General features: G+C 70.5%; 55 protein-coding genes and 1 pseudogene. 25 read left to right on the forward strand and 31 right to left on the reverse strand.

Translation table 11 applies throughout. The features are described 5' to 3' along the window. Window positions 1-123 precede the first annotated feature (123 nt). The 3 genes from ABD901_RS47740 to ABD901_RS47750 all read right to left on the reverse strand — a co-directional run bounded on the left by ABD901_RS47740 (window position 124) and on the right by ABD901_RS47750 (window position 2,631). Window positions 124-546 (reverse strand): NAD(P)-binding domain-containing protein, encoded by a 423-nt coding sequence (locus ABD901_RS47740; protein ID WP_345138887.1) that lies wholly within the window; start codon window positions 544-546, stop codon window positions 124-126. A gap of 254 nt (window positions 547-800) precedes the next feature. Continuing rightward, window positions 801-1,448 carry a flavodoxin family protein gene (locus ABD901_RS47745; protein WP_345138890.1) on the reverse strand — a complete coding sequence of 216 codons (648 nt, stop codon included), beginning with the start codon at window positions 1,446-1,448 and terminating at the stop codon, window positions 801-803. 4 nt (window positions 1,449-1,452) lie between these two features. Then, window positions 1,453-2,631, reverse strand: a complete 1,179-nt coding sequence (locus tag ABD901_RS47750) for a cupin domain-containing protein (protein ID WP_345138893.1) — start codon at window positions 2,629-2,631, stop codon at window positions 1,453-1,455. A gap of 227 nt (window positions 2,632-2,858) precedes the next feature. Between ABD901_RS47750 and ABD901_RS47755 the strand changes: the two genes are divergently transcribed. Next, on the forward strand, window positions 2,859-3,311 hold the full coding sequence (locus tag ABD901_RS47755) for a hypothetical protein (RefSeq protein ID WP_345138895.1): 453 nt from the start codon (window positions 2,859-2,861) through the stop codon (window positions 3,309-3,311). 37 nt (window positions 3,312-3,348) lie between these two features. On the opposite strand, the gene ABD901_RS47760 is transcribed toward ABD901_RS47755, so the two are convergent. The 4 genes and pseudogenes from ABD901_RS47760 to ABD901_RS47775 all read right to left on the reverse strand — a co-directional run. Then, entirely contained in the window at window positions 3,349-4,713 is a 1,365-nt protein-coding gene (locus tag ABD901_RS47760; RefSeq protein ID WP_345138898.1) for a hypothetical protein, read from the reverse strand. 594 nt (window positions 4,714-5,307) lie between these two features. Next, on the reverse strand, window positions 5,308-6,543 hold the full coding sequence (locus ABD901_RS47765) for a YVTN family beta-propeller repeat protein (RefSeq protein WP_345138901.1): 1,236 nt from the start codon (window positions 6,541-6,543) through the stop codon (window positions 5,308-5,310). Continuing rightward, the gene (locus ABD901_RS47770) at window positions 6,543-6,683 is read right to left on the reverse strand and encodes a hypothetical protein (protein ID WP_345138912.1); all 141 of its coding nucleotides are present in this window, start codon (window positions 6,681-6,683) and stop codon (window positions 6,543-6,545) included. The genes ABD901_RS47765 and ABD901_RS47770 overlap by 1 nt, the downstream gene beginning before the upstream one ends. A 167-nt stretch (window positions 6,684-6,850) precedes the next feature. Continuing rightward, window positions 6,851-7,004, reverse strand: a pseudogene (locus tag ABD901_RS47775) (site-specific integrase); the annotation flags it as partial. Window positions 7,005-7,030: 26 nt separating this feature from the next. Between ABD901_RS47775 and ABD901_RS47780 the strand changes: the two are divergent. Next, the gene (locus ABD901_RS47780) at window positions 7,031-7,561 is read left to right on the forward strand and encodes a 2'-5' RNA ligase family protein (protein ID WP_345138915.1); all 531 of its coding nucleotides are present in this window, start codon (window positions 7,031-7,033) and stop codon (window positions 7,559-7,561) included. Window positions 7,562-7,969: 408 nt separating this feature from the next. Here the strand turns inward: ABD901_RS47780 and ABD901_RS47785 are convergent, their stop codons facing one another. Then, window positions 7,970-8,416 (reverse strand): hypothetical protein, encoded by a 447-nt coding sequence (locus tag ABD901_RS47785; RefSeq protein WP_345138922.1) that lies wholly within the window; start codon window positions 8,414-8,416, stop codon window positions 7,970-7,972. Between the two features lie 247 nt (window positions 8,417-8,663). Here ABD901_RS47785 and ABD901_RS47790 point away from each other — a divergent pair, with 247 nt between their 5' ends. The 3 genes from ABD901_RS47790 (at window position 8,664) to ABD901_RS47800 (ending at window position 12,336) form a co-directional block, all read left to right on the forward strand. After that, window positions 8,664-9,209, forward strand: a complete 546-nt coding sequence (locus tag ABD901_RS47790) for an SMI1/KNR4 family protein (protein ID WP_345138927.1) — start codon at window positions 8,664-8,666, stop codon at window positions 9,207-9,209. A 572-nt stretch (window positions 9,210-9,781) separates the two neighbouring features. Beyond that, window positions 9,782-10,198, forward strand: a complete 417-nt coding sequence (locus ABD901_RS47795) for a hypothetical protein (RefSeq protein WP_345138932.1) — start codon at window positions 9,782-9,784, stop codon at window positions 10,196-10,198. Between the two features lie 44 nt (window positions 10,199-10,242). Next, window positions 10,243-12,336 carry a tetratricopeptide repeat protein gene (locus ABD901_RS47800; RefSeq protein WP_345138935.1) on the forward strand — a complete coding sequence of 698 codons (2,094 nt, stop codon included), beginning with the start codon at window positions 10,243-10,245 and terminating at the stop codon, window positions 12,334-12,336. 279 nt (window positions 12,337-12,615) lie between these two features. Here the strand turns inward: ABD901_RS47800 and ABD901_RS47805 are convergent, their stop codons facing one another. Beyond that, window positions 12,616-13,350 (reverse strand): adenylate kinase family protein, encoded by a 735-nt coding sequence (locus ABD901_RS47805; RefSeq protein WP_345138938.1) that lies wholly within the window; start codon window positions 13,348-13,350, stop codon window positions 12,616-12,618. A 437-nt stretch (window positions 13,351-13,787) separates the two neighbouring features. On the opposite strand from ABD901_RS47805, the gene ABD901_RS47810 reads away from it, so the two are divergent. Then, window positions 13,788-14,609, forward strand: a complete 822-nt coding sequence (locus ABD901_RS47810; RefSeq protein ID WP_345138953.1) for an adenylate kinase — start codon at window positions 13,788-13,790, stop codon at window positions 14,607-14,609. Window positions 14,610-14,747: 138 nt separating this feature from the next. Further along, window positions 14,748-17,594, forward strand: coding sequence for a LuxR C-terminal-related transcriptional regulator (locus ABD901_RS47815; RefSeq protein ID WP_345138957.1), 2,847 nt, complete (start codon window positions 14,748-14,750; stop codon window positions 17,592-17,594). Window positions 17,595-17,680: 86 nt separating this feature from the next. Here ABD901_RS47815 and ABD901_RS47820 read toward each other — a convergent pair whose 3' ends face one another. From ABD901_RS47820 to ABD901_RS47830, 3 genes are all read right to left on the reverse strand, one after another. After that, the gene (locus ABD901_RS47820) at window positions 17,681-18,592 is read right to left on the reverse strand and encodes a Ppx/GppA phosphatase family protein (RefSeq protein ID WP_345138960.1); all 912 of its coding nucleotides are present in this window, start codon (window positions 18,590-18,592) and stop codon (window positions 17,681-17,683) included. Between the two features lie 120 nt (window positions 18,593-18,712). After that, window positions 18,713-20,653: an elongation factor G gene (locus ABD901_RS47825; RefSeq protein ID WP_345138963.1), complete on the reverse strand. Its 1,941-nt coding sequence runs from the start codon at window positions 20,651-20,653 to the stop codon at window positions 18,713-18,715. A 256-nt stretch (window positions 20,654-20,909) separates the two neighbouring features. Beyond that, window positions 20,910-21,506 carry a GNAT family N-acetyltransferase gene (locus ABD901_RS47830; RefSeq protein WP_345138966.1) on the reverse strand — a complete coding sequence of 199 codons (597 nt, stop codon included), beginning with the start codon at window positions 21,504-21,506 and terminating at the stop codon, window positions 20,910-20,912. A gap of 95 nt (window positions 21,507-21,601) precedes the next feature. On the opposite strand from ABD901_RS47830, the gene ABD901_RS47835 reads away from it, so the two are divergent. Then, window positions 21,602-22,474, forward strand: coding sequence for a DMT family transporter (locus tag ABD901_RS47835; RefSeq protein ID WP_345138968.1), 873 nt, complete (start codon window positions 21,602-21,604; stop codon window positions 22,472-22,474). Here ABD901_RS47835 and ABD901_RS47840 read toward each other — a convergent pair. Continuing rightward, window positions 22,450-23,190 (reverse strand): AraC family transcriptional regulator, encoded by a 741-nt coding sequence (locus ABD901_RS47840; protein WP_345138971.1) that lies wholly within the window; start codon window positions 23,188-23,190, stop codon window positions 22,450-22,452. The two genes, ABD901_RS47835 and ABD901_RS47840, sit on opposite strands and share 25 nt — an antisense overlap. A gap of 55 nt (window positions 23,191-23,245) precedes the next feature. On the opposite strand from ABD901_RS47840, the gene ABD901_RS47845 reads away from it, so the two are divergent. Further along, window positions 23,246-23,806 carry a class I SAM-dependent methyltransferase gene (locus ABD901_RS47845; RefSeq protein WP_345138974.1) on the forward strand — a complete coding sequence of 187 codons (561 nt, stop codon included), beginning with the start codon at window positions 23,246-23,248 and terminating at the stop codon, window positions 23,804-23,806. A 3-nt stretch (window positions 23,807-23,809) separates the two neighbouring features. Here the strand turns inward: ABD901_RS47845 and ABD901_RS47850 are convergent, their stop codons facing one another. After that, window positions 23,810-25,135 carry an NAD(P)/FAD-dependent oxidoreductase gene (locus ABD901_RS47850; RefSeq protein ID WP_345138978.1) on the reverse strand — a complete coding sequence of 442 codons (1,326 nt, stop codon included), beginning with the start codon at window positions 25,133-25,135 and terminating at the stop codon, window positions 23,810-23,812. A 118-nt stretch (window positions 25,136-25,253) separates the two neighbouring features. On the opposite strand from ABD901_RS47850, the gene ABD901_RS47855 reads away from it, so the two are divergent. Continuing rightward, complete coding sequence (locus tag ABD901_RS47855; protein WP_345138981.1) at window positions 25,254-27,131, forward strand: ricin-type beta-trefoil lectin domain protein; 1,878 nt, start codon at window positions 25,254-25,256, stop codon at window positions 27,129-27,131. Between the two features lie 111 nt (window positions 27,132-27,242). On the opposite strand, the gene ABD901_RS47860 is transcribed toward ABD901_RS47855, so the two are convergent. Then, on the reverse strand, window positions 27,243-28,130 hold the full coding sequence (locus tag ABD901_RS47860) for an aldo/keto reductase (protein ID WP_345138984.1): 888 nt from the start codon (window positions 28,128-28,130) through the stop codon (window positions 27,243-27,245). 219 nt (window positions 28,131-28,349) lie between these two features. Here ABD901_RS47860 and ABD901_RS47865 point away from each other — a divergent pair, with 219 nt between their 5' ends. Further along, window positions 28,350-29,234 (forward strand): helix-turn-helix domain-containing protein, encoded by an 885-nt coding sequence (locus tag ABD901_RS47865; protein ID WP_345138987.1) that lies wholly within the window; start codon window positions 28,350-28,352, stop codon window positions 29,232-29,234. A gap of 199 nt (window positions 29,235-29,433) precedes the next feature. On the opposite strand, the gene ABD901_RS47870 is transcribed toward ABD901_RS47865, so the two are convergent. Continuing rightward, entirely contained in the window at window positions 29,434-30,726 is a 1,293-nt protein-coding gene (locus ABD901_RS47870; RefSeq protein ID WP_345138990.1) for an MFS transporter, read from the reverse strand. A gap of 170 nt (window positions 30,727-30,896) precedes the next feature. On the opposite strand from ABD901_RS47870, the gene ABD901_RS47875 reads away from it, so the two are divergent. Beyond that, window positions 30,897-32,204: a pectate lyase family protein gene (locus ABD901_RS47875; RefSeq protein WP_345138993.1), complete on the forward strand. Its 1,308-nt coding sequence runs from the start codon at window positions 30,897-30,899 to the stop codon at window positions 32,202-32,204. Between the two features lie 51 nt (window positions 32,205-32,255). Here ABD901_RS47875 and ABD901_RS47880 read toward each other — a convergent pair whose 3' ends face one another. Both ABD901_RS47880 and ABD901_RS47885 read right to left on the reverse strand, forming a co-directional pair. Beyond that, window positions 32,256-32,813, reverse strand: a complete 558-nt coding sequence (locus tag ABD901_RS47880; RefSeq protein WP_345139165.1) for a TetR/AcrR family transcriptional regulator — start codon at window positions 32,811-32,813, stop codon at window positions 32,256-32,258. 356 nt (window positions 32,814-33,169) lie between these two features. After that, on the reverse strand, window positions 33,170-33,916 hold the full coding sequence (locus tag ABD901_RS47885; protein ID WP_380133668.1) for an SDR family oxidoreductase: 747 nt from the start codon (window positions 33,914-33,916) through the stop codon (window positions 33,170-33,172). Window positions 33,917-33,961: 45 nt separating this feature from the next. Between ABD901_RS47885 and ABD901_RS47890 the strand changes: the two genes are divergently transcribed. Beyond that, window positions 33,962-34,648 (forward strand): TetR/AcrR family transcriptional regulator, encoded by a 687-nt coding sequence (locus tag ABD901_RS47890; protein WP_345139000.1) that lies wholly within the window; start codon window positions 33,962-33,964, stop codon window positions 34,646-34,648. Then, entirely contained in the window at window positions 34,645-35,388 is a 744-nt protein-coding gene (locus ABD901_RS47895) for an aminoglycoside adenylyltransferase domain-containing protein (RefSeq protein ID WP_345139003.1), read from the forward strand. Before ABD901_RS47890 ends, ABD901_RS47895 begins: the two co-directional genes overlap by 4 nt. On the opposite strand, the gene ABD901_RS47900 is transcribed toward ABD901_RS47895, so the two are convergent. Both ABD901_RS47900 and ABD901_RS47905 read right to left on the reverse strand, forming a co-directional pair. Further along, window positions 35,385-35,579, reverse strand: coding sequence for a hypothetical protein (locus ABD901_RS47900; RefSeq protein WP_345139006.1), 195 nt, complete (start codon window positions 35,577-35,579; stop codon window positions 35,385-35,387). The genes ABD901_RS47895 and ABD901_RS47900 overlap by 4 nt on opposite strands. A 134-nt stretch (window positions 35,580-35,713) precedes the next feature. After that, on the reverse strand, window positions 35,714-35,845 hold the full coding sequence (locus tag ABD901_RS47905; protein ID WP_345139009.1) for a hypothetical protein: 132 nt from the start codon (window positions 35,843-35,845) through the stop codon (window positions 35,714-35,716). Between the two features lie 417 nt (window positions 35,846-36,262). Between ABD901_RS47905 and ABD901_RS47910 the strand changes: the two genes are divergently transcribed. The 3 genes from ABD901_RS47910 to ABD901_RS47920 all read left to right on the forward strand — a co-directional run bounded on the left by ABD901_RS47910 (window position 36,263) and on the right by ABD901_RS47920 (window position 39,992). Further along, complete coding sequence (locus tag ABD901_RS47910; protein WP_345139011.1) at window positions 36,263-37,663, forward strand: glycoside hydrolase family 6 protein; 1,401 nt, start codon at window positions 36,263-36,265, stop codon at window positions 37,661-37,663. Window positions 37,664-38,109: 446 nt separating this feature from the next. Then, window positions 38,110-38,607, forward strand: coding sequence for a hypothetical protein (locus ABD901_RS47915; protein ID WP_345139014.1), 498 nt, complete (start codon window positions 38,110-38,112; stop codon window positions 38,605-38,607). A 122-nt stretch (window positions 38,608-38,729) separates the two neighbouring features. Beyond that, entirely contained in the window at window positions 38,730-39,992 is a 1,263-nt protein-coding gene (locus ABD901_RS47920; protein WP_345139017.1) for an IS701 family transposase, read from the forward strand. A 301-nt stretch (window positions 39,993-40,293) separates the two neighbouring features. Here the strand turns inward: ABD901_RS47920 and ABD901_RS47925 are convergent, their stop codons facing one another. From ABD901_RS47925 to ABD901_RS47940, 4 genes are all read right to left on the reverse strand, one after another. Beyond that, on the reverse strand, window positions 40,294-41,304 hold the full coding sequence (locus tag ABD901_RS47925) for a hypothetical protein (RefSeq protein ID WP_345139020.1): 1,011 nt from the start codon (window positions 41,302-41,304) through the stop codon (window positions 40,294-40,296). Between the two features lie 349 nt (window positions 41,305-41,653). Continuing rightward, the gene (locus ABD901_RS47930) at window positions 41,654-42,403 is read right to left on the reverse strand and encodes a tyrosine-protein phosphatase (protein ID WP_345139023.1); all 750 of its coding nucleotides are present in this window, start codon (window positions 42,401-42,403) and stop codon (window positions 41,654-41,656) included. Between the two features lie 255 nt (window positions 42,404-42,658). Next, window positions 42,659-42,970 carry an EthD family reductase gene (locus tag ABD901_RS47935; protein WP_345139026.1) on the reverse strand — a complete coding sequence of 104 codons (312 nt, stop codon included), beginning with the start codon at window positions 42,968-42,970 and terminating at the stop codon, window positions 42,659-42,661. Window positions 42,971-42,985: 15 nt separating this feature from the next. After that, a complete protein-coding gene (locus ABD901_RS47940; protein WP_345139029.1) occupies window positions 42,986-44,134 on the reverse strand; it encodes an HAD-IA family hydrolase in 1,149 nt (382 codons plus the stop codon). Between the two features lie 145 nt (window positions 44,135-44,279). Here ABD901_RS47940 and ABD901_RS47945 point away from each other — a divergent pair, with 145 nt between their 5' ends. From ABD901_RS47945 to ABD901_RS47960, 4 genes are all read left to right on the forward strand, one after another. After that, window positions 44,280-44,567: a winged helix-turn-helix transcriptional regulator gene (locus ABD901_RS47945; protein WP_345139032.1), complete on the forward strand. Its 288-nt coding sequence runs from the start codon at window positions 44,280-44,282 to the stop codon at window positions 44,565-44,567. 374 nt (window positions 44,568-44,941) lie between these two features. Continuing rightward, window positions 44,942-45,619 (forward strand): hypothetical protein, encoded by a 678-nt coding sequence (locus ABD901_RS47950; protein WP_345139035.1) that lies wholly within the window; start codon window positions 44,942-44,944, stop codon window positions 45,617-45,619. A gap of 312 nt (window positions 45,620-45,931) precedes the next feature. Further along, window positions 45,932-46,780, forward strand: a complete 849-nt coding sequence (locus ABD901_RS47955) for an alpha/beta hydrolase (protein WP_345139037.1) — start codon at window positions 45,932-45,934, stop codon at window positions 46,778-46,780. Further along, window positions 46,780-47,376, forward strand: coding sequence for a hypothetical protein (locus ABD901_RS47960; protein WP_345139040.1), 597 nt, complete (start codon window positions 46,780-46,782; stop codon window positions 47,374-47,376). Before ABD901_RS47955 ends, ABD901_RS47960 begins: the two co-directional genes overlap by 1 nt. Window positions 47,377-47,573: 197 nt before the next feature. On the opposite strand, the gene ABD901_RS47965 is transcribed toward ABD901_RS47960, so the two are convergent. From ABD901_RS47965 to ABD901_RS47975, 3 genes are all read right to left on the reverse strand, one after another. Continuing rightward, window positions 47,574-47,957, reverse strand: a complete 384-nt coding sequence (locus ABD901_RS47965) for a VOC family protein (protein ID WP_345139044.1) — start codon at window positions 47,955-47,957, stop codon at window positions 47,574-47,576. A gap of 18 nt (window positions 47,958-47,975) precedes the next feature. Beyond that, window positions 47,976-48,389: a VOC family protein gene (locus ABD901_RS47970; protein ID WP_345139048.1), complete on the reverse strand. Its 414-nt coding sequence runs from the start codon at window positions 48,387-48,389 to the stop codon at window positions 47,976-47,978. A 381-nt stretch (window positions 48,390-48,770) separates the two neighbouring features. After that, the gene (locus ABD901_RS47975; protein ID WP_345139051.1) at window positions 48,771-49,526 is read right to left on the reverse strand and encodes a DUF899 family protein; all 756 of its coding nucleotides are present in this window, start codon (window positions 49,524-49,526) and stop codon (window positions 48,771-48,773) included. Between the two features lie 76 nt (window positions 49,527-49,602). Between ABD901_RS47975 and ABD901_RS47980 the strand changes: the two genes are divergently transcribed. Then, window positions 49,603-50,319, forward strand: coding sequence for a winged helix-turn-helix transcriptional regulator (locus ABD901_RS47980; protein WP_345139054.1), 717 nt, complete (start codon window positions 49,603-49,605; stop codon window positions 50,317-50,319). 27 nt (window positions 50,320-50,346) lie between these two features. Here the strand turns inward: ABD901_RS47980 and ABD901_RS47985 are convergent, their stop codons facing one another. From ABD901_RS47985 to ABD901_RS48000, 4 genes are all read right to left on the reverse strand, one after another. After that, window positions 50,347-51,414: a DUF4232 domain-containing protein gene (locus ABD901_RS47985; protein WP_345139057.1), complete on the reverse strand. Its 1,068-nt coding sequence runs from the start codon at window positions 51,412-51,414 to the stop codon at window positions 50,347-50,349. Beyond that, a complete protein-coding gene (locus tag ABD901_RS47990; protein WP_345139060.1) occupies window positions 51,411-51,938 on the reverse strand; it encodes a SigE family RNA polymerase sigma factor in 528 nt (175 codons plus the stop codon). Before ABD901_RS47990 ends, ABD901_RS47985 begins: the two co-directional genes overlap by 4 nt. 120 nt (window positions 51,939-52,058) lie before the next feature. Next, window positions 52,059-53,282, reverse strand: a complete 1,224-nt coding sequence (locus ABD901_RS47995) for an MFS transporter (RefSeq protein WP_345139063.1) — start codon at window positions 53,280-53,282, stop codon at window positions 52,059-52,061. 59 nt (window positions 53,283-53,341) lie between these two features. Further along, window positions 53,342-54,196: an SDR family NAD(P)-dependent oxidoreductase gene (locus ABD901_RS48000; protein ID WP_345139066.1), complete on the reverse strand. Its 855-nt coding sequence runs from the start codon at window positions 54,194-54,196 to the stop codon at window positions 53,342-53,344. A 57-nt stretch (window positions 54,197-54,253) separates the two neighbouring features. Between ABD901_RS48000 and ABD901_RS48005 the strand changes: the two genes are divergently transcribed. The 3 genes from ABD901_RS48005 to ABD901_RS48015 are packed head-to-tail and all read left to right on the forward strand — an operon-like array spanning window position 54,254 to window position 55,490. Continuing rightward, the gene (locus ABD901_RS48005) at window positions 54,254-54,646 is read left to right on the forward strand and encodes a MerR family transcriptional regulator (protein ID WP_345139069.1); all 393 of its coding nucleotides are present in this window, start codon (window positions 54,254-54,256) and stop codon (window positions 54,644-54,646) included. Next, complete coding sequence (locus ABD901_RS48010; RefSeq protein WP_345139072.1) at window positions 54,646-55,068, forward strand: helix-turn-helix transcriptional regulator; 423 nt, start codon at window positions 54,646-54,648, stop codon at window positions 55,066-55,068. The genes ABD901_RS48005 and ABD901_RS48010 overlap by 1 nt, the downstream gene beginning before the upstream one ends. Before the next feature lie 11 nt (window positions 55,069-55,079). After that, a complete protein-coding gene (locus ABD901_RS48015) occupies window positions 55,080-55,490 on the forward strand; it encodes a VOC family protein (protein ID WP_345139075.1) in 411 nt (136 codons plus the stop codon). Window positions 55,491-55,504 lie beyond the last annotated feature (14 nt).

Here is a 55,504-nt window from a genome sequence, read left to right on the forward strand (position 1 = left end):
AGACTTCCCTCGACCATCGAGCGCACCGGCAACCCGGCCGGTCACTCCCACACGCCCTGACCCGCGTCCAAGATCATCGGGCTGGACCGGCCGGGCACCGAGACCTCGTCGGTGGATCAGGGCTCAGACGCCATCTCCATGAGAAAGCGACATCTTCATGCGCGCGCTAGCAGCATCAGGTTGGTCGCCAGCTTCGCGGTCAGGGCATGGGACGGGGAGTCGTATCGCCGGATCGAGCCGGACACGGCCGCTGCATTCCGGCGACACGGTCGATGAGTCGACGTAGACGGTGTCACCGCCGATGGCGGACCGCAGCTCCCCGAGCGCCACCGCCCGGACCGCCGCGTCGTCGGCCAGCATCGTGATCGCGACGTCGGCCCCACCGACCGCGTCGCCGATGTCCCGCGCCTCCCGGCCACCGTCGGCCACGACCTCTCCGGCCTTGCCGGGCGAGCGGTTCCATACCGTCACCCGGTGACCTCCGGCGAGCAGCCGACCGGCGATGGCGCGGCCCATCCGCCCCACGCCGAGCACCGTGACATCCATCGTGCCTCCCGTTCCCGCTCGTGGCTGAGTGTTGCCAGTGCCCAGCCAACCGTCCCGGTGCGGGATTGCCCTCACCCGGCGAGGAGCGGCATATGCCTGAAGCCGTTGTCCTGCAACGATCGCAGCAAGGCGATGCCCTCGACCCGGTTGACGGAAGTCTGGAGAGACCCCCGTCCTTCCAGGTCAGGGGGCACATCCCCGATACCCACCTCAACCCGCGATGTCAATGTTCGTCCGCGGGTCGAACCTAAGAGTCAGCTGAAGACCTCGGCGGCGGTCGGTATGCGACGGTTTAATGCGGATTCTCCGCCTACGGCGCTAGCTGCCGACAGCGCCACCATGGCATCGGTGATGGCGGCGAACCGGTGGAGGTGCGCGTCGAGCACTTCCCGGGCGGCATCGGTGTCGGGGATCCGGCCTTGTTCCAGCACGAAGCTCAGCCCGTACGGATTGCCGTTGAGGACGTTGAGCCTCGCACTGGCGACGCTCGGCGGGACGAGGATGCAGCCCCAGGCGGCACCGACGGCATTGAGCTCGTCCACGACACGCTCCTGGCCGGCGTGAGCGAATGCGGAGGTCGCCATCGCAGTGAAGGTCTTGTTCAGGTAGCTGCCGGCGACCGCAGCATCGTGATGCGCGTCAATAAATGCCTTGATCGAGGCCGACAGCAGTCCGGTGTGTGACTGCGAACTGAGGACGAACCCGTCCGCCCAGGCCAGGTCGTCCGCCGAGACGGCCTTCACGCCGTCCGCTGCTGGCTGGACAGCACCAGGAAAGGCGACCTCGGGGACGCGCCGGACCCGGACCTCGGCGCCCGTGGCGCCGAGGGCGGAGGCGGCGAGACCGGCGAGCATGGCGTTCGCACCGGACAGGCTCGAGTAGACGATCAGGATGCGGGCCATGCCGTCACCCCTTGGCCTTGGACCGGTCGTACCAGATCACCGGCGCCGGCCTGTCGTCGAGCGGCAACGACTCGACGAACTGCGTCGTCACGTCGAGGTGGTCGGCGACCACCTTGGCCGGGTTCGAGGCCAGCCACTTGTTGGCGGAGATGTCCGAGTACTCCGGGTACTTGAAGACCTCGATGAAGATCAGCTTTTCGTCGCCGGTGTTCTGCACGTAGTGACCGGCCACGAGCGGCACGATGCCGATGTCGCCGGCCGTGTAGTCGAAGGTGCGGGCGAGTCCGTTCGAGTCGAAGATCGTCATCCGTGCGTTGCCCCGGATGTAGTACTGCCACTCCGCAGCCTTCGGGTGCCAGTGCAACTCGCGCATACCGCCCGGCTCGACCTCGACGATCGCCGCGGAGATGGTCTTGGCGGCCGGGAATACGTTCACGTCGATGATCCGCACGCGTCCCGCCTCGGACTCGATCGGTTCGACGTCTTCCATGTGCAGGGTGAACGGTGAGGGCACTTTGCCCGCCGGCGCTGGCCGGTCGACCTCGGACATGGGGCCTGGCAGGTCGGCTCGGAAGATGTACTTTTCGGCCTTGGGAAGGCTGCTGATCTCGGCGACAGTCTTCTTGAGGTTCGCGGCTACGACATCCTGCGGCGTGTGGGCGAACCAGTCGGACAAGAGGAACGTGAAGTTCTCGGAGAAGTCCGGGTCGCTGAATACCAGCAGGAACTCGACGCCGTCCTCCAGGCCCTGGATCGAGTGAGGAAGCCCAGCTTCGAAGTTCCAGAGGTCGCCCGCCTTGACCTCGTCGATGAACGACCGGCCATGCTCGTCGATCGCCGTCAGGCGGCAACTGCCGACGAGCACGAGACCCCACTCGGCCTCCTTGTGCCAGTGCAGTTCGCGATAGGCCCCCGGCTCGAGGGCCATGTTCACCCCGGCGACGTCGAGCGACGCCGGGATCTCTCGATTGGTGACCTCACGGGCCCAGCCCCCGTCCTGCAGGCGCTGGTGAGCGTCGGAGAACGAGTACTTCATGTTGGCCATCGTGCCGCTGTCGGTAGCCGGCGGCACAAGGATGTCCGGGTTCTGCTTGTCCCGCAAGATGTCCCGCGGGCCGAGATCGAGCCAGCCCTTGCCGTCGGACGCTCTGATTGGGTGAGGAACGCTTTCGATGACGGTCACGTTGTCTCCTCCCGCTCACAGACGATGAATCCTCGTCGAGCGCGATACCCGGGGCCGGTTGCTTCACGCACGAGGACCGCGGCTCTCTGCGGCGAATCGTTGGGCGGTCTCTCGCTGAACCACTCCGGCGCGCCGAGGCGTGGGCGGGGCATGGCGATGCCGGCCCGGTGCCCCCCGGTTGGTGGCAACCCGCGTTCCCACGGATCGGTTCCGGTAGGCTCAGAATCGTGCTCGAGCAAACACCGAGGACCGCTTCTGCCCTCGAGTTCGGGATGACCGCGTGGTCAGCGTTGAACCCGTTCGGCGAGCCGACCGCCTTCGTCCTCGTGCATCCGACTTCGGCGTACGACGACGGAACGTTCTCGGATACGATCGCGGCCCTAGGGCTGAAGCGGCTGGACGCAGGCGCGGAGATGCTGCCGATCGGGACCGACGTGCTCTACGCGTCGTTGCGCGCGTTGCAGGTCGATCTCTGCACATCCGCCGGAGTGTGGCTCAGCCACCACGTCACCGATGACTGGACCGCGAACGCCGTTGGCCGGCGCTACATCGTGCTCGCAATTGGCACGGCGCCGCTTGCTGCCGATGCCGATGCCGACGCGGTTTCTGCCTACCTGGCGGACCGCGCGAGCGTGCACACCGCGCTCGTCAGGATTCGGGTGCGGCTCGACCAGAGCTGAGCGCGTCGCGATCGCCGGGCGGGCCCCCGGCTGCAGCTCACGAGGGGTACTTCGCCAGGATGCCTGCGCCCACGGTCAGCGCGGACTCGAACGCTGCGAACACGTCCTGGGGTGCCGGCACCACTGCGCGCGACGGTGCCGCGTCGAGGTGGAACGTTCTCACCGCCTCTGATCCGAGCAATGCCTTGAGATCGCTGGCCGTGGCCGAGAAATTCAGGCCGTTACCGGGCTCGTAGGCATGCGTGGCGTGCGTTCGGCCGTCGGCGGCGAGCACCGACGCCTCGACCCGCAGGATCCGCCGGTCACCTCCCTCATACACCTCGGCCGACCCGTGGCTCCACGGCCTGAGTACCCGCGTGGGCGGCGCCAGGTCGGCGACGGGGTCGGTCGGTTCCGCGTGCGACGCGCCGGGTTCCAGCCGCGCTTCGAATACTGCGTGCACTCGCCCAGCCTCCGCCGCGGACCCCAGTGCGATCCGAAGCCGGACGCGATGTCGCGTACGGTTCGTCAGCTCGAGTGCGGTGTCAGTGAGCCGGACGTGGATGACATCGGAGGCGCGAATGCCGCCGAGCGGGCCGGTTGAGGTCGGTCGGCCCGTGGCCGGCGCTGGCCGCGCCCGGCTGTTGACCCTCTCCTGGTCCGCGAGGCTCGTCTCCACCCCGAACGCCACCTCGACCATCCTCGCGACCTGCCGCGCGACTGCGGGGGAGTACCGGGCCTGCGCGGCGTCGAAGATCAGCACAATGTCGGCGTCGGGGTGGGCTGGGATGACGTTCGCGGCATCGGCCGAGCCTGGGGGGACGGGGACGACAATGGCGGCCGGGCGGGAGACGAACCCGTGCAGTGAACGCTCAGGACGAGGCTCACCCCGCTCCCGCCACTGCGTGGCCGCGGCCCGGGCCGCCGCGCGCGCGGGCAGGCTCGGCTGGTCGGCGGACCCTTGCGCGCCGCGACCGTTGACGTGCTCGACCCGGCGACCGGATGCGGCCGCGAGCGCTGCACCGACGTACAACTCGTACGAGGAGACCGACTCCGCGGGTGAGAGCACCGCGATCGGCCCGGGCCGCGGAGCCGAGGCAGCCGGAATCACCACGAGCGCCAGCGGTCTCACGGCGGATGCGGTAGCCGAAGCCTCCGTTGCCGCAGCGAGCCACCGGGCGCCCTCCCCGCGCCACGCACGCGGATCCCGCCCTCGGTCGCTGATAACCACGAGCGCGCCGCGTTCCGCGCCCAGGTCGATCGCGGCAGCGAGGTCCGGGAGCGGATGCGAACCTTCGCCGGCCGGCGGTCGATTCGTGGTACCGATAGCATCGCCGTCGACCGATATCCCGAGCGCGCTGAGCCGACTGACGTCGGCGGCGTCGAGGTGAACCGACGGCGCGACGACAGCGGTGGTCCCCATGCGGGCAGCCTAGCGACGGGCGGATCCTGCGTGCCCTCGAACCACGCAATACCACCCCCTGCGGGAACCGCTTCGACGGCGCCACGTCGATCCACGCGCAAGGGCCATCATGCGGTCGCGGGAGGCATGGGGGCGGCCCTGCAGGGTAGGGCGCTGGCCATGGCAGACGACAGCTCCATCGGCCGCTGGAGCGCCGGGCGGCGCGCCGTCCGAGTCGGCTGTGAACCTCGCCGACGGCTGAGCCCGGTAGCTGGAGCGAGACTTCGGCTTGGCGAACCCTCGTGCGTCTCCTTCGGGTCGCGCGACGCCAGCAACGGCGGCTCACCCCGATCCCCGCGATCAGCGACGTCAGCCGCAGCGTGCGCCGCGCCCGCCGCGCAGCCAACTGCGGCACCTGCTCCCTGAACGTCCGCCTTGCGCACGCGGTGTTGCGGCAGGCCAGATCGACGCGCACCGCCGGAACCCTGCCGCACCATGATCAGCGAACTTCGATCACCCCAGTCACCACCGTCTTTGCGCCAGAGCCGTTAACTTGACACGCCCGCCGCTGATCCGACCAACGAAGCCAGAGGTCATGCTCGGTGGCCGCCGTGGTCAGCGCAGGATGCCGGTGTGACCGAGGGAGTACCGGCCGGGCTGCGGCCAGAAGCATAGCCCGTGCGGCTGGGCGCCGACCTTGATCCGGGCGAGCAGGTGCCCGTCGTCCGTGGAGATGGCGTAGACCTCGCCATTGTACCGGCCGGAAAGCCACAGGACCTTGCCGTCCGCCGAGACCCCGCCCATGTCCGGGCTGCCGCCGCCGGGGATCTGCCACTTGGCGATGAGGGTGCCGGTGGCAAAGTCGAGGACCGACACCGAACCCTCGCCCCGGTTGGCGATGTAGAGGCGCTTCGAGTCGCGGCTGACGTACAGACCGTGCGCGCCGGCACCGGTCGGCAGGAACATCCGCACGGTGAACGCGTCCCCGTCGAGGATCCACACGCCGGAGGTGTGCATGTCGGCGACGTACCAGGTGCGCCCGTCCGGGGTGATCTTGACGTCCTGCGGCATCGCCCCGTCGCGTGGCAGGTGCAACTGGCCGACCACCTCCTGACGCTGGACGTCCACCTTGATCAGGTCGCCGGAGAACTCGCAGGTCGCGATGAAGTAGCGGCCGTCGGCCGAGAAGTCGGCGTGGTTCACCCCGGAGCAGTTGACCGGCACCGATCGCACGATCGCCATCGTGTGCGGGTCCCGGAAGTCGATGCGGTGCAGCAGCTCCGCCATGACCATCGCGAACCTGCCGTCGGGGGTGAAGTACAGGTTGTACGGGTTTTCGACCGGGACGGGGGTGCCGAACGCACCGGTCGCCGGGTCGATCGGGGTCAGTGTGTTGCCGTCGTTGTTGTTCACCCACAGCGTGCGCAGGTCCCAGGCCGGCACGACGTGCTGCGGTGCGTTGCCGACCTTGACCGTCTGGATGACCTTGTACGTCGCCGGGTCGATGACGGAGACGGTGTCGCTGCCGAGGTTCGGCACGTACACCCGGACGGGGTCGTTCCTGACCGCGTCGGCGAGCGCGCCGGGCCGGTCGGCGGCGTAGACGTCGTGCGGGTCGAGCAGCGGCGGCATGCCGGGCAGCGCGGCGCCCGGCGCGGTGGTCCCGCCCGCACTCCCGGGCGGCTGGGAGGTGGCCATGCCGGGCATGCTCATTCCGGGCATGGCCTCTAGCGTGTGGTGGTCGCCAGGGCCCGCGCTGTTCGGTGCGGGCTTGGAAGAACACGCACCCAGCAGCAGCGCGGCGGCGGTGAGTGCGGCGAGCGCATCGGAGCGAAGGTACCTGGGCGCCATCAGCCGACCAGCTCGCCCATCATGACGGGACGCGGACCCAGCATGCTGGCGGTGACAGTCCCGAAATGCCAGAAATAGAGACCCACGATTGATCCGTCCTGTATGCCTTGCAGGGTATTGCGTACCACGGCGGCCGCCACCGGATCCGGGTAATCGAGCGAGTTGACGCCGCAAGATGGGCCGTGGCAAGTCAGCGGGTCTACGCGGGGCCGGCGACGGGCACGGTGCCCGTCGCTGCCCCGGGCCCTCCCAACGCCGGATGGGCCGGCAGAGACACCGGAAACGGCCCTCTGACTGGCGCAGGGGGTTACGGCGCTGCGGCGGCCTCCGGGGGCAAGTCGAACATGCGGTCCATCCCGGCGCCGCTCACCAGCACCGGCCGCAGCTGGTGCCGGTAGACCTTCTCTGTCACGATCGTTCTGGCATGTCTGACAAAGATCGGCAATCTGTTGGACGGTCAGCACATTCGATGCCTACGGGGGCGCGCATGGCACACGGCACGGAGCAGACCGCAGTCATCGTTCCCGTCGAGGCGGCCGAGCCGCTCGTTGGCCGGTTCCGGGCCGCCTACGACCCAGCCGCTGGCTGGGGCGTCGGCGCGCACGTGACGGTCCTGTTCCCGTTCGTGCCGCCGGACGCGCTCGACGCCGCCGCGCTGGCGGACCTGGCCGCCGCCGTCGCGTCGGTGCCACGGTTCACCGCCACGCTGACCGCCGCCCGCTGGTTCGACGAGCGCGTGCTGTGGCTGGCCCCGGAGCCGGCCGAAGGGTTCCGGGCGCTTACCGCCGCCGTTTGGGCGCGGTTCCCGGACTACCCGCCGTACGGGGGGCAACATGCCGAGGTGATCCCGCATCTAACGGTCGGCGACAGCGCGCCCGTCGACCGGCTGCGCGCCGCGCAGGCCGCGATCGAGCCGCTGCTGCCGGTCCCGTTCGCGGTGTCATCGGCCCGACTGATCCGGGGCCGCGCCGCGCCGGACTCCTGGACGACGGTCGCTGAGCTGTCACTGGCCGGCTGAGGTCAGTCCTCGAGCCATGCGGTGGGCCGTGATCGCTGGAACGGAGGGGGCGAACAGGGGTCACCGGAGCGAACAGCCGATGACGATGACGACGGGGCGACGGCGTTACCGCGCGTGGGGCGTGCGCATTCCGGTGCCCGGCCTGCCGAGCCCGCAATCCCTAGCGGGGAGAGGAAGCGTCTTGTCTTCGTGGATGTGCGTCTGCGGGAACCCGATCAGGGACAAAGAGGCGCCGAACCCCAACGCGTTCCGGCTGTACTCCGATGCCGAGCTGGACGACGCGCTCGGAGAGGTCGAGGACGTGGTCAGGGGCGAGGCGCCGGCGCCGGCCGACCAGTTCTGGGTGCGCGACCGGTTCTCGCCTCTGGCCGGGGTCGGGCCGCTCCGGCTAAACGATCTTTCTCGGGGTCAAGGTGAGGGTTCGGTTGCCTTGCGCCACAAGCGGAGGGCTCGGTGTCGGACGGGTTGGGGTTGTCGGGGGGAGTCCTTCAGGGCTTGGAGGGCGTCGATCAACTCAGTCGAGGGGTATCCGGCTTCCAGCCATGCGAGTGCGAGCCCGGCCCAGTAGCCGCTCCAGCAGCCCAGCGCGTATCGCAGCACGGCCGGCAGCACGCCGTTATCAGCGTCAGCACCGGCGATTGCCTCGGTCACGACGTCCTGCGGCTTTTGCAGTAGGGGCATAAGCCATAGCAGGTGGTCGTAAGCGAGCCACACAGTGTGCGCTGGCCAGACCGTTTCGTCCTCTGTCCAAATGATCCAGCTGCCGTGGGCGTCCACGCCGAGGATGAGCCCGCGGTCGTTGATGGCGATGACCGGGCGTTCGTCTCGGTTGTCAGGGTTGAGGTCGGACGTCACGTGGTCATCGTGCCGTACTGCGGGTCCCTCGGGCTTGCGGACCTTGTAGCGGGCGATGGGCTTGGTGGTGGTGCGGGGGACTGTCGGGCTCCAGTTGATCCATTACGGATCAGCGTCAGATGATGCGTGACAGCTCCGGCTAGGCGATCTTGGAACGTGTCGACGCCGCCAACTTCGTCGTCGGTCGGTCGTTCTCTATGAGCGTTCCCCGTTGTTGGTGCTATGCCGCGTCGGGCAGATTGTGACTGTGGATGCCCAGCAGGTTCGCCAGGAGGTTGTGCGGCTGCTCCGCGAGGTGCCGCGCGCACCGGAGCAACCGTTTCCTGGCGGTGCTGACGATCTGGAGCTGGCCGACCTCGAACGCCGGCTCGGTGAGCCGATCCCATCTGTCCTCGCCGACTGGCTGCAGGTTTGCAAGGGCGAGGCTATCGGGCCGGGTGGCGTATACGGGGCGCGGTTCGGCCTGGACCCGAACGACGTGGCAGCGCGACGCGCAGCCCATCCGTCCTGGCGGGAGCAGGGCTGGCTGCCAGTCGCCGGTGACGGGTGCGGCAACACGTACGTTCTCAGCACACGAGGTCCGTTGATCGGCAGCGTCGGGTTCGTCGACGGCAGCGAGCCCGATGACATGGCCTATGTCGTGGCAAGTGACCTCTGGCGGTTCCTGTGGTTTCTCTTCAGGGCCGAGACCGGCGACCGGCGTTGGCCCTTCGATCAGCACTCGGTGCTCGCTGCCGACCCGGCGTTGGCGGCACTACCGGGCGAACTGATGCCATGGGCGGGATCAGCGTGAGCTGACCGCCGTGATGGTTCGGGTTTACGGACCTTGAATCGGGCGATCGCCTTCGTGGCGGTCCGGGCGACCTCGGCGACGAGTTGGCCGCCGTCGAAGTGTCACGCATCAACCCACCGCCGCCATGACGAACACCAGGGCTACCAGTACCAGCGCACGCCGCACCTCCGCTGGCGCGATGCCCCGCAGCACAGCCCAGCGCCTGCGGGTCGGCCAGTACAACTCCGGCTCGACGGACTGTAGCCGCGAACCGCAGCTGCGGTTCGGGGCAGCTCAGGGGCAACGCGCCCCGGACGGCCCCCGGACACCACGCCGAACCGACGCCAACCACGGCCGCGAGCAGCGCGTATAGACGAATCAGCAGGCCCGGAGAGCGCTTGGGCATCGCTAGTTCACGTCTGAAGCTTCCGCGTGACCGGCCAGCACCGATCTTGCCGCTCGGAATGATGTGCCGAGACAGCTGCCGGGCCTGCCGGGATGGTCGACGTTGGGCACCCGTCAGCGTGGTGACGGTCAGTGCGCTGGTGTGGTACTCATCGACGTAGATGCTGCGATAATGGGAGTTGGCTGGGATGGATGCGGATCTGGCGTTGGCGGTCGTGCCGTACGTGACGGCCGCGATCGGGGCGTATGGCACCGCGGTGGTGGACCGCGCCCGCGACGCAGCCGCGGACGCCACGGCCGACGCGATGGTCGGTCTAGGCAGGCGCTTGCTTTGCCGGTTCCTGCGCCATGACGGATCGTCGGTCGCGGTGGGTGCTGCGGTGCAGGATGTGGCGGAGGACCTGCAGGACCCGGACCGGGTCGCGGCGCTGCGGTCGCAACTGCGCAAGGCATTGGCGGCCGACCCGCAGTTGGCCGCCGAGGTGGCCGCGTTGCTGCCTGGTACGGCGATGACCGCGGCCGGACCGCGGTCGGTGACGGTGCAGCACAACACCGGCGTCGTGCAGACCGGCGACGGCAGCACCGCGTGGCAGGGACGCGCGTAGACGTGCCCGACCAGGACAGCGCTGCGCCGGCAGCAGGCCCGGCCGTGCCCGGGTTGGTGAACGTGCCGGGGCAACGCGCGGCCAACGTCGAACACAACACCGGGATCGTGCAGACCGGCGACGGTGCGCAGGCCCGGCAGTTCAACGGGCCGGTGACGTTGGGATCGCCAGCGGCGGTGGACGCCCCTGCCGGCGGTTTGGTGGCTCTGCCCAAGCCGGCGGCGCGGACATTCGTCGGCCGTGACGCACAGTTGGACGAGCTGGATCGGCTCGTCCGTGCCGGGGCCGGAGTGGTGGCCCAGGCGGTACACGGCTTGGGCGGAGTCGGTAAAAGCGAGCTGGCGTTGCAGTACGCCACCGCGCACCGGGCCGAGTACCGGCTGGTGTGGTGGGTGCTCGCGGACAGCCCGGAGGCGATCGAGACGGGGTTGGCCGAGTTGGCGTTCAGGCTGCATCCGGACGTGCAGGTGATCGCCAACCAGGCGGAGGCGGCCGGTTGGGCGCTGGTGTGGCTGCAAAGCCACGACGGGTGGCTGCTGGTGCTGGACAACGTCGAGCACCGCCACCACGTCGCACGGTTGCTCGGCCAGTTGAGCCGCGGCCATGTGTTGATCACGACGCGGCGGGATGTGGGCTGGGAAGACATCACCGACGGCTGTCTGCGCCTGGAGGTGCTCAACCCGGCCGACGCGGCGGCGTTGCTCACCCGGCTGTCCGGGCAAACCGATCCGGGCACCGCCGGGGTGCTGGCCGGGGAGTTGGGGTGCCTGCCGCTCGCATTGCAGCAGGCCGGAGCCTATCTGCGGCAGACCCGCACCCCAATGAGCGACTATCTGCGCCAGCTGCGCGGCGACCCGGAGCGGGTCTTGGCCGCGGTAGCCGCTGGCGACGGCAACGGCGCGCAGCGTGCGGTAGCCCGCACCTGGTCGGTCACCATCGACATGATCGCTGAGCAAAGCCCGATGGCGGTACGGCTGCTGCAGGTGTTGGCCTGCTACGCCCCCGACGACCTCCCCCGCGACGTGCTTACCCCCGTCGCCGAACCCGGCGCCGCTGATGGGGCGTTGGGTGTGCTGGCGTCGTACAACATGATCACCCTGACCGGCCAGGCGGTCACCACACACCGGCTGGTCCAGGCGATCACCATGAGCCAGCTGCGGCAACCAGTTCCCGACGCCCCATCCGGCGACAACCACGCCGCCAAGCTTGCCCGCCCACCAAAACAGGACGCTCAGGACCTGCGGACGGACACCCTGCGCATCGCGGTCGAGCTCCTGCGCCAAGCAGTCCCGCCCGGTCATCCGGCCACCGCCTTGGCCGGATGGCCCCGATGGGCGGCGCTGAGCCCGCACGTGGCGGCCCTGGCAGACCAGTGCCCCGACCACATCGGCGGCCTTGACCTGGCCTGGCTGTTCGGGCAGACCGCCCTCTTCGAGCGGGCGCAAGGCCGCCACCGGCAGGCGCTGATACAGCAACAGCGGGCGCTGGCCATAACCGAGAACGCCCTCGGCCCCGACCACCCCGACACGGCCACCAGGCTGGACAAGCTCGCGATGACCCTGTGGGCGCTGGGTCGGGCCGGTGACGCCGAACCACTGGTGCGCCGGGCCTTGGCCATCACCGAGAACGCCCTCGGCCCCGAGCACCCCGACGCGGCCACCAGGCTGAGCAACCTCGCCAGAACCCTGTGGACGCTGGGCCGGGCCGGCGACGCCGAACCGCTGCAGCGCCGGGCCTTGGCCATCACCGAGAACACCCTCGGCCCCGACCACCCCCACATGGCCACCAGGCTGGACAACCTCGGGATCACCCTGTGGACGCTGGGCCGGGCCCGTGACGCCGAACCGCTGCAGCGCCGGGCCTTGGCCATCACCGAGAACGCCCTCGGCCCCGACCATCCCGACACGGCCGACAGGCTGGACAACCTCGGGATCACCCTGTCGGCGCTGGGCCGGGCCGGTGACGCCGAACCGCTGCAGCGCCGGGCCTTGGCCATCACCGAGAACACCTTCGGCCCCGACCACCCCGACATGGCCGACAAGCTGGACACCCTCGCGGACAGTCTGTCGGCGCTGGGCCGGACCGAAGACGCCGAACAGCTGCAACGCCGAGCCGCGGCGATCCGTGAGGTCCAGTAACGATGACGAGCCGTACAGCAGCGAAGTACAGCAGCCAAACCGTCCCACACCGGACAGCCCCAGCCTGACGGAGCCTCCTGACCTAGGACAGAACCCCATCACGCCATCCGGCCGACAGTTCGCATCGAGATGACCCGGGTGATCCCCCGGTGGGAGAAATCTGGGAGGCGATCTTGCGAGAACGCTGCCCGGGCGCCTCACTGACCCGTTGCCGGACAACGGGAATGGGTACTGTGCATCATCTCTCGTGCCGCCCCGACGACGAATGAGCACCGATCCTCACCGCCATTCGTCGGCACCGAGACGGGCCCGCTCGTACAGCGACGACGGCAAAGGGATAACGGGGTTCCCGGGCTGGCTCGCCGAATCTGGCGAAGGGCCGAACTCGGCGCCCACCCCCGTGAGGTCGACGGGCTGGCGCAGCTGTTCGGGGACGTGGCCGACCAGTGGCCGCATCGCCTCGAGGGCGGCAATGATCTCCCTGCCGACCTGGATGGTGGGCCGCATAGCGTCGGCACGGACGAGGATGCCGCGCTGGCTGTACCACGCAACAAGCGGTTTGGTCGCCTGGTGGTACAGCTCCAGCCAATCGCGGATGACGTCCACGGTGTCCTGACAGCGTTCGAGAGCGGCTCGCGAGACTAGGCGCCGAATCAGTTCCTCGTCGTCGACCCCCAGGTGTAGCGCGACGTTCGCGGTCATCCCCAGGTGCAGCGCAATCTTGTAGGCCTCCCGTGCCTGGCGCAGCGTGCGCGGCATACCTTCGAGCAGGTACTCGCCGCCCGCTCTGGCCGCCGTGAGCTCCCGGCGGGCCAGGTCCAGCACAAGCTCGTCGGGTACCACCTCCCCACGGCTCAGGTGAACCTGCGCGGCACGACCAAGATCCGTGCGCCGGGCGACGTGATCGCGCAGCAACTCGCCCATCGCGATGTGCGGGATGTTGAAGTGGGCGGCGATCACCGCGCCCAACATCCTCTTACCAACACCAGATGGCGCGATCATCAGTATCCGCATCTCGTGTCTCCCTCCCGCAGGGGCGACTGCTTCGGCGTCCGTGCCACCGGCGCCAACCCGGCTCATCGGCGACTCGGCCGGTCGAGTGGGCTCTGGCGGTCCTTGCCCGGAGGTCCACGGCGCTATCGGCGACTGCGACGACCCGAGCGTGGCAGTCGGTGGGCAGCGTGCCGCGGACGGGGCACGCAATACTCGAGATCGGACTGTGGCCATACATGCATGGTGTGACGACCACCGGCCCTGGCGCATGTGTCAAGTGACTGCATCGGAGGCGGCGTTGTGAGGCACCTCCGGCTCGTCCGACCATAAGGCCGTCCGTCCCTGATGACGCTATGGATGCAGTCGTGTGACCCATGCCCGGAGCCTCCTGCGGCAAGCAGCATTCGGATCGGCGCACCGAAACGGTCCGCGACGAACGACTGCACAGGAGACACCCCATGCGGCTGCTGCTGATCGCCCCGCCCGGAGCCGGGAAGGGAACCCAGGGTTCCCGAATCGCCGCCCACTTCGGCATTCCACACATCGCCATCGGCGATCTTCTGCGAAGCCACGTCGCACGAGGCACAGACCTCGGTCATGCCGTGCAGCGCCACCTGGACTGCGGGTCGCTGGTGCCGGACGAGATCGTGCTGGAGATGGTCCGGGAGGCGTTCATCGCGGCCAAGACCGCCGGCCTGGGCTACGTCCTTGACGGTTACCCGAGGACCTCGGCACAGGCGGAGACGTTGTCCCGGATGGCGGCCGAGCTCGGGATGGCCCCCGACGTCGCGCTGCACCTGCGGGCCGATGACGATGAAGTGGTACGGCGGCTGCTTGCACGAGCCGCGACCGAGCACCGCCAGGACGACACAGAGCCCGTGATCCGGCGGCGGCTGGCGCTCTACCACCAGGTGACGAGTCCGGTCCTGGACTGGTACGCGCTGGACGGCATTCTGCTCCCCGTCGACGGCATGCGCACCCCCGACGAGGTCACCACGACAATCCTCGATGCACTCGAGGTCGTCGAGGCAATGCCGAGCATCGACCTGGCGGATCCGGTGGCCGCCGCTACCGGCGCGTGCGTGGACTTTGTGCGCTCGACTCCAATCACGGCCATACGCTTCCCCTTTGCGGGACACGGGATTACCAGGCCCAGCGGGGATGCTCTTGCCGAAAAGCCCTTCGCGCACCGGCTCTCACCAATGCGGACCAGGATTCGGCAGGAGCAGCGCCAGCGGCGCGCCGCAGCGTATGGAGATCCTCCCAATGTGGTCATGTGACCCATGCCGGATGCTGTTCGCCGTCGCACGATCGCTATGTGAACACGGGACCGGCGATCCTCGCACGGTGACCGTTGCCGACTCTTCCAACCTATCCATCACAGTCTTTCCAACAGACGTCATCGGACGGGGAAGTCGATGAAATCAGCGTTTGTAGCAGAGCTGGTGGGGCGCACGGCCGCACTGGGACAGATCGACGCACTCTTTGCCGGCCACCGCCCGATCGGGCCCGGCCTGCTGCTGCGCGGCGACCCGGGGGTGGGCAAGACCGCGCTGCTGGACGCCGCGGCGGCCCGCGCCGAGGCGGCCGGGATGCGGGTGCTACGGGCGTCCGGGGCGCAGTTCGAGGCCGAGATCGGCTTCTCGACGCTGCATCAGATGCTCGACCCGCTTCGTGAGTGCGCCGACCGGCTGTCCGACCGTCATCGCGACGCCCTGCACCAGGTCTTCGACCTAGCGCCGGGGTCGTCGCCGGACCCGCTGGTGGTCACGGCGGTGCTGGCCCTGCTTCGCGGGGTTGCGGCCGGCCGTCCGCTGCTGGTGATCGTCGACGACGTGCCAGGCATCGACCGCGCCAGCGCGACCGTGCTGGCGTTCGCCGCTCGCCGCATCGGCGATGACCCGATCGTGTTCCTGGCCGCCGCGCGCACCGGTGCCGGCAGCTGCTTCGACCAGGTCGGGTTCCGCGAACGGCAGATCGGGCCGCTGGCCAGCCAGCCCGCGACCAGCCTGCTGGACGCCCGCTGGCCGGGGCTGGCGCCGACGGTACGGCGGCGGCTGCTCGACGAGGCCGCCGGCAACCCGCTCGTGCTGCGGGAACTCCCCGGCGTGCTGACCGACCGGCAGCGCTGCGGCCAGGATCCGCTGCCCGCCTTCCTGCCTCTGCATGGGCGGCTGGAGGGGATCGTCGCCGCCGGGGTGCGGACCCTGCCCGCACCGGGGCGGCAGGTCCTGCTGCTGGCCGCGCTGGAACCGGATGCGAGCCCGGCCACCATCCGCGCGGCGGCGCAGGGCCGTGCCGACGTCGACGACCTGGCCCCGGCCCAGCAGGCCGGCCTCGTCCGCATGGATGCGGTCACCGGCCCTGTGGTGTTTCGGCACCCGCTCATCCGCTCGGCGATCGTGCAGGCATCCTCGCCCGGTGAGCGCCGCGCAGCGCACCAGGCCCTGGCCGCCGCCCTGGCCGGTGACCCGGAGCGGCGGGCGTGGCACCTGGCCGAGGCCGCGACCGGACCGGACGAGGCGGTGGCCCGGGCGCTGGACGAGGCGGCCCTGGCCGCCTGGCGGCGCGGCGACCCGTCCGCCGCCTCGGCCGGGACGTTGAACCAGACGACCGTCGGCGACCGGCGTGGCGGCGCGGCCGCCGCGGTGACGTTGAAGGTGCGCGCCGGTGAACTCAGCTCGCACCCGGCCGGCCGGTCCCGCCGACTGGTCGAGGCCGCCTACCTCGCGGTCATGACCGGTCAGCTCGACCAGGCGCCACGGTTGTTGGCCGACGCCGGGCAGGCCCCGGACACGCCGACCGGGCTGGTCTTCGCCGCCACGGCCCACCTCCTCACGCACGGTGAGGGCGACGTCGAGGCCGCCCACCAGTTGCTGGCCCGGGCGCTCGACGACGTCGCCGACACCGCCAAGACCACCAACGACTGGGACTCCCGCTGGATCCTGCACGCGTTGCTGGCCGTCAGCATCTACGCCGGCCGACCGGAGCCGTGGGAACTGCTCAACACCGCACTGGCCCGGTTCGCCCCGGAGGCGGCAACCGCGTTTCGGCTGTGCTACGACGCGTACGTCGACCCCGCCCGCACCGCCGACACGGTCCGGGAGGGCCTCGCCCACGCCTTCGCGGCCCTGCCCGCCGACCCGTCACCCTGGCCGGTCGTCCCCCTGACCTGGGCGGCCGTCGGAGTGGAGGCCCTGTCCGACTACCGTTACCTGGTCCGCCGCGTGGTCGAACGAGAACGCGACAGCGGCGCGATCACCATGGTCATGGCCGGGTTGCTGCTGCTGTGCATCGACGCTTACGGCCACGGGCAGTGGGACGAGGCCGAGAACCTGGCCGGGGAGGGGCTGGACCTGGCGGAGGCCTACGGCCACCACCTTGTCCAGGGGCAGCTTCGGTGTCATCTGGCATACATCGAGGCCGCCCGCGGCAACGTGGACCGGGCTCGGGTCCTGGCCGATGAGATCACCACCTGGGCGGCGCCCCGCGGCGTCGGGCTGCCGGAGGCGTACGCCCGGCGGGTTCGCACCCTCGCAGCGCTGGGCCAGAGCGACTACGAGGAAGCCTACGTACAGGCGGCACGAGTCAACCCGCCCGGTGCGCCCAGCGCCGGCGTCCCCGGCCGCCTACTGATCATGGACCTGGTCGAGGCGGCCGTGCGCACCGGGCGGACGGAGGAGGCCCGCGCGCACGTCGCCGCCGCCCAGCAGGCCGGCATCTCCCGCGTCTCCACCCGCTCGGCGCTGATCATCGCCGGGGCCGCGGCCCTGGCCGCGGCCGACGATGCAGCCGGCCGGCTGTTCGAGGCGGCCCTGTCCCTGCCCGAGGCCGACCGGTGGCCGTTCGAACAGGCCCGCATCCAACTCGCCTACGGACAGTGGCTCCGCCGCACCCGCGACACCACCCGAGCCCGCCTGTACCTGCGCGCCGCTCTGGACACCCTCGACCGGATGGGCGCCCGACCCTGGGCGCAGCGGGCCCGCGACGAACTGCGCGCCACCGGAGTCGCCACCGCCAGCACGAGGCCCGACACCCGAACCGTCGCATTGACCGCGCAGGAGCGGCAGATCGCCACGCTGGCGGCCACCGGCCTGACCAACAAACAGATCGCCCAGCAGCTGTTCCTGTCCCACCGCACGGTCGGCGCACACCTGCACCGGATCTTCCCCAAACTCGGCATCACCTCACGCGTCGCCCTCCGCGCCGCCCTGGAGACCATCACACCCGACGAACACGACCACGCCCCACAGCCGGCGTCCTAACCGAACATCAAGACGGCCGGCGAAGCCCATCCATGAGTGGCCCGTCGCCGCGCGGAAGGACGCTCAGGTCGAAGTAGCCGAGGCGGTCAGCCGCGCAGTTCGCGGTACCGGCGCAACAGGAGACCCTCGCGCAGGGCCCAGGGACAGACGTCCAGGGTGCGCAGGTCCAAGGCCTCCATCACGGTCACGGCAGTGACCGCGCCGGCGAGCAGCTGCCGGGCGCGGGCGGCGGCGACGCCGGGCAGGTTGGCGCGCTGCAGCGGGCTCATGTCGGCCAGGCGCGGCACCCAGCGGCGAAGGGCGCGCCGGCTGAGGTGGTCGCCCTCGCCGGTCAGGCCGGCGAGCTGCTTGAAGGTCTTCGACGTGCCGATGACACGGTCGGGGCGAGGGTGGCCGGCGAGCTCGGCGGCGACGGGGCGCACGGCCGCGCGGACGTGGCGGCGGACGCGCTCGACGGCGTTGCGGGCGGCCGGGTGCTCCGGCAGGAAGCGCCGGGTGAGCAGGCCGGCGCCGATCGGCAGCGACACCGCGAGGTCCGGGTGCTCGCCGCCGTCGCCGGATGCGATCTCCATCGACATGCCGCCGATGTCGAGCAGCAGCAGGCCTTCGCCGCCGGCATTGCCGGCGAGCCAGCGGCGCACGGCCAGGAACGTGACCCGGGCCTCGTCCTCGCCGCTGAGGGAGCGCAGCTCGACGCCGGTCGCCTCGCGCACGCGCCGGCGGATCTCGGCGTTGTTGGTGGCGTCGCGGATCGTCGCGGTCGCGAGGGGGATGAGGTCCTTGGCGCTGTGCTGCCGGTACGCCTCGACGGTGCAGGCCACGGCCCGCACCACGCGCTCGACGCCGTCGGGGGTGAGCGCGCCGTCGGGCGTGACGGACTCGGCGAGCAGCGTCGGTGCCTTGAGCCGGAAGACCGGCAGCGGCGGCTTGTGCGAGCGCGCCTCGACGATCTGCAGGTGCGCAGAGTTGGAACCGACGTCGAGCACGGCCAATCGCACGGGCAAAGCCTCCCCCGGAAAACCTCAACGGTAGTTGAGACCGGCGGCCCCGTACCCCGAGTTGTCGTGATGGAAACAGTAACGGCGCGCACCGTCAAGGTGCGCGCCGTTACCTTTCCTTTACGCCAGGATGCCCGAGGGCGCCTGGGCGTAGCCGGCGGGGCGGGTCGTGAACGTGCCCCGGCCCTGCGTGCGGCTGCGCAGCCGCGTCGCGTAGCCGAACAGCTCCGCGAGGGGCACGACGGCGGTGACGACGACCGTGCCGCCGCGCGTGGTCGAGCCGGTGACCCGGCCGCGGCGGGCGGCGAGGTCGCCGAGCACGCCGCCGACCATGTCGTCGGGGACGGTCACGGTGGCCTCCACGACGGGCTCCAGGAGTACCATTTCGGACTCCTGGAACGCCTGCTGGAGCGCCTCCCGCCCGGCGAGGCGGAAGGCCAGGTCCGAGGAGTCCTTCTCGTGCATCCGGCCGTCGGTGAGCGTCACCTTCACGCCGGTCACCGGGTAGCCGCCGACCGGGCCGGACGCGAGGGCGTCGCGGCAGCCGTCCTCGACCGCCCGCACGTACTCCTTGGACACGTGCCCGCCGACCACTGTGGACTCGAACACGAGCTCCTCACCGTCCACAGGGGACACGTCGATCTGGACGTGGGCGAACAGGCCCGCGCCGCCGCGCTGGTGCACCAGGCGGTACAGCAGCCCGCTCACGCCGCGCACGAGGGTCTCGCGATAGGCGACCTGCGGGCGGCCGACGGCGATCTGCAGGCCGTTGCCGCTCTGGCGCATCTTCTCCACCGCCACCTCCAGGTGCAGCTCGCCCATGCCGCTGAGCACGGTCTGGCCGGTCTCGGCGTCGCTGGTGACGACCAGCGACGGGTCCTCCTCGACCAGGCGGGCCAGCGCCACGGCGAGGCGGCCCGCGTCGGCGCGGCTCTTCGCCTCGACCGCCACGGAGACGACGGGCGTCGCCGTGGACGGCGGCTCGAGCACGAGCCGGTGGCCCGGGTCGCACAGCGTCTCGCCGGTGCGAGCGTGCTTGAGCCCGACCACCGCGACGATGTCGCCCGCGACCGCGCGGTCCACGTCCGTGTGCCGGTCGGCCTGGACGTGCAGGATGCGCGAGACGCGCTCGGTCTCGTCGGCGTTCGGCTCGTACACCGCCGTGCCCTTGCGCAGCGTGCCGGAGTACACCCGCAGGTAGGTGAGCCGCCCGGTCGCGGCCGAGTGCACCTTGAACACCAGCGCCGCGAGCGGGGCATCCGGGTCGGCCGGGCGCCCGTCCGCGACCGGGGGCATGTCCAGCGGCGAGGGCAGGTACGCCACCACCGCGTCGAGGAGCTCCTCGATGCCCTTGTCCTTGTACGCCGAGCCGCCCAGCACGACGACCGCGGTGCCGGCGAGGGTCAGCTCGCGCAGCGCCCGTCGCAGCGTCTCGCGGCTCAGCGTGCCGGTCTCGACGTACTCCTCCAATGCCCCGCTGTGCAGCTCGGCGACCTGCTCGACCAGCGCCGCCGACCGGGCCGACACCTCGGTCAGGTCGGTCATGCCGGCGAATGCGGCCTCGGCGCCGATGGGCTCCTGCACCACGAGCGGCGTGACGTGCAGCCGGTCGCGGATGGAGGCCACGGCGGCGTCGAAGTCCGCGCCCGCCCGGTCGAGCTTGTTCACGAACGCGATCCGCGGCACGCCGTACCGGTCCGCCTGCCGCCACACCGACTCGCTCTGCGGCTCGACGCCGGCGACGCCGTCGAACACGGCGACCGCGCCGTCGAGAACGCGCAGCGAGCGCTCGACCTCGTCGGCGAAGTCGACGTGGCCGGGCGTGTCGATCAGGTTGATCCGGTGGCCGGCCCAGTCGACACTGACCGCGGCGGCGAAGATGGTGATGCCGCGGTCGCGTTCCTGGGCGTCGAAGTCGGTGACGGTGGTGCCGTCGTGGACCTCGCCCTGCTTGTAGGTCGCGCCGGTCGCGAACAGGATCCGCTCGGTGGTCGTGGTCTTGCCCGCGTCCACGTGGGCCAGGATGCCGATGTTGCGGACGCGCTCGAGTTCGTTACGCACTGTTGCCCCTTCACGGGCTCGTCACTTCGGACTGGACAGCGCGATTCGCCCCGCGGGCTGGAGCTCAGCCGGGCGCGGGACGCCCCAGTGCCGCCGCGCGAGCGGACACCGGGAGGAACGAAGACACGCGGATCACCTCGTGCTGCGAGCGGGGAACGACGACAGCTGTGCGGTACTGCACGGCCGGCTCCCTCCACTCGACGAGATTGTCTACGCCAACCCTAGCGTCGCGGCGCAAGCCTTTATTCCATCGGCGTTACAGCTTCAGGCCGAGGTACGTCAGCGGGCCCGGGTCGGGCACCTCGAGGACGTGGAAGCCGAGCCGGTCGTAGAAGGCGCGGGCGGGCGTGTTGGTCGTGACCATGCCCAGGTGCACGCCGGGCACGCCACGCTCGCGCAGCGCGGCGACGAACGCGTCGATGAGCGCCCGGCCGTGCCCGGCGCGCTGGTGCGCGGGCAGCAAGTCGATGTGCAGGTGCGCGGGGTAGCCGGCCAGCTCCGGCACGACCATGCGCTCGGGCCAGTGCAGCAGGTGCGCCATCACCTCGTCGGGCGTGCCGGGCTCGCCGGCCGGCGCCGGATACCGGCCGGCGACGAGCGGCAGCCACTCGTCGCGGAACCGCTTGACGAACCCCGCCGTGTCGGTCGTGCCCAGGACATAGCCGACGGCCGCGCCGCCGTCGTCGACGACGAACGCGAGGTCGGGTTCGAGGTGCGTGTACGGGTGGGCGAAGATGTCCGGCAGGACGTCCGGGTCGGCGTAGGAGCCCGACGCGTCCTGCCCCGCGTCGGCGGTGCGGATGCAGATGTCGTGGACGGCGTCGCGGTCGGCCGAGCGGTACGAGCGGATCATGAACCCATCATGCCCGCCGCCGGATCGCGGCGCAGGACGAGGACGACTCACCGGTTCACCTGCGCGGTCACCCGCCGCCCTGCGACGCTTCGCACATGCTCCTGGTGGCGATCCCGTGCGCGCTCGCGGCGGCCTGCGGCTACGGCGCGGCGACGGCCGTCGAGCACGCCGCCGCCTCCGGCCGCGAGGGCCGCGACCTGGTCCGGGACCGGCGCTGGCGGCTCGGGATGGCGCTGGACGGCGTGGCGGCGCTGCTGCAGGTGGTCGCGCTGTCGACCGGGCCGGTGATCCTGGTGCAGCCGTGCCTGCTGCTGGCGCTGCCGGTGTCGCTACTGGTGGCGTGGCGGCTGGGCGCGCACCGGCCGGCGGCGGTGCAGTACCGTGCCTGCGGCCTGATCTTCGCCGGCGTGGCCGCGTTCTTCCTGCTGATCGGCGATCCCGGCGACGCGGACCCGCTGCGGTTGCGCACCAGCCTGGCGACGGCGGCGACGCTGCTGGCCACGGCGGCGGTGGTGCTGTCGGCGGCCCGGCGATGGGGGCAGCGGACCCGGGCGGCCGCCTGCGGGTTGATCGCGGGTGCCTGCACGGGCCTGGCCGCCGTGCTGCTCGACGCCGTCGCCGCCTCCTGGCAGCGCCTCGGCCGGGGCGCGCTTACGGACCCGGACGCCCTGGTGGCGACGGCGCTGCTGGTTCCGGCCGCGGCGGCGGGCGTGGTCCTGCTGCAGCTGGCGTTGCGCGTCGACGGCCTCGGCGTCGGCTACCCGGCCGACGTCATCGCCAACCCGATCACCGCCGTGGTGCTCGGCGCGCTGCTGCTGCACGAGGAGATCCCGCACTCGCCGCGCGACGCGGTCGGGTTCGTGGTGTGCCTGGGTGTGATCGTGGCCGGCACGGCGCTGCTGGCGACCCACCGCCCGGTGCGACCAGCGGCGGCGGCCCGAGCTCACTCGGGCGCGCCGCCGAAGTAGGCGCCCGGCGAGACGCCGAGCGCGGCGCGGAACGCGGCGATGAACGCGCTCGGGGTGCCGTAGCCGACGCGGCGGGACACGACCGAGACGGGCGTGTGCGCGGCGAGCAGGAACAGGGCGGCGCGCAGGCGGGCGTTGGTGCGCCAGCGGCCGAAGCTCAGGCCGGTCTCCGCCGTGAACGCCCGGGCCAGGGTGCGCCCGCTCGCGCCGGCCTCGCGGCCCCAGGCGGCCAGCCCGCGGGCGTCGGACGGGTCGGCCAGGATCGCCCGCGCCACCGCGAGGGCGCGCTCGTCGGCCGGCATCGGCACCTCGAGGGTCGCCGCGCTGACCGGGCGCAGCACGTCGAGCAGGACCGCCTCGGCGCGCCGCCGGGCGTCCCCGCGCAGGGCCGGGTCCGTCAGGTACGCGGCCAGCTCCCGCAGCAGCGACGTGACCGCGACGACGGTGGGCGCGCTCCAGCCGTGCGGGGAGCGGTCGATGTGCACGGCCCGGAAGACCGCGGGCCCGCTGACGTCCACGGCGTGCTCGACGCCGGCGGGGATCCACAGCGCGCGGGTCGACGGCAGCACCCACGCGCCCGCCCCGGTGGAGATCGACACCGTGCCCTCGGTGGCCCAGGACAGCTGGTGCACGGGGTGCACGTGCGGCGCGAAGCGCATCCCGTGCGCCATCGTGAAGTCGCCGACCATGATCGCCGGATGTCCTGATTTCGACATCACCTGGCACGATAGCAGCTGGTGGTCAGGACCGGTGATCACTAGCGTCGATTGCATGAACCTGCTGCACAACCGGCTGTGCAAGTCGGCGAAGTGGTACGAGACGGTCGAGCACCATCTGCTGCCGTGGGCGCTGCGCGACGTGGCGCTGGACGGGCGGCTGCTGGAGATCGGGCCCGGATTCGGCGCGACGACGCGGGTGCTGGCCCGCGGCAGCGAAGCGATGACCGCGGTGGAGGTCAACCCGAAGCTCGCCGAACGCCTGCGCCGCAACGTCCCTGGCAGTGTCACCGTGCTGGAGGGCGACGGCGCCGCGATGCCGCTGCCGGACGCCTCCTTCGACGCGGTCGTGTGCTTCACGATGCTGCACCACGTGCCGTCGGCCGAGCACCAGGACCGGCTGTTCGCCGAGGCGCGGCGGGTGCTCGCGCCGGGCGGGGTGTTCGCCGGCAGCGACAGCCTGCCGACGCCGCGGTTCCGGCTGCTGCACATCGGCGACATCATGGTGCCGCTGGACCCGGCGACGCTGCCGCAGCGGCTGGAGCGCGCCGGGTTCACCGGGGTGCAGGTGACCACCAAGGACAACCGGGTGACGTTCCGCGCCGCGGCGGGCTGACCCTCAGCCGGACCGCTGCGCGGCGGGGACCTGCGGCGCGCCGGTGTCCAGCGGTACCGCCTGACCTTCCACGAGCCCGAGCTGCACGCCCGGCCGGGCGCTCACGGCGGTGATGAGCCAGTCGGTGGCGGTGCGCAGCCGGTTGGCCGGCAGCGCGGCGAGGTGGTAGCCGCGGGTCACGGCGCGGGCCAGGGGCCCGGACAGCGGCACGTGCAGCGGGTCGGCGGCGGCCTGCCAGCCGCCGAGGTCGACGACGAAGCCGAGGTCGCGGTGGCGGTACCGCCGCGGCTGACCGATGCCGTAGGACGCCGCGATGTTGTCGGCGACGAGCCGGCCCTGCCGGATGGCGTGCTGTGCGGTCAGCGCCGTGTACCGGGCCGGGCGATGCAGGTCGGGCACCGCGGCGCCGTCGCCGCAGCCGAAGATCTCCGGGTGGCCGGGGACGTTGAGGTGCGCGTCGACGCGCAGCCGGCCCTCGTCGGTCGGCAGCCCGGCCTGCTCGACGAGCGGGTCGGGGCGCACCCCGACGCACCACACCAGCGTGCGCGAGGGCACGAACCGGTCGTCGGTGAGGCGCACCCCGTCGGCGGTCGCCTCGCGCACCGACGTGCCGAGGTGCACGTCGATGCCGCGGCCGCGCAGCACCCGTTCGGCCGCCTCCGACATGCGCGCGTGCATGCCCGGCAGCACCTGGTCCGCGGTGTCCAGCAGCAGCCACCGCGGCGGCGTGCCGCGCAGCCGCGGGTGCCGGGCGGCGATGTCGGCGGTGAGCAGCTGGCCCTGCGCGGTGACCTCGGTGCCGGTGTACCCGGCGCCGACGACGACGAACGTCATGCGCGCCGCGCGCTCGGCCGGGTCGTCGGTCTCGTCGGCGAGCTCGACCTGGCGGACGAGGTGGTCGCGCAGGTACAGCGCCTCCGGTATCCCGCGGAACCCGTGCGCGTTCTCCGCGACGCCGGGGATCGGCAGCAGCTTGTTGACGCTGCCGGCGGCGAGGACCAGCCGGTGGTACCCCAGCGTGCCGCGTTCGCCCTCCGGCCCGGCGTAGGAGACGGTCCGCGCCGCCGTGTCCACCCCGTCGACCTCGCCCAGCACGAGGCGCACCCCGGGCAGCGTGTCCTGCAGCGGCACGCTGATCGCCCGCGGGTCGATCACCCCGCCGGCCACCTCGGGCAGCAGCGGCAGGTACAGGAAGTAGTCGGTCGGGTTGACCACCACGACGTCGGCGGCGCCGCGGGAGCGCCGCAGCAGCCGCCGCGCGGCCTGGTACCCGGCGAACCCGGCCCCGACGACGACGATCCGCGGCCGGTGGTGTGCGCGTGCATGCATCCCCGCCACGTACCCAGGATCCGCCGGTCGAGCCATCTGTTAAGAACATTGACAGATACCTGGTGCCGGGGCTTAATACAAGTCCCGAAGTTATGTCCCCCCGCCAGGAGGCGTGCACATGGTCCCAACCCGGCCACTCGCTGCACTGCTCGTCGCGGCCACAGCGGCCGCGCTGCTCACATCCGCCCAACTGCCGGCATCGGCGGCCGCCACCGCCGTGCAGGTGTACTGGAGCTCGGAGTCGCGCACCGCCGGCTACGAGCCCAAGAACGGCAACTGGTACACCAACCCCGCCACCGGCCTCGCCGGCACCCCGTACCAGCTGTCCCGCCAGGCCGACATCCCGATCGGCGCGGCGTCGGGCAGCGCCACCGTCACCGTCGACACCAACACGAAGTACCAGAGCATCCTGGGTGTCGGCTCCTCCCTCGAGGAGTCGACCATCTACAACCTGTCCCGCATGAGCGCCGCCGGGCGCGACCGGGCGCTGCGCACCCTCGTCGACCCGTCCGCCGGCGCCGGCTTCAACGTCGCCCGCATCACGTTCGGCACCAGCGACTTCACCTCGCACGACTTCTACACCTACGACGACGGCGCGGCCGACCCGTCGCTGTCGCGGTTCTCCATCCAGCGCGACATCGACTACAACATCATCGCCACGCTGAAGCAGGCCCTCGCGATCAACCCCAACCTGAAGATCTTCGCCAGCGCCTGGTCCGCCCCGCCGTGGATGAAGACCAGCAACAACATCATCGGCGGCAGCCTCAACAGCACCTACATCCCCACCCTCGCGACCTACTACCGGCGGGCCGTGCAGGCGTACGTGGCGCAGGGCATCCCGATCTACGCGCTAACGCTGCAGAACGAGCCGCTGTTCTCCCCGGCGGACTACCCGGGCATGCTGGTGAGCGCCGACCAGGAGCGCCAGCTCGCCAAGGCGCTGCGCACCGAGCTGACCAACGCCTCCCTCGGTACCGTCAAGATCTGGGCCTTCGACCACAACTTCAGCGAGGGCGCCTCCTACGCCCAGGGTGTCCTGGGCAGCGCCGCGAGCCACAGCGACGCCTACGGCTCGGTCGACGGCATCGCCTTCCACGACTACGCCGGCGACCCGTCGGCGATGGCCACGGTGAAGGCGAGCTACCCCGATAAGGACGTCCTCATGACCGAGCGTTCCGTCTGGGGTACCGCGGGAGCCGACCGCATCGTGCAGTACTTCCGCAACTCCGCCACCCTGTACGAGGGCTGGGTCAGCATGCTGGACCAGAACCGTTCGCCCGAGCGCTGGTCCGGCTCGCCCGACCCGACCATGCTCGTGCAGAGCACCACCAACCGCGACACGTACTGGGCCCTGCCCGACTACGACATGATCGCCCAGTTCTCGAAGTTCGTGCAGGCCGGCGCCCGCCGCGTCGCCACCGGCTACGGCTCGACCGGCAGCGTCACGAACGTCGCGTTCCTCAACCCGGACGGCACCCTCGTCACCGTGGTCGTGAACCAGACCTCGGCGAGCCAGGCGTTCACCCTGCGCGTGGGCACCCAGCAGGTCCAGAGCACCCTGCCGGCGAAGACCGTCGGCACGTACCTCTGGGCCGGCGCCGACAGCGGCACCCCGTCGACCCGGACCGGCCAGATCACCGGCTACGGCGGCAAGTGCGTGGACGTCGCCGGCGCGAGCAGCGCCAACGGCACGAAGATCCAGCTGTACACCTGCAACGGCACCACCGCCCAGCAGTGGACGGTCGGCACCGACGGCACCCTGCGCGCACTCGGCAAGTGCCTCGACGTCGCCGGGGCCAACTCCGCCAACGGCACGAAGGTCCAGCTCTACGACTGCAACGGCACCGCCGCGCAGCAGTGGACCGCCGGCGCCAACGCCAGCCTGCAGTCCCTCGGCAAGTGCCTGGACGCGACCGGCCCCAGCTCGGCCGACGGCACCCAGCTGCAGATCTGGTCGTGCACCGCAGCGGCGAACCAGAGCTGGACTCTGCCTTAACAACTGGCGAAGGCGGCCGGGACCCGTTCCCGGCCGCCTTCTTCGTGTCCGTCACTCGATGGCGATGGTGGTTCTCGGCGTGGCCGCGGGACGGCTGCGCGGGCGGGCAGGTCAGGCTTCGGGGATCGGCCGGCCGAAGTTCGCGAGCGTGATGTCGGCCGGTTCGGGGCCGCCGCGTCGGCCGGTGTCAAGGCCGTCGATCGCGGCGAGTTCGTCGTCGGTGAGCCGGAAGTCGAAGACGGCAAAGTTCTCGGCGATGCGCTGCGGGTTCGTCGACTTCGGGATGGCCGAGCGGCCTTGCTGCAGATGCCAGCGCAGCATCACCTGCGCCGGGCTTCTGCCGTGCTTCGTCGCGATATCGCCGATGACCGGGTCTTGCAGGGTGCTGGTGTGGCCGCTGTCGCGGTAGAACGTGATGCCACCGATCGGTGACCACGCCTGGGTCAGGATGCCGTGCTGGGCGCCGAACGCCTGCACCTCGGGCTGGGCGAAGTACGGGTGGACCTCGATCTGGTTCACGGCGGGTACCACGGTGGCCTTGTCGAGCAGCGCGACGAGGTGCTCGACCATGAAGTTGCTGACCCCGATGGCACGGACCCTGCCGTCGCTGTAGAGGGTTTCCAGGGCGCGGTACGCCTCGAGGGTCTTGTCGAACTCCGACGGCAGGGCCTGGTGCAGGATGAGCAGGTCGATCTCCTCGACGCCGAGTTTTCCGGCGCTCTTGACGTATCCGTGCAGGGTCTGGTCGTAGCCGTAGTCGCTGATCCAGATCTTCGTCTCCAGGAAGACCTCGGCACGGTCGAGGCCGGACGCGGCGACGGCCTCCCCGACCTGCCGTTCGTTGCCGTAGGCCGCGGCGGTGTCGATGTGCCGGTATCCGGTCTTGAGGGCCGTATCGACGGCGGCGCGGGTCTCGTCCGGCGGGGTCTGGAAGACACCGAACCCGAGCGCGGGCATCTCGACGCCGTTGTTCAGCGGCAGGCGCGTGATGGTGGACATGCTGGGCTGTTCCTTTCAAATGGGCGAGGGCCGCGCGTTGCGAGGCTGGTGGTGACGGTGAGTATCGGCGGGATCGCAGTGGCCGTGCCGGGCTCTCTGATGTGCGGCGGCAGATCTCGACGTCCAGCAGACACCTACCCACGCCAGGGAGGGAGCCACCCGTCAAAGGGGTACCGTCAGGGACCCCCTCACGCCGGGCGACCCGCCTAGCCTGGTGCTATGGGCTTGGACAACCGCGGCGAGGTCCGCGCCTTCCTCACCTCCCGCCGCGCAAAGATCAGCCCCGGCCAGGCCGGCATCCCCACCGGCGGCAGCCGCCGCGTCGCCGGGCTGCGCCGCGGCGAGGTCGCCGCCCTCGCCGGGGTCAGCGTCGAGTACTACACCCGCCTCGAGCGCGGCAACCTCGCCGGCGCCTCCGACAGCGTCCTGGACGCTCTGGCCCGCGCGCTGCAGCTCGACGACACCGAAACCACCTACCTGCACAACCTGGCCCGCGCCGCCGGACCCGGCCCGGCCCGAGCGCGCCGCCAGAGCGCTGCGCAGATCCGCCCGACGGTGCGCCGCCTCCTGGACTCGATGACCGGCATCCCGGCGTTCCTGCGCACCCACCGCTTCGACATCCTCGCCGCCAACGCGCTCGGCCGCGCGCTGTACGCGCCGATGTTCGCCGCGCACCCGAACCTGCCGGTCAACACGATGCGGTTCACCTTCCTCGATCCGCACGCCCAGGCGTTCTACCCCGAGTGGGCGAAGACCGCCCGCGCCGCCGTCGGCTCGCTGCGCACCGCTGCCGCCGCGCACCCACGCGACGAGCAGCTGATGCGCCTCATCGGCGAACTGTCCATGCGCAGCGACGCCTTCCGCACCTGGTGGGCCGCCCAGGATGTCTTCGTCCACCGCCATGGCAGGAAACGCTTCCGCCACCCGGCCATCGGCGAGCTGGATCTCGCATACGAAGGACTCGAAGTGCCTGGCGACGAGACGCTGACCATCGTCACGTACTCGGCCGAACCCGGCACCCCCTCCGGCGACGGCCTGGCACTGCTCGCCTCCTGGGCCGCGACACACGCCGACGCGCACGCCGGCACATCGGGCCAGACGTGAACGTGGGAGGCGGTCAGCGGGCGAGGAGACCGATGCGGCGCAGCCGCGCTGCGACGCGAACCGGGGGCCTCCTGCTGCAAGAGGTAGCGCCGGGATTGCTCGTCATCGCCCGTCCGCCGAGGCCGAGCACCTGAGCCTGGGCCGCACCGTGGACGACTGCGTCGGCGCCGGCCGGCACGTCGCCCAGGTCATGTGTCCGTCACGGAGTGGCGGACATGTCGGATCCGTCTGATTCCATCGCCGCCGGCTGGGCAGGCGTGGCCGTGCGGTCGGACCTCGTGTAGAGGGCCGCAGCCGACGTGCCCACGCACAGGGCGGCGGAGCTCAACGCCAGGGACCAGTGCACGCCGATCGCCTGGCCCAGCAAGCCCACCGTGACGCCGCTGCCGGCGCGCAGGCCGTTGGCCGACACGTTGTAGACGCCGATCACGCGGCCGCGCTCGGCGGGCGGGGCGAGCAGCTGGGTCACCGTCTGGCCGATCGACATCGACGCGAGGTTGGCCACGCCGCCGATGAAGAGCACGACGATCGCCACGGGGTAGTTGTCCGTCACGGCGAAGAGCAGGCTCGTGACGCCGTAGAGCAGGGTCGTCACCAGGGCGGCCCGCACCGTCGGGCGAATGCGGCCCGTCGCCTCCAGGAGCAGGCCGCCGACCACGCCGCCGGCGCCGGTGGCGAACAGGAGCACGCCGTAGATGTCGGTGGCGTCGGCGCCCAGGTCGTCGGCGAAGCTCGGCATGGTGGCCTGCAGGGAGGTACCGACGAAGAAGGAGGCCAGGCCGGCGAGAATGATCATGCTGATGAGGGTGTGGTCGCCCGCCACGCGGCGCAGGACCTTCACGGTGTCGAAGAGGCCGACGCGGGGGCCCGCGGCGGCGGCGTGACGGGTGTGGCCGGTGAACTTCGTGCGGAACAGGAACAGCGTCAGCGGCAGGTAGAACGCGATGTTGACCAGGATGCCGGCCTTCGGGCCCAGCTGCAGCAGCAGGGCCGAGCCGACGGCGGGGCCGAAGAGGACGCCGAGGCTGCGGAAGGTGGCGTTGAGGCGCACCGCGGAGGCGAGCTCCTCGTCGCCGACGAAGTCGTGCAGCATGAGCTGCTCGCCGGGGCCCCACAGCGAGCCGGCCATGCCGTGCAGCACGAGCAGCAGGCAGGCCTCCCAGATCTGCAGGGAGTCGGTGATGAACAGGATGCCCCAGATCAGCGACGCCGTCATGAACAGCAGCTGGGCGGCCTGGATGACCCGGCGGCAGTCGTAGCGGTCGGCGAGGCCGCCGAACCACACCGACAGCAGCAGGAACGGCACCCAGTGGCTGATCACCTGGAAGCCGGCCAGCGCCTCGGAGTGGAACTTCTGCCACAGCACCCAGTACGTGATGACGTGCTCGACGTTGTCGGCCATCATCGACAGGGCCGCGCCGAACAGGTACGGCCGGCAGTCCCGGTTGCGCAATGCGGCGAACCGGCGGGCGGCCGGGACGGCGACGGTCATGGGGGACAGCCTGCTCTGCACCTTACCGAGCTGTCCCGGTGCGCCCGCCCGAAGTGATCGATGCAACAAACCTGCAAACGCCACGCGTTGACTCCGTGGCGGGGGAGTGCCAACGTGGTCGTCAGGAATGCGCTTTCCTCAACGTTTCCCCGCGGACGCAGGAGGATTGCATGCACGCAGGTTTACGGGCCGGGCTCACCGCCGCCACGGTGGCCGGGCTGGTCGCGGCCGGTGTGGCGGTGGCCGCAGCGGCCAGCGCCGGCTCGGTGTCGGTGCCGTCGGCGGCCCGTCAGGCCCTGGCGGCCAACGACGGCTGGGGCTCGGCCGGCACCGGCACCACGGGCGGCTCCGCCGCCGATGACGCGCACGTGTTCGTCGTGCACACCCGCGACGAGCTGGCCGCCGCCGTGGCCGGGAACGCGCCGAAGATCGTGCTGCTGTCCGGCACGATCGACGCCAACGAGGGGCGCGGGTGCGATGCGTACGCCGACCCGCAGTACAACCTCCAGGCTTATCTGGCCGCCTACGACCCGGCGGCGTGGGGCAAGGTCGCGCCCAGCGGCCCGCTCGAGGACGCCAGGGTCCGCTCGACGAAGAACCAGGGGCTGAAGGTCAAGATCGACGTCGGCGCCAACACGACGATCTACGGCGTGCGCAACGCGCGGCTCATCGGCGGCAACCTGCTGCTCACCAACGTCAGCAACGTCATCGTGCGCAACGTGACGTTCGTCGACGCGCACGACTGCTTCCCGGCGTGGACCCCGACCGACGGTGCGGACGGCAACTGGAACTCGCTGTACGACAGCATCACGCTGAGCGGCGCCACGAACGTGTGGCTCGACCACAACTCGTTCACCGACGGCGACAACCAGGACTCGAACCAGCCCGTGTACCTCGGCCGGCCCTACCAGGTGCACGACGGCCTCGCCGACATCATCAAGGGCTCGGACTACGTCACGGTGTCGTACAACAACATGTTCGAGCACGACAAGTCGATGCTGATCGGCTCGACCAACACGCCGGGCGTCGACGTCGGCAAGCTGCGCGTCACGCTGCACCACAACCGCCTGGCCAACCTCGGCCAGCGCATGCCGCGGGTGCGGTTCGGCCAGGTCGACGTCTACAACAACTACTACTACGCCACCGACGAGGACACGTTCGTCTACGCCCTCGGCGTCGGCGTGCAGTCGGCGATCTACGCGGAGAACAACTTCGTGCTGCGCAGCGCCGACACTCCGCTCAACGCGTTCGTGTACAACTGGGGCGGCACGGTGATGACGGAGAAGGGCACCCTGGCGCGGGTCGGCACCGGACCCGTTGTCGCGGTGAACCTCCTCGACGAGTACAACCAGGCGTTCGACCCCGACATCGCCACCGACGCGGGCTGGACCCCGGCTCTGCGCGCGTCGCTGGACGCGACCGCCGACGTGCCGCGGATCGTCACCGCGAACGCGGGCGCCAACAAGCTGCCCGCCTGATTGTGTGCTGCCTGCGGGCCGGTCTTCCTGGGGGAGGCCGGCCCGCTCGCGCTATTCGCCGGCCAGGAGCGTCTCGACGAGCTGGTCGAACCACTCGCCGAGCTTGGCGCGGCTCCATCCGCGCTGCTCGACCAGCAGGGCCGCCGTGTGCCACGTCACCAGCGCCCACAGCGTGTCGGTGGCCCGGCCGACGGTGAGCCCCGGCCGCAGCCGCCCCGCCTCGGCCCGCGTGCGCACCAGCCGCTTGAGCTCCGCGCGTCGCCGCCGCTCGTGGCGCCGCCACGCCTCGCGCACCGCCGGCTCGGCCGCCGCGGCCTCCTCGAACGCCCGCTGCAGCGGGTAGCCGCGCAGCACGGCCCGGACCGCGTCGCCCTCGCCCTCGTCCGCCCGCTCGACGGCCAGCAGCAGCAACCCCGGCTTGTCGGCGACCGCGTACACCGACTTCGGTGTGACGCCGGCCTCCTCGGCGATGGCCGCCACGGTCGTCGCCGCGTAGCCGTGCCTGGCGAACAGCCGCCCGGCCGCGGCCTCGATCGCCGCCCGGGTGGCCGCCGCCTGCGCGACACGCCGGGGTGCGTGATATTCGCGACTTCGGCTCGATGCAGTCATGCTCACCTCATTTCACCTTGACTGTACCGAACCAGCCGCCACAGGCAGGACCGGCCCCACCCGGCGCCGAGGCCGACCGGGCTGGTGCTCAAGGCTCCACAGTGGATGGTACTCGGGTGCTGGTCCCTTTCATGAAATCTCCGCGAAAGCCTTTGTTTACCTGCCGTTTGGTCGTACTGTCTGTGGAGTCGACGTCCCCGTGGAGGTGAGTTTCATGGCGAAGAAGTCCAAGAAGGGCAAGAAGAAGAACAAGAAGAAGTAAGTTCTTCCCGCCAGGTGGATCCGGGCCGAGAGTCAGACTCGGCCCGGCACACCCTCGTCAGACCCCCGCTTGCACGTTTCACCCGGCGGGCAGGTCAGGCGACGCCGCCGTTGACGTACACGGTTTGGCCGTTGACCCACCGGGCCGGGCCGGCCAGCGCCGACACCACCTCGGCGATGTCGTCCGGCGTGCCGAGGCGCTCCATCGGGTTGAGCTTCGCGAAGCGCTCGATCGCCGCCTCGTCCTTGCCGTTGAAGAACAGGTCCGTGGCCGTCGGGCCGGGCGCGACCGCGTTCACGGTGACGTCCCGCCCGCGCATCTCCTTCGCCAGCACCGGGGTGAGCGCCTCGACCGCCGCCTTGCTCGCCGCGTAGGCCGCGTAGGTCGGCGAGAGCAGCCGGGTCTGCGACGTCGAGAAGTTCACCAGCGCCCCGCCCGGCCGCAGCCGCCGGGCTGCTTCCCGCGCCACGACGAACGCGCCGCGGACGTTGGTGCGGTGCATGCGGTCCAGCGCGTCGAGGTCCATCTCCGCGACCGGCGTCAGCGTCATGATCCCCGCCGCGTTGACGACCACGTCCACGCCGCCGAACTCGCGCTCGGTCGCGTCGAACAACGCCGCGATCGCGGCCTCGTCGGCGACGTCGGCCCGCACCGCGCTCGCCCGCCCGCCGGCCGCCTCGATCGCGTCGACGGTCGCCTTCGCCTCGGTGTCGTTGCTGGCGTACACCACCACGACCACCTGCCCGTCCCGCGCCAGCCGCTCGGCGACCGCACGCCCGATCCCGCGCGACCCACCGGTGACGACGGCAACTCTGTTCACGGTACCCACCCCTGTTTCCATCGCTAACGTGTACTCGATAGCGATGATAGCGATATCGTTGCAGGCATGCCACCGTCCACCCGGGACCGGATCATCGCGGCCGCCGACGCACTGCTACGCGAGGGCGGACGCGAGGCCGTCTCCACCCGCGCCGTCAGCGCCGCGGCCGGGGTGCAGGCACCCGCCATCTACCGCATCTTCGGCGACAAGCAGGGCCTGCTCGACGCGGTCGCCGGCCACGGCTTCGCGACGTACCTGGCGGGCAAGAGCGCCCTGCCACACACCGCCGACCCCGTCGCAGACCTGCGCGCGGGCTGGGACCTGCACGTCGGCTTCGGCGTGGCCAACCCCGCCTGCTACACCCTCATCTACGGCGAGCCCCGCCCCGGCGCCGACTCGCCCGCCGCGGTCGCCGCCGCCGAGATCCTCGCGGCCCAGGTGCGCCGCATCGCCGAGGCCGGCCGCCTGCGCGTCAGCGAGGAGCGCGCCGCGCACCTCATCCACGCCGCCGGCTGCGGCATGACGCTGACGCTGATCTCGCTCCCTCCCGAGCGCCGCGACCCGGACCTGTCCGCGCTGGCCCGCGAGGCCGTCATCGCCGCCGTCACCACCGACCCCGCACCTTCGCCGGACGCGGCCCCCGTCGCCGGCGCGGTGGCATTGCGCGCCGCACTACCCACCGCCACCGTTCTCACACCGGCCGAGCGGGCCCTGATGACGGAGTGGCTCGACCGGTTTACAACTGAGCGGTGAACAACATCGACGGGTACCTCGGCGCGGTCGTGGACCGCCTGCAGCGGATCTTCCGCGGCCGGCTGGTCGGCGTGTACCCCGCCGGTTCGCTGGCCTTCGACGCCTACCAGCCCGGCCGCAGCGACATCGACCTGGTCGCCGTGGCTTCGTCGCCGACACCTACCGAGATCGCCGAGGTCGTCGCCGCCCTCGACCACGCCGCGCTGCCATGCCCTGCGACCGGCCTGGAGTTCGTCCTCTACGACAGCTCCACGCTCGCCACGTTGTCGACGGAGGCCGGTTTCGCCCTGAACCTCAACACGGGCGCCGAACTGCCGTACAAGGCCGAACTGACCCCCGGCGACGGCCCGACCTTCTGGTACCCGATCGACCGCGACATGGTCCGCCAGCAGCGCCGCGCCCTGATCGGCCAGCCCTTCGCCGACCTGGTCACGCGCGTGCGCTCGCGCCATCTCCTGCCGGTCGTCGCCGAGTCGGTCGCCGTGCAGCTGGCCCACCTGGGCGAACACGGCGACAACGCGGTGCTCAACGGTTGCCGCGCTCTGCGGTACCACGCCGAGCACACCTGGTCCCCGAAGCGCGCGGCCGCGGCCTGGGCCGCGCAGCGCCTCCCGGACGAGGCCGAGCTGATCGGCGCCGCACTGGACAGCCACGCGAAGGGCCGCGAGGCCGGCCACTCGGTCGACCGCGAGGCGACAACGGCGTTCCTGACCCACGTCCACGCCACGCTGACTGCTTAGTGCTGTGGCGGGTTGGGTGGGTGTCTGTGGTTCCTCGCCGCGTTGTTGCGGTCGAGCACAGTGATGCCGGCGAGTTCGGCCTTGTCGCGCAGGATGGCGATGGCCCGGCCGATCTGCCACTGCCGCAGCCGCAGGTTATGCCGGCGTCCCGTGTCGTGGTCGAGCACGCCGCGCGGGTCGCCGACCGTCAACCTCCCGGCCCGCTGCCGCGTTCGCAGAGCTGGCCCTACGCCCGATAGACCGCGGCGAGGCTGTCGACCACCACCCGGACGAAGCGCTCACCGAGGCCGCGCACCCCCGTAGTACGCGTCGTCTTCCGTGCCCGTCAGTCGGCGTCGACGCGGCCGAGCCCGCGTACGGGCGGCACGCCGACGGTCAGTGCTGCGTACCGCACACCAGCCAGCGCGGCCGCCTGACGGCGCACGGCCGGCGCCAACGTCGCGTTGAGGTCCCGCATGCGTGCTCCCGAAGATGTCGAGCTTTCCCGATACTAAACAACCTCAGTGCACGCACACGCCGCTGTTGCCGCGCGCCCGGCGTCCCAGTGATCATGACGGAGGGTGCCCGGCTCAATGAGGCCGAGGTTCTGTCGTTCGCCGCTCGCCCACCCAACGAACGCCGCGCCCGTCACCCAATTCCCAGCGCACGACGTGCCGCCTTTCATCACTGCGGTTGTCTGGCTCGCCCGCCACAACCGGCGAATCTGACCGCGGCGGGCGGGGCGCCTGGGCCGTGGAGGTGGATGTTTCACGGGTTTTCCCCGGCCGGACGCCCCCGCAGGTCGTCGGAGTGGACCACGCGCGGGCCGGTGGCGATGATGGTCGCCACCCACCTCACTCGACGTGAGTCGATGTCATGTCCTGAAGGAGTCCCTGTGTCCACACGCCGCCCCCGTCGGCGCCGGGTCGTGACCGCCGCGGCAGCGTCGGCATGCGTCGCCTTCGCCGCCGGCTGGTTCGTGATCGGCTCAGCCTCGGCGGGCACGCTGTCCGGCACCCTCTACCGCGATCCTGACTCGCAGGTCGTCCGCTGGGTCTCGGCGAACCCGAACGACTCGCGCATGCCGGCCATCCGCGACAAGATCGCCAGCCAGTCGCAGGCGCGCTGGATGTCGAACTTCAACCTGTCCACCGTGCAGTCCGACGTGTCCTCGTTCGTGAGCGCGGCCAACGCAGTGAACCAGGTACCGGTGCTGACGGCCTACGCTATCCCGAACCGCGACTGCGGCGGGGCGAGCGCCGGTGGCGCCCCCGACCTCAACCAGTACCAGCAGTGGATCTCCGGGTACTCGAAGGGCCTCGGCGGCCGCACCGTCATCGTGATCATGGAAACCGACTCGCTCGCGCTGCAGACGTGCTTGAGCAGCACCGATGTCCAGCAGCGCGACCAGGCGATCAGCACCGCGGTGCAGACGCTGAAGTCGGCGAACCCGAACGCCAAGGTGTACCTCGACGGCGGCCACTCCGCCTGGAACTCCGCGTCGGACCAGGGATCGCGGCTGGTTGCAGCCGGCGTCCAGTACGCCGACGGGTTCTTCACGAACGTCTCGAACTTCCAGCCGCTGGGCAACGAACTCTCCTACGGCCGGTCGATCATCTCGTACCTGCAGAGCCGCGGCATCAACGGCAAGCACCAGGTCATCGACACCAGCCGCAACGGTGGCGCGGCCGGCGACTGGTGCGCCGACGACAACACCGACCGCCGGATCGGCAACTACCCGACGCTGAACACGGGCGACGCCAACGTGGACGGATACCTTTGGATCAAGCCGCCGGGTGAGGCCGACGGCTGCGGCTACGCAGCCGGCAGCTTCGTGCCCGGCCTTGCCTACAGCCTGGCCGCCAGCGCGCCGTACCCGCCGGCCGGGTCCCCGACCGCCTCGCCGTCGGCCAGCCGCACCGGTTCCCCGTCGGCCTCGCCGTCAGCGTCCCGCTCGCCGAGCGCGTCGCCGTCGCCGAGCCGCTCGTCCGGCGGTGGTGGCGGTGCGTGCAGTGCGACGTACCAGACCCTCAACTCCTGGCAAGGCGGGTTCCAGGGCAATGTCACCGTCACCGCGGGCGCCTCGCCGATCAGCAACTGGGCGGTGACCTGGACGCTCGCGAACGGCCAGTCGATCACCCAACTCTGGAACGGCGCCCTCACCACCAGCGGCTCCAGTGTTACGGTGCGCAACTTGTCGTACAACGGCTCACTCGGCGCGGGCAGCTCGACGCAGTTCGGCTTCACCGGAACCGGCAATGTGACGACGCCGACGCTGAACTGCACGGCCTCCTGACCGATTGTGCCCGGGGCGCAGACCGGAGACGGTCTGCGCCCCGGCCCGCGTGATGGCATCGCCGTGACCGCCGTCCGGGCGGTCACCGAGTACGCGCACCCGGCCGGCCTGTTCGACGGGCGTCGCCGCTCGATGCGCGCACGGGCGCGCGGTGGCGCTGCGAGCGGCTCGACCCGATGAGCCGGGGCGTGCACAGGGGCAACCTGATCGGCCCGGGTCACCTCGCTGCGATCGGCGGGCGTTCCTGACACCCACGACAGCATTGGCACATGCCTCGACTGCTGTGCGTCGGCGGAACCGTGCAGATCACCGTGAGTGACAGGGGCACCGATGCTTCCCGTCCTGCCGATGAGCGCGCGTTCGCTGCTGCCGGTCAAGCACATGTGGGCTAACCTGTGTGCCGCCGCCTGTGCGGTAACCCGCCGTAGCACTGTCGGATTGGTCTTATGAACGAGATCGAGTTGGCGTTCGTGAAGCCGTTCTACCGGAGGATGGCGGGCTTGGGCGCATTGCGCTGGGCCGATGAGCTGTGGGCAGACCTGACCGTTGCCGGCCGCCACGTGACGCAAACTGACGTTAGCTGGATGCTTCGGACCGGACACTGGCGACCCGAAGTGATGGGGGCATGGTTCAGTCTCGCGGTGCCCGCCGAGTCGATCACCGACGACCTCCTGCCGGCCATGGCCGGGTCGCGGGGCTCGCTGACAGCCGGTCCCCTGGCGATCGCGGCGACGCTGGCGGCTGGGCTCGATGCGGTGAGCGCGATGACGGACTACCTGACCTTCATCCTCGATCGGGCCGACGGGTCGCAGTTCGTTGTTGCCGCCGCCGTGGAGCACCTGGGTTCGGATCCCGCAATCGATCCGACCGCTGCCGGCCGCCGCCAGTTCCGAGATCTCTACGAGGTCGCCGTACGGCTGCGCGAAGCGTTCCAGCCAGCGTGATCGGGCGCAGCGATTCCGACCGACTACGGGGCAAACGTTAACCGATACGGCACTAGTAGTGCTTTGTTAGGTCGCCAGCGTGTCGTGTCGATGTCTACTGTGGATGGTGGTTGACTCGGGGTGTGACTCCGGAGGAGATCGAGCGGGTGCGTCCGCGACTTGTCGAGTTCGCCGCGCAGATGTTGGGCGGTGCGGTCGCGCGGTCGGATCAGCGGGTCAAGGGCGAGTTGTATGTCCGGGGCCTGCTCACCGATGGGGCGCGGAAGTCGATGCAGCCGATGGCGGAACGCCTCGGGGTCGATCACCAGCAGTTGCAGCAGTTCGTGACGTCCTCGACCTGGGACTACCGGGTGGTGCGGGCGAACGTGGCCCGGTGGGCGGTCGATGTCATCGACCCGGCCGCGTACGTGATCGACGATTCCGGCTTTGCGAAGGACGGCACCGCGTCGCCGTGTGTGCCCCGGCAGTACTCCGGCACCCTCGGGAAGACCGGCAACTGCCAGATCGGGGTGAGTGTCCAGCTGGCCACCGACACCGCGTCGGTGGCCGCGGACTGGCGGCTGTTCTGCCCGATGTCGTGGGACGACACCACGATCAGCGACCCGGTCAAGGCTGCCACCGTCCGGCACAAACGCGACCGGGCCGGGATCGGCGACGACGTGCGACACCGGGAGAAGTGGCGCCTGGCCCTGGACATGCTCGACGAGATGATCGAGCACTGGGGGCTGCCGAAGCTGCCGGTAGCCGCCGATTCCGGCTACGGCGACTGCACCCTGTTCCGGCTGGGCTTGTCCGAACGCGGCCTGCGCTACGCCGTCCAGGTCGACCCGAACGCCACCGCCCACCCCGGCGATGCCGTGCCGGTCACCCCGCCCTACGCCGGGACGGGCCGCCCACCCCGCCCGGTCTATCCCGACCCACCGGTCACGTTCAAGACTCTGGTGCTGGCCGCCGGCCGGGATACCGCACGGCAGGTGACCTGGCGGCACGGCAGCCGCAAGACGGCCGCCAACCCGGCCGCGGCGATGCGCTCACACTTCCTGCGCCTGCGGATCCGGCCGGCCAACCGCGACATCCCCCGGGCCGCTGACGGCACCCTGCCCGAGTGCTGGTTGATCGCCGAATGGCCGCCGGACGCCGCCGAACCCGTCAAGTACTGGCTGTCCAATATGGACACCCGAACGTCGCTGAAGACCCTGGTCCGGCTCGCCAAACTGCGGTGGCGGGTCGAACACGACTACCGCGAACTCAAAACCGGTCTCGGGATCGACCATTTCGAAGGCCGCAGCTTTGTCGGCTGGCACCGCCATGTCACCCTCGCCGTCCTGGCTCAAGCGTTCTGCACCCTGCTGCGCCTCGACCCAAAAGCGGATGCGCCGGCCTGACCCTCTACGCCGTGCTGCGTGAGCTGCAACAACTGCTCACCGTCATGGTCGGCGCATGCCAGACTTGCAAACGCCCATACCACGACACAACCTAACAAAGCACTACTAGCCAAGTCGACTCGCAAGGTCAACGGTTACACCACATTCAGGAACTCGACCGGCATCGGACCCATAGCGAGAGCCGACCCTGGGTCAATTACGTGAGCGCCCACACTGATCTGCCGCCGTTGGCGCGCGGCACCCAGCCAGGACTGTACCGGCGAAAGTAGTGCGTCGGTCGCGAGCCGAGGCGTCGGGAGCTTCACTGCATGGCGGTGGCCGGCCGGTGCTCGAAGGACGCCGGACAGCGAAAGACGTACAAGGCGTAGCCGCGGCCGATTGACACGTCGGTGGGGTTGGACGACGCATCCGCCGGTTCCTCCACCGGCCGCCAAGTGCCACCTGTCCCGTGCCACTCGCTGGAGTCGGCAGTCAACAGCAGCGTCATCGTGGTGCCGCACTCGGCGCAATTCATGGGATGCGGGTCGGTCAGCGACCAGTTCGCAAAGCCGCCCACCTTCCAGCCGGGCGCCAGGGACAAGTCGTAGTGGTAGCTGCGTCCGGTCTCATCTTCTTCGTTCTCCTCCTCAGCTTCTTCCTCCCAGGCAGTGATCCGGGCGCGCAGTTGCTCGGGCAACAGGCCGGCGTACTGGTACTCGCGGACCTGTTCCGGATGCACGACGCAGGGGATCGGCAGATAGGCGTCGTTGACCACGGGCGGTTCGGGAGCCGCGTCCAGCGGCCTGGTCACGTCGGCGCTGCGACGCCAGTACAGGCGCACTCGCGGGTTATAGCCCTCCTCCGGGTGGTCCAACGGGCACCACAGCACCTGCAACAGATCGGCGCCGTCCGGGCCGGCGAAGTCGGGGACATCCCGACGGTAGAGCTGCACCACCGGGACCAGCGGGATCGGCTGGTCCACCAGATCGTGCGGCTCGGAGAAGTCGTAGTCCGGTATTTCCGCCCGCTCCTGCTCGGTCAGGTCGTACGGAGCGCCGCTCGCGGCCGCCCGGGCCTGTGCCGCCGCGTAGATCTGGCGGCTGCGGCGGACTGTCGCCGGTGTCCTGAGCTCGAAGATGTAGTGGGCGTCACCGTCCGTGCACACCGGCCAGGGCTCATCGGCCGGCCAGAGTAGCTGGCCACCGACCGAGCTGTCGGCGGTGGTGGGCCTGCCGGGCCGGGGATGCAGCCGCGTGGCCGTTGCCGAATGCTCCCTCAACTCTGGGAAGTGCTCCGTGATGTCCACCGGGCGCCGCGGCGTGGTGCGAGTCATGGCCGAGGATTCTAGGGAACCGATACGACGAAGATCATAGGTGGGCTTCTGTATCACCGGTCCGTCTGACCCATCGGCTCCGTGGTCCAGCACCCACGGTCCGCAGCAACCCTCCACAGCGGGAGGCTGCTAAGCCATGCTCGACCTTGGACAGGTATCCGGATCTGCCGCCGAGCGTGAGCGCAAGGTCGGCGAAGTCCGTCACGCCACGTGACCAGCGTCCGGCGCTGGCCGGCGCGCTGAACTGCCGATGAGCGGGCATCCGATCTTTGCACTCGTGCGCTGTTGCCGGCCGCGTAGCGATCGCACGGTACATGGGTGGCAATCATGCTTGTATGCCGTGCGCCACCTACGGAGCAGCAGGAGTCAGCAGCGCTCTGATCGCGCGCAGCTCGGCGGGTGCCAGCAGGTCGGTCGCGTCGAACGTCGCGATCCACTCGCGGAGAGCGGGCGTCCTGTCCGCCAACTGACGTTCCACGTCCTCCGCGACTGTCGGCTCCTGCTGGTGCTCGCGCCAGTTGCCCTGGTCGGGGTCATAGACCCAGGCGTGCCCGGCATGCGCCGCTGCGCCACGCCACCCGGCCGCGTAGTCATCGATGATGGCGTGGTCCGTCGCGCCGGCGATGTGCAACAGCATCGCGGAGATCATGCCGGTGCGGTCCCGGCCTCCCGCGCAGTGCACGAGCACTGCCCCGTCTGCCCGGGCGACCGCGCGCAGAGCGGCGGAGATGCGGTCGGGGGCAAGCCGGGCATTGTCGGCCCAGCAGCGCGGATGATCCAGGAACGGCCCGCAGACCCGGAGGAACTCGGTGTCATCAGGGTCTTCGGTCGGCGCCGGCACGAAGACCAGGCCCTGCAGCGACTCGGCGCTGATGATCGGATGTTCTGCTCGACGCTGCGTCTCAGCCGGTGCGTTCCGCAGGTCTACCACCGTGCGCACGCCCGCCGCCTTCGCCGCAGCCCACCCTTCATCGGTCAGGTGCTCTGGCGCCGCCGAACGGAACACCTTCCCGAACGGCGTGCAGCCGCCGACGCGCAACGCTCGACCACCCAGGTCGCGCACGTTCCGGCCACCCGACCAGTGCAACACGTCCATCATCGCCTCCGCTCAAACGACTTCCATGCCGTTCATACGGCGCTTGGTCACGCTAGGACCAACCGAGTATGGCGCACGCCCATGCCGCGGATCGCGCTCGCCAGCGCTCGATCAATCGTGACAGCGAGTGATCGAGCTTCCCGCGGCAGGGCATCCGACTCTGCCGAAGTGAGTGCATTCGATCGTGTCGCGAAAGTCCGGGATCACATAAATTCGCGTCGCATGTAACCTATGCGTTCGAGTCGGTGAATTGATGGCTCAGCCGGTGCCGTCCCGCACCGGATAGTGGATGACGACCGCACCGCCGGTGGCGTAGTTGGCGACATCGGCGGCCACCTGCCGGCCTTGCGGAGACGACCTCGACGCGGTCATTGCCGCAGCGTCAGCGAACTCGGCTTCGAAGACCGCGAAGTACGGCGCCTGTCCCTGCGTCGCTGCCACGTCGAAGCTGTAGCGCCACGCGAGCAGGCCGGGCATGAGTGTGACCAGCGGGAGGTGGTGGGTCACGTAGTAGTCGCGGAAGTGGTCGGGATCGGCGGGCTCGGGATACAGGACCACCAACTTGTGCATGTTCGGTTCCTTTGCTTACGGGTGCGTGCTATTCAGCCAGTCGGCGATAAGGGGGATGGTGTCGCTGAAGGTGTCGACGCGGTGGTGTGCACCGGCGAGTTCGTCGTCGGGATGGGTGGTGCGCACTGCGATAACTGTCATGCCTGCGGTTCGGGCTGCTTCGACGCCTGTGGGAGCGTCCTCGATCACCAGGCAGTCGGACGCCGCCACGTCGAGGAGTTGTGCTGCGCGTAGGTAACCCTCCGGGTCGGGTTTGCCGCGCCGGACTTGGCTGCTGTCAACCAGGACGGGAGGATCGGGTAGCCGACCGGCGCGCAGGCGTTGCAGCACCGTCGGCGTGCGGCCGGAGGTGACGACGCCCCACGGCTGGCCTTTCATCAGGCTCAACACCGCGGCGGCGTCGGGGTACACGGGGAAGGCGTCACCTTCCTGGGCCATCATGTCGCGGACCAGCCGGTATTCGGCGTCGGCGTCGAGCTGTGGCGCTACCACCGTGATGGTGTCGATGGGCCGGCGACCGTGGGTGTGTGACCAGACCAGGTCCGGGTCGAGGTTGCGGTGCGTTGCCCACCGGCTCCAGATCCGGCGGTACGCGGGGTATGAATCGACGAGCACGCCGTCGACGTCGAACAACACTGCCCTGTCGGTAGCGCCCACGCCGATGTCGTGCAGGTGATGCAGCCCTTCATGCGTGGCTTGCCGCACCATCCATAGGACGGTACGGCGTTCGCCAGGGAGCCGGACGGCTGAGCGACTCCACTGCCGTTCGCTGACCTCACTCGCGAGGGCGGCGAACCGGTCAGCGTTACGTTCGAGAGCCGACAGAACGGCGGGCAGCGGCTGACGGTCGTAGGCATCGCGCTCGGCGCGCTCGTCGTTGTGCATCGGCTCGAGCACGGGCTCGTGCTCGGTCAGCGTGCGGCGAATCCGGGTGTCGTAGACGGCGTAGACGTCGCGGACATGGCAGGCGTACTCCAGCGGCGACCACACCCCGGCAGCGGGCCGTCGGCGTAGGACATCGGCGGGCAGGTGCTGCAGGCGGTGCCGGTACTGCGTGGGATAGCTGCGGATCAGCCGCAGGGCCGCCGACGGGGTCAGGTCGCCGTAGCGCAGGCCGCACGATTCGCAGTGGTGGTCCTCTTCCGGCAGGGGTGGAGGGGTCATCGAGCCGCCCGTGTGCTTCGGAAATCGAATTGGTCGTTTTGGAGGCTACTGTGTCGGATACCGAAGCATCAAGAGGGGCGGACGGACGATGACGATGCCCAGGCCGGGGCGGCCGGTACGAGGATCGAGTACCGGCCGTCCGCTGATGGCCGCCCTGGACCTGTTCGGCCGCCGCTGGAACCTGCGCATCATCTGGGAGCTGCAGCACGGACCCGTCGGCTTCCGTGCGCTGCAACAGCGCTGCGACAACATGTCCTCCAGCGTGCTGCGACAGCGGCTGACCGAGCTTCTCGACGCGCAGCTCGTGGCGCAAGGGCCGGACACGACCTATGCCCTGACCGAACTCGGCCACGGCGCCTATCTGGCGCTGCGCCCACTCGTCCGCTGGTCCGGCCAATGGGCTTCGAAAATGGCCGAGGACGGCGAGGCGTAGCGCCGTTCGGCGGCCCCGGCGCTTCGAAAAAGCGAAGGTCCGGGGTGTTTCTGAATTCGAATCGCCCTAAGGTGGCCATGGCTCGCGTGCCCGCGCCTGCGGCATGCCGCCACGGCCGCGGGGATTCGGCCGTTCCGGCTCGCCGTGGACCACCTGGTAGCGGCCCTGCCCATGGCTCTGACCAACCCGCGACGGCGTACTGTAGCGCTCCGTGATCTCGCCGACATACCCGTGCGGCTGCCACCCGAAAAACACAGCCCCACCCTGGTACGTGGCGCGCGCCCGATCTTGGCTACGGTGCATGGGGACCGAAACATCATCCTGTGGATGCAGAGACCGTCACCGGCTCGTCGAGGCCGTGTCATCATGCTGCGGTGGCTGGGGAACGGGCTGACCTGAGCAACATGCTCGACGACATCGACTGGGCCGGCCCGGCGGACGAGTACTGGCCGTCGCACGCCGGCACGCGGGCGTTGCTGCACGGCCTGGCCGCTGACGATCCGCAGTCCATCACGATGGGCCTGTCGCATCTGTGGGCCGCGTTCATCGAGTATCCGAATGTGTTCCCGCCGGCGGCGCCGGGCGTCCGGTACGTGCTGGCGCTGCTGGATCTACGGCCGGGCGACGATACGGTGATCCGGAGCCCGAGCGGCAGACTCCGGCCGTTGCGGGCTCACCTGCTGACCTGGCTGTCGGCCGCGGCCGACGCGGTCGGTGACGTCCACGAGCGTGAGTTCGTCGAGCTCGCCGGATACTCGCCACTGGAGTACCCGTGCTCGGTGTGGCACACGATCCGGCAGCTCCGTCCCCGGATGTACGACACCGCCGCCGCGTTTCTGGACGACCCGCACCCCGGCGTCCGGCAGGAGGCCATCGCCGCGGCGGTGGTGCTCGTACGAGTCCCGGAGCTGGCCGTCCATCGTCAGCGCATCGCTGCCGCGGCGCGAGCCTTTCTGGACGCATGCACCGACCCGATGCGCAGGCGATGGGCGGAAGAAGCATTCCACGAGCTGAGCCCGACATACGTCGCCGACGAACCGGCACCGACGTAGCCGGAACCGATCGGATGCACGGATCTGCCGCCGTGCAGGCGTGCCGGTCACAGGAGCCCATCACTCTCGGTAGAGCGCGACCTGGGTACTGATTCCTCCTGCGGACGCGCGACTTTGCCGATGAGCGCGCACGTGATCATGGCCGAACAGCCGACCAGATTCTGCCTACGGACCTTCTCTCCCTCTGGCTCACGGACCTGGTGGAGGGAATCTCGTTGCCGACGTGCGCCATTTGCGGGGGCCAGGTCAGTTCGTTTGAACGGACGGCAAACCCGTCGACCGGCGCGAACTTCTGAGCATAGGGTGCCCGGTGTGACCGTCGAGGTGCCGTTCCGTCCCCTTGCCGTCGACCAGTCCGACGTTCGCTACGCTCATGGCCCCGATTCGGCACGGCAGCCGGGCGTGCCTGTAGGTCGGACCGTCGAGTTCGACTGGAACGACAGCATTGTCTATCCGGGTACATCGCGGAAGTTCTGGGTCCACCTGCCGGCTCAGTACGACCCGTCGCAGCCTGCGGCGCTGATGGTGTTCCAGGATGGACAGTGGTACCTGCACCCGGACGGGGAGGTCCGTGGCGCGATCGTCCTGGACAACCTCATGCACCGCGGTGACATCCCGGTCACCGTCGGCGTGTTCGTCGATCCTGGCATCCTTGAAGGTGCCGACGAGCCGAAACACCGCAACGTCGAGTACGACGCGTTCGACGACCGCTACGCCACCTTCCTGCTGACCGAAATCATCCCGCAGGTCACGGAACGCTACTCGATCACCAAGGATTCGCACTGGTGGGGCATCTGTGGGGGCAGCAGCGGCGGCAACTGCGCGTTCACCGCCGGGTGGCTGCGCCCGGACAAGTTCCGTCGAGTGATCTGCTGCCTTTCCAGCTTCGTGCAGATGCCGGGCGGAAACCCCTACCCCGAGCTCATCCGCAGCGTACCCCGCAAGCCGCTGCGCATATTCATGCAGGCCGGACACCGGGACCTGCGCTGGAACGAGCGCGAACGGAACTGGCTCGCCAGCAACCTGCAGGTAGCCGCTGCCCTGGCAGAAACGGGCTATGACTTCCGACTCGTGCTCGGCGACGGGGGCCACAGCCCTAACCACGGCGGCGTCCTACTGCCAGACGCCCTGCGCTGGCTGTGGCGGCCGATGGACACCTGATGGGCGAACGTTCGCAGGCGATCTTGACGTCCGGATCTCCGCTCCTTACGGAACGTCACGGCGAGATGGTTGGGCAGGTTCCTGACACGCCGATGAGCGCGCGATACGGCGGCGTCGTTCGCTACGGTTCGGTCCATAATCGCGAGGTGGAAATGATGCGGGAGGCGGCCCTCGCGTTCACCGCCGACGAGTTGCCCGCTGAGGAGCTTCCGCGAGTGGCGACCGAGGCGTTGGTCCGTGGCATCAGCAGCCCGAGCCTGCAACAACTTGCCGGACTCCCGTCCGGGGATGTCCGGGACACGGCTGATCTGTTCCAGCAGGCGCTCGACGAACTCGGCATCTCCCGCACCGCACCCGAGGACGCTCATTGGACCTTCGTCCTCCGGTACGCCAGTGACGCCGTGGACGGGCGAGCCGATCCCGTCCACGCCGCGGACATGCTGTGCCGGCACGCCCAGTCCATCGGATTCCCGCCACGCCTCAAGGTGTTCGAACTCCTCATCGACACCTGGAAAGGGCCACCCAACAGCCGTCGAGCGGTCGAGCACGACCTACGCCGCGAAGCTCACCGGCTGCTGATCGAGACGTCGAGCTGACCCGCGCCGTATCCTCAGTCGGCGCCCTCATCTAGAAGCCGCCGATGGTGCGCTGCGGCTCGCGCGCGACCGTCACGCCCGTGCCGTCGGCTCCGCCGGATGGATCGGCGCTCGGTGCACGACGGTGCCGAAGAGCGGCGTCCGATCACGGTCCTACCACACCGGAATCATGGCGTTCGCTGCCATGGCGGAGCGTCTCAATGACGCTGCAGCGGGGATCGGTCGCCGACGAGCCAGAGGTGACCGAACGGGTCGAAGAAGCCGCCCTGTCGATGCGGACCCCACGGCATCTGGTGGTCGCGCACGGGATCGTGATACTCGGCTCCGGCCGCTGCCGCGGCGGCGGCGAACGTGTCTGGGTCGTCGACGAACACTTCGATGCGCACGGTTGTGGAACCGAGTACGTCCGGGCTTTCCCAGCGGTTGTTGGCGGGCTCGGCGAGGAAGAACGGGGCGCCGTGGATCTGCAGTCCGATGACCGAGCCGAGGTTCCACAGCTCGGTGGCGCCGAGGGCGCGCTGGTACCACGCGGACGCCGCCGCCGCGTCCGGCACCGCGAGCATGAGGGAGATGACCGTCACGAGCCGCACGATACGCGGCTATATCTGAGCTCGATGCCCGGTTGTGGTCTCAGCATTGTGGCCGTATGGCCGGCCGATCTCCCATTCGTGTCCGAACGGGTCGACGATGCGGCCGACGCGCCAGCCGTGCTCGTCCGCGACCGGCGAGCGCTGCGCAGCACCGGCGGCGACCGCCTGCTCCGCCACCGCGTCAGGGTCGTCGACCACGAGCAGGGTCCGGCCCGTTGCCCCGCCGATGGCCGCGGGGCTGAACTGGCCCATGCCCGGCCCGGCCGCAGCGACCCAGAACACCGCCTCACCGACGGCCAGCTGCGCGACGATCTCGTCGCCGTCGCCGACTTGGTGCAGCACGGTTGCACCGAACGCCTCGGCGTAGAACGCGACCGCCGCACTGGCGCGGTCGACCCACAGCTCAGGTTGGATGCTCGTCACGAGCTGACTCTCGCAGACACGCCGTGTCAGTGGGCGCCGGGCCGGTCGTGCTCATCGGCGCCGCGCACTGGCTGCACGTCCCCGTCGGCAAACTCCACGAAGACCGCACCGCCTCCTCGGCAACGGCTACTGCCCCCACCCGCCGAACTCGACTGCGCCTTCGAAGCCATCTGCGAAACCTGCACCTACCTCCAGACCAGCATCGAGTTCCGCCCCGCCCTGCAGCGGCAGCGCGACCACGCCACCCAACACCACCAAACCCACCGCGCCGACCTGTTCGACCGGCTCCCCACCCACGTCGACGAACAGGCATCATGATCGACTTGACACGGATTACCTGCACAATGCCGAAGAGCGGATGTCCGGCCTTGGGTGCCGCGGTCAGTGGCAGTGGTGCTCGCTGCCGGTGGGTCCGGTGGTGCCGAGGTCGTCGTCGCGGCCTGCGGCCAGGCGCGACCACTGGGATGTGGGTCGCCCGTTGAGCCGGAACTGGTCGCCGTTGGTCCGGAAGCGCCGCGGCCAGCCTTCCGGCGAGTCCTCCCAGTCCTCCTGCCGACCGTAGACGGTCATGTCGAGCAGCCCGTACGACGGTGCCATCGCCTCGACGCCCCGCCCGGTGGTCCAATAGGTCTCGAACACCCGGCTGCCCTGACGTAGGTAGCACGCCTTCATCCCGAACGCGCGTCCCGCGGCGAGCGCGTCGAGCGACTCCGTGGGCACCGAATACCAGGGCGCCTGCCAGCCCATGAAGTCGCGGTAGCGCGTCGTCTCCTCGACCGGTCCCTGGCAGAAGACCGCGAACGTGACGTCACGCGAGTGCAGGTAGGACAGCTCAAGTACCTGACCGGTGAAGAACGTACAGCCCACGCATTGGTCGGCGGCCGGCCTGCCCGTGTGCCACATGTGGTACGACGCGAACAGCTGGGTCCGGCCCTCGAAGACGTCGAGCAGAGGCACCGGCCCGGCGGCACCGATCAGGTGGGTCGTCGGGTCGACCTCGACCATCGGCAGCCGGCGGCGGGCCGCAGCGATGGCGTCGCCCTCGCGGGTGTGCGCCTTCTCGCGCTGCCGGAGGTCGTCGAGCTGCTTCTGCCAGGTTTGACGGTCGGTGATCGGGGGTGTCGCTGGGGTGGACATGGATCCTCCTCGCATCGTCAGCTATGACGCTAATAGTGAGTGCTATGGTCAGGCAAGGGCGATGGGGAGGTTGTCCATGCCGGCTCAGCGGGGCTATCGGCAGGCCTGCGGCATCGCGCGCGGCCTCGACATCGTGGGTGAACGGTGGTCGCTGATGGTCGTGCGTGAGCTGCTGCTCGGGCCGAAACGGTTCACCGACCTGCAGCAGGCGCTGCCGACCGCCAGCCCGAACGCACTTTCCGACCGGCTGCGTGAACTGGCCGACGCGGGTGTCGTACGCCGCCGGCAACTGCCTGCACCGGGCAGGGTGTGGGTTTATGAGCTGACCGCATGGGGGCGCGGGCTCGAGCCGATCGTGGTCGCGCTTGGCACCTGGGCACTGGCTGCCCCACCGACCGCGGAACAGCTCTTCGTGAGCGCGGACAGCGCCATGCTCGCAATCCGGACCTATTGCGTGCCGGCGGCGCAGCGGCCCGCAGCGACGCTGCGGATCGAACTCCGTGACCACGGTCCTGCCGGGGTGTTCGGCGTCCTTTTCACGCCGGTCGGCGCCGAGGTCGCCCACCGGCCGCCGGAAGAACCGGACGCCGTCCTGATCACCACGACGGACGTCCTCGTCGCCGCCTTCGGCGACGGCGACCTGACCCGGCTCGCAGCCGCCGGCGCCGTCATCACCGGTGATCCCGAGGCCGTACGCGGTCTACTTGTGGCTGTGCGCGTCCCGGCCCCCACAGATCACCACGCGAACGGCACCTCCGGCCAAGAGCAACGAGTGGATGGTCCGAAACGGTGACCGGAGCGCACAGATCCTCCGGCCGAGTCACGTGGTCGCCGTGAGGACGGCGTCCGCCACCGGGCTGACGCCGGGCTGGTCCAGCAGCTGCCACTGCAGGTGTACCAGGCCGGGCGGGGTGGAGCCGGCGACCTGCAGGCGCATCGCGAACCGGACCGCGCCGTGCGCGGGGACCGGCATACCGGGGCAGTTCAGCCAGTACGAGCCGCCGCCCTTGAAGACCGTCATGCGGTACGCGGGGCACGGCACGACAGCGACAGCGGCCTCGGTCGGATTCGTGAGGGTGACCGTGAAGTCGAACCATTGGCCGATCGTGACCGTGGCGGGCACGTCGAGGGTCGGCACCAGCCTCGCGTACGGCGGCGGCGTCAGCGGGTGCGCCTGGATGTCCAGCATCCAGTCGGTGACCTCGAGCTCGCACGTGGTCTGCACGGTGAGTGTGCCGAGCGGGTACGACCGGCCGAGCATCACCACGGCGATGTCCCGGTATGTGGTCGGGTTGGCTCCGCCGTTGCAGCCGTTGCCCGTGACCAGCCCGAGCGTCGCCTCCTCGTCGGGGTCGATGGTCGCGGGTGTCTCGTAGCCGGTGCCGCCGTAGCCGGTGCCGGAACGGGTCGTCAGGTGGCCGCGCGCGCCGGTCCTGGCGTCGGTGGCCGTGAGCTGCGCGGAGCCGGACAGCGTGCAGCGGCTGCCGCTCGTGTTGCGGATCTTGACGTCGATGAACCGGTGCCCCCCGGCCGCGCCGTTGTCGGTGACGTTGACCGACGTGGCCAGGTCGGCGGCGCCACACGGCCGGGCCGACGGTCGCGGGCTCGGCGGGGGGAACAGGTCCACAGCACCGATCGGGCTGTCTTTCCACGGCACGGTCGCGGCGGACGGCGACGGTGCGGGCCGCGGACCGGCCGGCGCGACCACCGCCGTCCAGACCCCGGCGGTGAGCACCGCCAGCACCGCCGTCGACACCGCGCCGAACAGACGGCGCAGACGGCGCCGGCGCGTGATCCCGGCGCTGACCCGGCCCATCGGGTCGGGCCACGCGGGCAGCACCAGAACCTCGTCGGCCAGTGTGCGCCGCAGGCGCTCCTCGACGGTCATCGCGTGCCCCTCTCGGTCGAGGCGACCGGTTTGGCCAGACCGGTGCGTAGCTTCGCCAATGCCCGTGAGGCGTTGCTCTTCACCGTGCCGGCCGAGCAGCCGAGCACCTCGGCGATCTGCGCCTCGGACAGGTCCAGGTAATACCGCAGCACCAGGACGGCCCGCTGCTGACGGGGGAGCGTGGCGAGCAGCCACCACATCTCGTCGTCCGCGAGGACCGCTCCGCCCGGCCGGGCGTCGTTCGCCGTATCGCGCTGCTCGGGCAGGTTCGCGACCAGCCGCTCGCGCCGCAGCGCCCGTCGGCGGTTGAGGTAGCCGTTGACGATCGTGCGGCGCAGGTATCCCTCAGGGTCGTCCTGCCGCTGGATGCGCCGCCAGCCCAACCCAGCCCGCACGAGCGCATCCTGGACCAGGTCCGCGGCCAGATGCCGGTCCCCGGTGAGGACATGCGCGAAGCGCAACAACTCGGCGTGGCGGCTGCGCACGTACTCCTCGAAGGCAGCTGGTGCCTCCCACTGCGCCATGCTCCAAGGACACCGCAGCCACGCCGACAGGTTGCACGGGTCCCGTCCGGGCCGAGTCTGCCTCTGCCGAAACCGGGCGTTGCGCCGCCGTCGGGCGAGCACGCGCACCGATCACGGCGGTCAGGGAACAGAGCGGATCTTCTGCACGAAGACGCTGCCGAGGAGCGTGACCACGGCGGTGAGGACGTACAGGACCGGGTAGCCGCCCAGGTGCACCACGATCGGGGCGGACAGCGCCGGGCCCAGCACCTGCGGCGCCGAGTTCGCGATGTTGATGACGCCCAGGTCCTTCGCCCGGTTGGTCGCCTCGGGCAGGACCTGCGTGATCAGGGCGGCGTCGACGGCCTGGTACACACCGTAGCCCGCGCCCAGGATCGCCGCGGCGACGATCGCCACCGGCCACGTCGGCCAGAACGCGAGCAGCAGGGCGGCGACCGCCATCACCACGCCGGACCAGATGACGAAGACGCGGCGGCGGCCCGTGCGGTCGGAGCGGCGGCCCGCCACGACCGTCGTGGCCATCAGGGCCAAGGTGTAGACGAGGATCAGGATCAGCACGCCGGTGTCGGGGTCGGCGACGCGGACCCGGTCCTGCAGGAAATACAGCAGGTAGAGGGTGCCCAGCGCGTTGCCGAGCTGGACCAGGAAACGCGTGATCCAGGCCCACGCGAAGTCGGGGTGGCGGCGCGGGCTCACCCAGAAGCCGGCCAGGGAGAAGCGCGGGCGGTCCGCGCGGCTGATCCGGTCGTCGGGGGTGAACAGCACGAACGGCACCGGGAGCAGGACCACGAGCACCGCGAGCGCGACGTAGCCGGGGGCGGTGCCGGTCACCAGGGCGGTGACCAGCACGACGCCGAGGACCACGCCCAGGACCTGGGGGATGCCGACCCAGCCCGAGACGGCGCCGCGCTGCTCGACCGGAACGCGGTCGGGGACCGCGGCCGTCAGGGTGGCGAGCATCGCGTTCAGGCAGGTCTGTGCGGCGACCCAGCCGAGAGCCACTCCCAGGATCGTGTGCTGGGTTGAGAGCAGGACCAGCGAGAGGGCCGCCAGGATGGCGCCGCCCAAGGTCCAGGTGTGGCGGCGGCCGAAGCGGGACGTCGTGCGGTCCGACAGGGCGCCGGCCAGAGGGTTGACCACGACGGCCGCCGCCGCGCCGAGCGCCGTGACGACGCCGAGCATGCTCTCCTTGTCGGCGGGGGCGATCTCCTGGATCTGGTTGGGCAGCAGCACCTGGATCGGGGTGAAGAAGCCCATCCACACCGCGAGGTCGGCGAGCACGAGCAGAGCGATCCAGCGGCCGCCGACGCGCACCGTCGGTTCGGCGAAAGCGGTCCCCTGCATCGGCGGGCTCCCATGCGGCAAACGCGAAATGTGTTCGCGACCATAGCCGTCAACGGGCGCTAGCTCAACAGGCCCGTCAGAGTCGTCGACATCGTCCACAGGCGAGCGGCGTCGGACGAGGACGGGCGGAAGGGGGTGACGGCGCAGTCGGAGCAGTGCACGCCGCCGAGGTCGGGCTGTACCGCCGCCCACACCTGCGTCGCGGCGCCCTGCTCGGGGGTCTTGAAGTAGTCGGCGGCGTTGCCCTGCTCGTCGATCCAGCCGGCCTCGATCATCTCGGCGCGGGTCAGGTGGCGCTGCAGCGGGGTGAGGATGGCGCCGGGGTGCACCGAGCTGGCGCGGATGCCGTGCGGGCGGCCCAGCACGTCGAGGTGCGCGGCGAACAGGGCGTTCGCGGCCTTCGACTGGCCGTAGGCGGCCCAGCGGTCGTACGGCTCGGCGACGAAGAACGGGTCGTCCCAGCGGATCGGGGCGTCGGGGCGCACGTTCGAGGACACCACGACCACGCGGGCCGAGCCGGATCGCGCGAGCGCCGGGAACAGGTGGTGCACGAGCGCGAAGTGGCCGAGGTGGTTGACCGCGAACTGCAGCTCCCAGCCGGGGCCGACGCGCGTCTCCGGGCAGGCCATGACGCCGGCGTTGGCGATGAGGAGGTCCACGGTACCGAAACCAGCCGCGAACTCGGCGACCTGCGCCAGGTCGGCGAGGTCCAGGCGGCGGGCCTCGGCGAAGTCCAGCGAAACAGCGCCGGGTTCGCGGACGGCCGCGACGACGGTGGCGCCGGCGCGGGCCAGCGCCCGCGTCGTGGCCAGGCCGATCCCGGAGGCGCCGCCCGTCACGATCGCAAGCTTCCCGGTCAGGTCCACGCCGGCGAGGACGTCGTCGGCGGTGCTCTTGGCATCGAACTGCGTCATGCCCGCGGACGCTAGATGCTAGAGCGAGGTCTAGGTCAACCCGCGTACGCTGCGCCCATGGAGCTCACCATCGGCCAGGTCGCGGCCCGGACCGGCCTGAGCGTGCACACCCTGCGGCTGTATGAGCGGGAGGGGCTGTTCCACACGGAGGTCCGCCGGGACGCGGCCGGGCGGCGGGTGTACGGCCAGCCGGACCTCGACTGGCTGGAGGTCTGCACGAAGTTCCGCGCCTCCGGGATGCCGCTGGAGTCGATCCGGCGCTTCGCGCGGCTGGTGGGGCAGGGGCCGGGCAACGAGGCGGAGCGCCTCGAGCTGCTGCGCGCGCACCGCGACCTCGTCGAGGGGCGGATCAAGGAGCTGCACGACTGCCTGGGGCTCATCGAGGGCAAGGTCGCCACCTACGAGGAGGCTGTGGCCCGCGGCACCGCCGCAACGCTCTGGACCGGCTGATGTGCCATGCTGGCCGGGTGACACCGCAGGACCTCAAGCATCTGCGCCGGGCCCGAGACCTGATCGACCGCGAGTATGCGCGCCCGCTGGACGTGCCCGCGATGGCCCGCACCGCGCTGATGTCCCCGGCACACTTCGCCCGCCAGTTCCGGGCCGTCTACGGCGAGACGCCGTATTCGTACCTGATGACCCGCCGGATCGAGCGGGCCAAGGCGCTGCTGCGCCGCGGCGACCTGTCCGTCACCGAGGTCTGCATGGCGGTCGGCGCGACGTCGCTGGGCTCGTTCAGCACCCGGTTCACCGAGCTCGTGGGGGAGTCCCCGAGCGTGTACCGCTCCCGCAACCACGCCGCCCTCGCGCCGATCCCGGCCTGCTGGGCCAAGCAGGTCACCCGTCCGACGCGGGAGCGTGCGGCGCAGTAACGTCAGTCTCCATGGAGCTGAACCTGCGGTACACGTTCCTGGAGGTCGACGACCACGAGGCGGCGCTCGCGTTCTACCGCGACACGCTGGGCATGGAGGTCCGCCAGGACGTCGCGATGGAGAACGCGCGCTGGCTGACCGTCGGCCCGAAGGGTCAGCCGGACATCGGCATCGTCCTGCAGTCCGTCGGCGTGGCCCGCTCGCCGGAGGACGCCGAGACGTTGCGGGCGCTGCTGGCCAAGGGCTCGCTGTCGGGCCTGGTGTTCGAGACCGACGACGTCGACGCGCTGTTCGACCGGGTCGCGGCCAGCGGCGCCGAGGTGCTGCAGGAGCCGATGGACCAGCCCTACGGCGTGCGCGACTGCGGCTTCCGTGACCCGGCCGGCAACCTCATGCGGTTCAACCAGCGGCTCAAGGGCTGACACGGGGGCGCGGG

Origin of the sequence: Dactylosporangium darangshiense (assembly GCF_039537565.1) — a bacterium.
In the GTDB taxonomy this organism is placed as follows: domain Bacteria; phylum Actinomycetota; class Actinomycetes; order Mycobacteriales; family Micromonosporaceae; genus Dactylosporangium; species Dactylosporangium darangshiense.

Excerpts from the sequence above, each read along its gene's own strand:
- ABD901_RS47740 (WP_345138887.1), bottom strand. The coding sequence starts at position 546 with ATGGATGTCACGGTGCTCGGCGTGGGGCGGATGGGCCGCGCCATCGCC.
- ABD901_RS47745 (WP_345138890.1), bottom strand. The coding sequence starts at position 1,448 with ATGGCCCGCATCCTGATCGTCTACTCGAGCCTGTCCGGTGCGAACGCC.
- ABD901_RS47760 (WP_345138898.1), bottom strand. The coding sequence starts at position 4,713 with ATGGGGACCACCGCTGTCGTCGCGCCGTCGGTTCACCTCGACGCCGCC.
- ABD901_RS47765 (WP_345138901.1), bottom strand. The coding sequence starts at position 6,543 with ATGGCGCCCAGGTACCTTCGCTCCGATGCGCTCGCCGCACTCACCGCC.
- ABD901_RS47780 (WP_345138915.1), top strand. The coding sequence starts at position 7,031 with ATGGCACACGGCACGGAGCAGACCGCAGTCATCGTTCCCGTCGAGGCG.
- ABD901_RS47795 (WP_345138932.1), top strand. The coding sequence starts at position 9,782 with ATGGATGCGGATCTGGCGTTGGCGGTCGTGCCGTACGTGACGGCCGCG.
- ABD901_RS47805 (WP_345138938.1), bottom strand. The coding sequence starts at position 13,350 with ATGCGGATACTGATGATCGCGCCATCTGGTGTTGGTAAGAGGATGTTG.
- ABD901_RS47810 (WP_345138953.1), top strand. The coding sequence starts at position 13,788 with ATGCGGCTGCTGCTGATCGCCCCGCCCGGAGCCGGGAAGGGAACCCAG.
- ABD901_RS47815 (WP_345138957.1), top strand. The coding sequence starts at position 14,748 with ATGAAATCAGCGTTTGTAGCAGAGCTGGTGGGGCGCACGGCCGCACTG.
- ABD901_RS47830 (WP_345138966.1), bottom strand. The coding sequence starts at position 21,506 with ATGATCCGCTCGTACCGCTCGGCCGACCGCGACGCCGTCCACGACATC.
- ABD901_RS47835 (WP_345138968.1), top strand. The coding sequence starts at position 21,602 with ATGCTCCTGGTGGCGATCCCGTGCGCGCTCGCGGCGGCCTGCGGCTAC.
- ABD901_RS47840 (WP_345138971.1), bottom strand. The coding sequence starts at position 23,190 with ATGTCGAAATCAGGACATCCGGCGATCATGGTCGGCGACTTCACGATG.
- ABD901_RS47845 (WP_345138974.1), top strand. The coding sequence starts at position 23,246 with ATGAACCTGCTGCACAACCGGCTGTGCAAGTCGGCGAAGTGGTACGAG.
- ABD901_RS47850 (WP_345138978.1), bottom strand. The coding sequence starts at position 25,135 with ATGCATGCACGCGCACACCACCGGCCGCGGATCGTCGTCGTCGGGGCC.
- ABD901_RS47855 (WP_345138981.1), top strand. The coding sequence starts at position 25,254 with ATGGTCCCAACCCGGCCACTCGCTGCACTGCTCGTCGCGGCCACAGCG.
- ABD901_RS47860 (WP_345138984.1), bottom strand. The coding sequence starts at position 28,130 with ATGTCCACCATCACGCGCCTGCCGCTGAACAACGGCGTCGAGATGCCC.
- ABD901_RS47865 (WP_345138987.1), top strand. The coding sequence starts at position 28,350 with ATGGGCTTGGACAACCGCGGCGAGGTCCGCGCCTTCCTCACCTCCCGC.
- ABD901_RS47870 (WP_345138990.1), bottom strand. The coding sequence starts at position 30,726 with ATGACCGTCGCCGTCCCGGCCGCCCGCCGGTTCGCCGCATTGCGCAAC.
- ABD901_RS47875 (WP_345138993.1), top strand. The coding sequence starts at position 30,897 with ATGCACGCAGGTTTACGGGCCGGGCTCACCGCCGCCACGGTGGCCGGG.
- ABD901_RS47880 (WP_345139165.1), bottom strand. The coding sequence starts at position 32,813 with ATGACTGCATCGAGCCGAAGTCGCGAATATCACGCACCCCGGCGTGTC.
- ABD901_RS47885 (WP_380133668.1), bottom strand. The coding sequence starts at position 33,916 with ATGGAAACAGGGGTGGGTACCGTGAACAGAGTTGCCGTCGTCACCGGT.
- ABD901_RS47890 (WP_345139000.1), top strand. The coding sequence starts at position 33,962 with ATGCCACCGTCCACCCGGGACCGGATCATCGCGGCCGCCGACGCACTG.
- ABD901_RS47905 (WP_345139009.1), bottom strand. The coding sequence starts at position 35,845 with ATGCGGGACCTCAACGCGACGTTGGCGCCGGCCGTGCGCCGTCAGGCG.
- ABD901_RS47915 (WP_345139014.1), top strand. The coding sequence starts at position 38,110 with ATGAACGAGATCGAGTTGGCGTTCGTGAAGCCGTTCTACCGGAGGATG.
- ABD901_RS47925 (WP_345139020.1), bottom strand. The coding sequence starts at position 41,304 with ATGACTCGCACCACGCCGCGGCGCCCGGTGGACATCACGGAGCACTTC.
- ABD901_RS47930 (WP_345139023.1), bottom strand. The coding sequence starts at position 42,403 with ATGATGGACGTGTTGCACTGGTCGGGTGGCCGGAACGTGCGCGACCTG.
- ABD901_RS47935 (WP_345139026.1), bottom strand. The coding sequence starts at position 42,970 with ATGCACAAGTTGGTGGTCCTGTATCCCGAGCCCGCCGATCCCGACCAC.
- ABD901_RS47940 (WP_345139029.1), bottom strand. The coding sequence starts at position 44,134 with ATGACCCCTCCACCCCTGCCGGAAGAGGACCACCACTGCGAATCGTGC.
- ABD901_RS47945 (WP_345139032.1), top strand. The coding sequence starts at position 44,280 with ATGGCCGCCCTGGACCTGTTCGGCCGCCGCTGGAACCTGCGCATCATC.
- ABD901_RS47960 (WP_345139040.1), top strand. The coding sequence starts at position 46,780 with ATGGGCGAACGTTCGCAGGCGATCTTGACGTCCGGATCTCCGCTCCTT.
- ABD901_RS47975 (WP_345139051.1), bottom strand. The coding sequence starts at position 49,526 with ATGTCCACCCCAGCGACACCCCCGATCACCGACCGTCAAACCTGGCAG.
- ABD901_RS47980 (WP_345139054.1), top strand. The coding sequence starts at position 49,603 with ATGCCGGCTCAGCGGGGCTATCGGCAGGCCTGCGGCATCGCGCGCGGC.
- ABD901_RS47985 (WP_345139057.1), bottom strand. The coding sequence starts at position 51,414 with ATGACCGTCGAGGAGCGCCTGCGGCGCACACTGGCCGACGAGGTTCTG.
- ABD901_RS47990 (WP_345139060.1), bottom strand. The coding sequence starts at position 51,938 with ATGGCGCAGTGGGAGGCACCAGCTGCCTTCGAGGAGTACGTGCGCAGC.
- ABD901_RS47995 (WP_345139063.1), bottom strand. The coding sequence starts at position 53,282 with ATGCAGGGGACCGCTTTCGCCGAACCGACGGTGCGCGTCGGCGGCCGC.
- ABD901_RS48000 (WP_345139066.1), bottom strand. The coding sequence starts at position 54,196 with ATGACGCAGTTCGATGCCAAGAGCACCGCCGACGACGTCCTCGCCGGC.
- ABD901_RS48005 (WP_345139069.1), top strand. The coding sequence starts at position 54,254 with ATGGAGCTCACCATCGGCCAGGTCGCGGCCCGGACCGGCCTGAGCGTG.
- ABD901_RS48010 (WP_345139072.1), top strand. The coding sequence starts at position 54,646 with ATGTGCCATGCTGGCCGGGTGACACCGCAGGACCTCAAGCATCTGCGC.
- ABD901_RS48015 (WP_345139075.1), top strand. The coding sequence starts at position 55,080 with ATGGAGCTGAACCTGCGGTACACGTTCCTGGAGGTCGACGACCACGAG.